This is a genomic window from Pseudomonas sp. PAMC 29040 (assembly GCF_003994535.1).
Taxonomy (GTDB): domain Bacteria; phylum Pseudomonadota; class Gammaproteobacteria; order Pseudomonadales; family Pseudomonadaceae; genus Aquipseudomonas; species Aquipseudomonas paraversuta.
Map to the genome: position 1 here is coordinate 1 of NZ_RZAA01000015.1, position 57172 is coordinate 57172.

The following is a 57172-nucleotide window of genomic DNA, read 5'->3' on the forward strand; positions in this document are numbered from 1 at the left end:
TTGCGCCGTCACTGGCGGCGGGCGCCATGATGTCGTTCGCCCTGTCCCTGGATGACCTGGTACTGGCCAGTTTCGTGTCCGGGCCGGGTTCCACCACCTTGCCGATGGAAGTGTTCTCGGCGGTACGACTGGGGGTCAAACCCGAGATCAACGCCGTGGCCAGCCTGATTCTGCTGGCGGTGTCGCTGGTGACCTTTCTGGTGTGGTTCTTCAGCCGCCGCGCCGAAGAACACCGCAAAAAGGCGATTCAGCAAGCCATCGACGAAGCCTCGGCCGAGTCCTGGAAACAACCTGATGTACGTCGTCCGAAATCGCTGACAGCGGTTTAAGCCAGCGCCATAAAAACCTCGCCTCCTGTGCACAGGAGGCGAGGTTTTTTTATGCCTGGCCAACGCTGCAATCAAACTGTCGGCGCAAGCTCCCCCCCGGCGGGGCTGATCCGGTATCACATGGGCATCAGGCTGTATCCCTGGTGCTCCAGGGTCGTAATGGTGGTCAGCGCCGAGAGCGCAGTGGTGACCGATTTGTCGACTTCGCTATAGGCAAAGTGGTGTTCGGCCACCGCCTGACCACACACCGCCACATCTACTCCGGCGTGCCGCAGAGCTGCGATCAGGGGCAAGTTGGGGTTGGCCGTATTGAATCGGGAGCGATAGGCCGCGTCGTCGAGCGCGAGCGCCGTTGCGTCACCGGAGGCAACGGCAACAAATTTCAATTGCGTCAGGGGCACACCCGCTGCCACATAGAGATTGACGGTGCGGGCTACGTGGTCCAGTGCCGGGTTGACGTCTGCGGGGGTTTTAGGCCCCTTGGTCAGGGCAAAAACCACCTTGTAGGTGGCGGTCTTGTCGGGCTGGTAGGCAGCATCTGCCAGCGGGTGGATCTTGCCATAACCCACAATGGTCGGCGTGGTCCAGAACCCGGGCGCGGTATCGGCCTGCTCGGCCAGCAACTGGCTGCTGGCCAGAGTCAGAAGTGTGAAAGAGACGATTTTGACAACATGGCGCATGGCAATATTCCTCTGTCCGGTTCGGTCTTGTTGTTGATAGCATCGCGCGCTTTAGTCAACGCCGCCAAGAGAATCGAACAACATGAATAGAGAGCAGGTTCGTACCGCCATTGGGTTCGCACTGATCACATCAGTGATTGCACTGCTTTCGGCGTACGCCCAGACCAATCCCTATAGCGCGGCAGGATGGTTGCTGGAGTCGAAGCTGCTGGCATCGCTCTGGCTTGAGGCATTGCCGCTCGCAGCCATTCTGGTGCTGATTCTTGCCACGCCCTGGTATCTGGTGAAGCTTTTCAGGCGTCTGCGCAGCAAATAACTGCGCCAACCCGGCCTGATCGATCATTGAGCCGAAGCAAACCGCCGCACAGCCGATATTGCGCGTTAAAGTCGTAGCGGTCAGCACCAACAGGAACCACCCATGTCAGACAAACCGCCCGCACAGACAGTCACCGCGGCAGATATAGAAAAATCGATCCAGGCCCTCAACAAAATGGCCGAGCGTCTGTGGGGGGATGGCAGAGAAGCCGAGGCCAAAGCCCTGCTCGATGCGCTGGATGCCCTGAACCGGGCTCTGGACAGGATCCGGATTGGTGAAAATCGGCGCACGCTGCACTGATGGGGCACGCAACCCTGGACAGCAAACAGGCGGGGCAGGATCACCCCCCCGCCGCTGCCGCTAATGACCTTTTTGCGCGTTCACTACATCCTGCAGGGCTTTGTTGGTGAGGTTGATGCACTTCTGGGTATCACCTGCAGCCTGCGCCTCTTGTGCCGCAACTCTCGCGTCATGGATCTGCCCGAGCAGTGGCTGGCCGATAGTGCCGGAGCTGGCTTTGTAATCGGCCAATTTCTGCAGGTTTATGGTGCACAAATCATCGGCTGCAAAAATCGGAGTGGCGACCAGGGCCGCCAGAACCAACAAAACTGAGCGTTTCATAAGACTCTCGATTATTTAAGGACTGGAGTTTGACTATAGACCCGGTTTGACCCGGGCATCGAGCTCCACCCAATGACAGGTTGAGCCCCTGCAAAGAGCCGAACCGGCGGTACTAAACGTGGCACCGCCATCGGGCCCGGTGTTTTAAACTGATATCATTGAGGAATGTACAAGCTGAGTAGAAAAGCATGAACCGTCGTAAAAAGATCAAGCAGTTGCTCAAAGCCCACGCAAAAAAGGCCAGTGCCAAACTGGCCCCGCAAAACAAGACCAAATACATTTGTAAAGCTGACCGTTTGAAGCTGGCTGCAGAGTCCGCCCATGACGACGTCACCACCTCTGAAAGCTGATCCATACAACCCCCGGCAAATTCCCCCGCCCCATCCTGATCAGCACTGGATCATGCTCGAGCCCGGTCGGTATCCCGCCAAGCCGGGCATGTCAGCCCTGCTTCGGTATCAATTTCGTCTCACTGCACTTGCGATCACACCGGACGGCGGCTGACAAAGGGCTCCAGCCTGTTCGAGCCGGGGCGCCAGAAGCCAGTTACAGAACAGAAGGTCAACTTCTCGGAGGAGGGGGTGTGCCGCCGCTCATCACACCCATGGGTGCCAGCGGGATCCGGCAAACTGCACCAATCAAAACGCCGCTTGAAAAGCGGCGTTTTGCGTATCGTGGAACGCGGGCGTGAGGCTCACCTGTTATTCAGGTGTCTCAGGCATTGCGATTCCAGGGACGATCACCATTCTCGTCCTTGATCCGGGTCGGCAGACCCATCACGTCCAGCGCGTTGAGGAACGGCTCGGCCGGCAGTTCTTCGACGTTGACCATGCGCTGCACGTCCCACTCGCCACGGGCGACCAGAAGCGCCGCGGCCACGGGCGGCACGCCAGCCGTATAGGAGATGCCCTGGCTGTCAGTTTCTGCGTAGGCGTCTTCATGATCGGCGACGTTGTAGATGAACACCTCGCGCGCCTGACCATCCTTGGTACCCTTGACCAGATCACCGATGCAGGTCTTGCCGGTGTATCCGGGAGCCAGCGAGCTCGGGTCAGGCAGTACGGCCTTGACCAGCTTCAACGGCACCACTTCCAGGCCCTCGGCGGTCTTGACCGGCTGCTCGGAGAGCAGGCCGAGGTTTTTCAGCACGGTGAACACGTTGATGTAGTGTTCGCCAAAGCTCATCCAGAACCTTACGTTGGGCACGTCAAGATTCTTCGACAGGGAATGAACTTCGTCATGGCCGGTCAGGTACAGGTTCTGCTCTCCGACAACCGGCAGGTCGTCGGTGCGCTTGACTTCGAACATGGTGTTGCTTGTCCACTGGCTGTTCTGCCAGCTCCACACCTGTCCGGTAAATTCACGGAAGTTGATTTCAGGGTCGAAATTGGTAGCGAAATACTTGCCATGTGAACCGGCATTGACATCAAGAATATCGATTGAATCAATGCGGTCGAAATACTGTTGCTTGGCCAGTGCTGCATAGGCGTTGACCACGCCCGGATCGAAACCTACACCGAGGATGGCGGTGATGTTTTTCTCTTTGCACTCCTCGAGATGGTTCCACTCGTAGTTGCCATACCAGGGCGGCGTCTCGCAGACTTTGCCCGGCTCTTCATGGATGGCGGTGTCCAGGTAAGCCACGCCGGTATCGATGCAGGCACGCAGCACCGACATGTTGAGAAACGCGGAACCGACGTTGATCACGATCTGCGATTCGGTTTCGAGAATAAGAGCCTTGGTCGCTTCCACGTCCAGGGCGTTTAGCGTGAAAGCCTTGATTTCGGCAGGCAGTTTGAGGCTGCCCTTGGCCTTGACGCTATCGATGATGGCCTGGCATTTGGAGATGTTGCGCGACGCGATAGCAATCCGACCGAGTTCGTCGTTGTGCTGCGCGCATTTGTGGGCCACCACCTTGGCGACACCTCCTGCACCAATGATAAGAACGTTCTTTTTCAATTGCTTTATCTCTCCTTTATCCGCCAGCTTACGAAAGGCTGGACAGGTAGTCTTCGTAACCAAATTCACGAACCACTTCGACTGTACCGTCGAGTTGTTTCACTACGATGGACGGCATTTTCAGGCCGTTGAACCAGTTTTTCTTGACCATGGTGTAGCCCGCGGTGTCGATGAACGACAGCCGATCGCCGATGGTCAACGGACGATCAAATTGGTATTCGCCAAAAATGTCCCCGGCCAGGCAGGATTTTCCGCACACCATGTAGGTGTGTTCGCCGTCGCTTGGCGCCAGCTTGGCGTTGAGGCGATAGATCAGCAGGTCCAGCAGGTGGGCTTCGATGGAGCTGTCTACCACGGCCAGGTGCTTGCCGTTGTAAAGGGTGTCGAGCACTGTGACTTCCAGCGAGGCGCTGTTGGTGATAGCGGCTTCGCCCGGCTCCAGGTAAACCTGCACGCCATACTTGTGCGAGAACGCTTTGAGGCGGGCGCAGAACGCGTCCAGGGCATAGCCTTCACCGGTAAAGTGAATGCCGCCACCGAGGCTGACCCACGTGACCTTGTGCAGCAGCTCGCCGAAGCGTTCTTCGATGGTGCACAGCATCTGGTCGAACAGCTCAAAGTCACCGTTCTCGCAGTTGTTGTGGAACATGAAACCGGAAATCTGGTCGATGACGCCTTCGATCTTCACCGGGTCCCATTCACCCAGGCGGCTGAACGGGCGCGCCGGATCGGCCAGCAGGTAGTCGGAGCTGCTGACTTGCGGGTTGACCCGCAGGCCGCGGATCTTGCCTTCGGAGCGCTCGGCAAAACGCTGCAGCTGACCAATGGAGTTGAAGATGATCTTGTCGCAGTTGGCGAGCATCTCTTCAATTTCATCATCGGCCCAGGCCACGCTATAGGCGTGGGCTTCGCCTTCGAACTTCTGGCGACCGAGCTTCAACTCGTACAGCGACGACGATGTGGTGCCGTCCATGTATTGCTGCATCAAGTCGAACACCGACCAGGTGGCAAAGCACTTGAGTGCCAGCAGGGCCTTGGCCCCGGACTGCTCGCGCACATAGGCGATCTTCTGCATGTTCTTGAGCAGTTTCTGTTTATCGATCAGGTAGTACGGCGTTTTGATCATTTCGAGGCGACTCCAGCAAGGCCAGCCAAAAAAGGATGCGCATTGTGCCTTCACTAACCGGATATCGAAAGAGCAAAAGCCCAGTTCCAAATGTCGCCCGCCCGAGCGGTACTGCAACCCTGTTGGCAAACCCCGGGCAATCCTGGTTGCTCAGAGGGTCGTAGCGCTGGATTCATATGATTGACGGTGCAGGGTTCAATCCGTTGATTGCATCCCGTATATGTCGTAGCCGATCTGTCACCGATATGTCCCCCTCAAGCTTCAACACAGTACAGGCAAGCCCGGACAGCCATTGCCGATGCCTGGCCAGGCTACGCCCCGGAACACTTCCTTGATCATACTGAGCTGCCCAGGCCAGAAACTCCGGCTTCGCCTCACCGAAGCGCTTTACCTCGCGACGTTTCAGCCTCTCTAATCTGAGTTCAACTGGAACATAAAGGAACACCACAAGATCAAATTCGCTCTCAAGGGGTTGACCCCAACCCATGACTGATCCCGCAACGACTGCACGGCCATGGCAGTGCATTTGTTGTAACAAGCGCTCTGCTCGTTGCGTCTTGTCTGCCAACTGCTGATAGGGCGGATTACCGGGCAGCCACAAAAAATCATCCGCTTCCAGGTGGGTCGTATTCAGTTCCTTTGCCAAAGCATCTGCCAGGGTCGTGGTGCCGCTACCAGCCGCGCCTGTAATCAAAATGTAACGTGGCGTATCTTTTGTCATTTCACTTTCAGCCTGTCTGAAACAAGTTTGCCAGCGCCTATACATCACCAGTGTCCAGACGATTTGACAGATTGGCGCAGATATTCTCGAGCCGCTGAGTTTCTGATTGATTTGTCCCCTGCCCATAAGTCAGGATTCCGCCCTTTTGATTGAGCGGGGAACACATATGGAGCGTCTATTCGTCTATGGGACCTTGGGGCCTGGAAGACCAAATGAGCACGTGATGTCAAACATTGGCGGCGTATGGGAGTCCGCCTCGCTCAAGGGACGCTTGGTACAGGCAGGCTGGGGAGCAGACCTGGGATTCCCTGGTCTGGTTATTGCCGAGGATGGCGATGATATTCATGGCCATCTCTTCTGCTCTGAAAATTTCGCCCGCCACTGGCCGGCACTGGACGATTTTGAAGGGGCCGAGTATCAACGTGTCCTGACCAGCGTGACTCTGGATAATGGTGCTCAAGTGAGTGCTTATGTCTATGCCCTGCGTTAACCATTGAAAGCCAGGGCGCTGCTGCATGACTGCTTTGCTGGCCAATAGCTGCGCTTTGGGCGCCTAAGCCCCGCTGGTCTTTTGCTCAAGCCATAAAGGATAAAGCAGCGCAAACCTCTGGCTCACCCAGTCGACAAATGCATGCACCTGCGGGGCAAGGTACGTTCTGCTGGGGTACAACACGGACACCGGGCGCGGTCTTGGCCGATAGTTCTCGAGTACTTCCACCAAAGAACCATCAGCCAGATACCGCTCCAGCGCGATCCCCGGCGCCTGAAGAATGCCAAAACCGGCCACACCACATTGCACATAGGTGCTGGACTCATTGACGACGATGCCACGGTGGCTGACGTAGCCCCTGTCGATGCCGCCATTGGAGAACTGCCAGGGGAGCGGTCGCTGGTTCTGACCGGACAGAAAACTGATGCAACGGTGAGAATCCAGCTCCTGCAGAGTATGCGGCGCGCCGAACTCCTGGATATATCCAGGCGCCGCGCACGTCACCATGGTTGCCATGCCGATACGCCGGGCCACCAGACTGGAGTCCGGCAACTCTCCGATCCTGAGCGCGCAATCCACTCCTTCGGCGACCAAATCCACGGTACGGTCGGTAACCCCCAATGCCATTTCGATTTGCGGATGACTGTTGCTGAACTCTCTCAGACTTGTGATGAATGCAGGCTGGGAAAGCGCCGATGGAATATCAACCCGCAGTTTTCCTCGAAGGGATGCCCCGGCAACATCGAACATCGACGTTGCCTGAGCGAGGCGCCCGAGAATATCCATGACCCGTTCGTAAAACTGCTCCCCCTCCGTCGTCAGTCGCACTTGTCGGGTTGTGCGCTGAAAAAGTCTCACGCCAAGAGATGCTTCCAGCTCCTGTATGGCCCGGGTGACCTGAGGGCGTCCCAATTGTGTGGCATCAGCGGCTTTGGTGAAGCTTCCAAGCTCGGCAACACGCACAAAAACTTGCATTGATTGCAGCAGTTCCATACACCCTCGCTCAGATTTTGTTGCTGCTTAAGGTATCAACCCTAGGCCATTGTTGCCGTTAGAGACAACAGTCTTGTCCTGGCTGAAGCATTTATTGCCACTGACTCAGGGGTAACAATGGCCGCACTCCACCAGATCTGACTGGTGCCCTTTAAGGAGAAACAATATGAAAGCCTGGCTTCTGAATGATTTTGGTCTCGACAATTTAGTCCTTGGTGACACCCCCACGCCGGAACCCAAGGCCGGAGAGTTGCTGGTCAAGGTTGGCGCCGTTTCCCTCAACTTCCGCGACAAAGCCATCGTCGACGGTATTTACGAACCACATAAAGTGCCCAAACCGCTGATTCCCGTGAGCGATGCAGCAGGAACCGTAGTCGCTATTGGTGAAGGTGTCAGCCGATTCAAACTTGGCGACCGGGTAAACTCGCATTTGTATTCACGCTGGATTGATGGCGCCCCTGCTTCGGACGAACCCGATTACTGCTTTGGCTCGCCCCTGCCTGGGGGGCTGGCCGAGTACATGATCATTCACGAGGATAGCGCTGTGCGCGCACCCGACAACATGTCGGACGAAGAAGCCTCGACACTGCCTATCGCCGCGCTGACTGCCTGGTATTCACTGGTGGACTACGGCCAGATCAAACCCGGAGAAACCGTACTCGTGCAGGGTACTGGCGGCGTGTCGATCTTCGCCGTTCAACTGGCTGCTGCGCTGGGTGCCAAAGTGATTGTCACGTCGAGCAATGACGCCAATCTGCAGGCTGCCATGCAACTGGGTGCAGTCAGCGGGGTGAACTACAGGACCCACCCGCAATGGCATGAGCAAGTGCTCAAGCTCACCGACGGCAAGGGGGTCGTTCTGCTTCTGGACGTTGCCGGTGGCAATGGCTTGAATCAGTCCATCGCAGCGACCAAGGCCGCAGGCAAGATCGCACAAATCGGCTTCCTGACAGGGCAGACCACCGAGCTTGGCCTGATGCCGTTGATTTTCCGGCAGACCACCATACGCGGCATTGCAGTCGCGCCGCGCTCGTCCTTCGACCGTATGAACGCCTTCCTCAACGAAAACCAAATCCGGCCAGTCATCGATAAGGTCTACCCCTTTGAAGAGGCACGCCAGGCGTATGAACACTTGGCGAGGGGCGCTTTCGGCAAGGTAGTGATCAAGATTGCTTGAGGGGGTGAATTGATATTGCCGGAGAGAAACCGGCGCACTTCCTTGCAGCCCTGAACCGGAAAAAAGCGACCGGGCTGCGCTCAGGTTTGTAGCCGGGCATGTCGCATGCCCGGCCTCCTCGCTACCTTCCGCTGGCCAGACATGCTTGCTTTCTGGGGAGGTCGCCAGATCTTTTAATTGCTACTGATTGCCCTGCAATTCAAGCTCCATGTGAATGATTTCTATGGGTTGCCCACCCACACCGTGACTGAAAACACCGTGCTTTTGTGTCACAAAGCCATGCTTTTTGTAGAAGCCTTGCGCATTCAAGGTCGACTCCACCTTTATAAAGCGGATGCCAGGCCCACGTGCATTATCAATACCTGTCTTGAGCAAATGCTCACCAAGCCCCTGGCTGGATGCCTCGCGAAGCAGGAATAGCCGCGTCACCTCTCCTGGCTCTGAATCGACAAAGCCAACGATCCTTCCCAGTTGCAGGGCCACGACCATCCGCCCTTGTTTTATCAGTTGCTCATAAAATTCCGGGGTTCTTTCGCCCATCCAGCCATTGAGTTGCTCCGGGGTATAGAGTCCGTTCGACAGCTCGGCTATCGACTGCCAGGTGACATGGAAAATAGCGTGGCCATCTCCAGGTTGTGCAGCCCGAAGGGTAAATTGCTTTTGCATGCCCGCTACTCCTTGTTGTCGGGATTCAGGGGGGCCTGGCTGGTTTGCCAGACACGCTTCATGACAGCGCCCATTTCCAACCAAAGCCCCCCCGGTGCCAGGCCTGCCCTCAGGCCTGAAGCCCGAACGGGTCGTCTACAGAATGGCTCGGCCGGGTAAACCAGCGCGGGCCAGTGGCTGTCATGTAGAAATGATCTTCCAGGCGAATGCCGAACTCGCCCGGGATGCAAATCATTGGCTCATTGGAGAAGCACATGCCCTCGGCCAGCGGCGTCAGGTCACCACGCACCAGGTAAGGCCCTTCGTGAATGTCCAGGCCGATGCCATGTCCGGTGCGGTGCGGCAAGCCGGGTAACTGGTAGTCCGGGCCGAGACCGGCGGCTTCCAGGGCAAGACGCGCGGCGGCATCCACCACCTGGCAGGGTTCACCCAGGCGTGCAGCGTCGAAGGCGGCCAGCTGGGCGGTTTTTTCCAGGTTCCACAGGGCGCGCTGGCGGTCGCTCGGGGTGCCGAACACGTAACTGCGAGTGATATCCGACTGATAGCCGTGGAGCAGGCAACCCGTGTCGATCAGCACCATGTCGCCGTCCTTGAGCACCTGCGCGTGCTTTACGCCGTGGGGAAAGGCACTGGCCTCGCCGAACAGCACGATGCAGAAGGTCGAACCCGGTGCGCCCACCTTGCGGTGCGCCTCACGGATGAACTCGGCAACCTCGGTGGTACTGATGCCTGCGCGCAGGATGCTGGCGGCAGCCTTTTGCACTTCCAGGGTCATGTCTTTGGCACGCTGCATCAGCGCCAGCTCGGTAGCGGACTTGTGATAGCGACACAGGTTCGTCACGCAAGAAGCGTCGACGAACTTTAAGTCCGATCCGAGGCGGCGGATGCCATCGAACATGAAAAATGCCAGGGACGGGCACAGGCCCACCACTGCATCGGCGGCGACCCCCATTGCAGCGAGCATATCGAGCAGCAGGCGGTAGGGACTCTCGTGCTCCTGCCAGCCATGAATAAACCCGTCCACCTCGCGGAAGTCGCGAATGGTGCCCTCCTCGAATGCCGGAGCGATATAGGCCAGCGCTCCGTTGGCGGGCAGCACGGCACCGACCATGCGTTCGCTCGGGCTCCACTTCACCCCGGTGAAGTAGTACAGGTTACTGCCAGCGTTCAGGTAGAGGGCGGCGATACCCTGCTCTCGCATCAGGCCCTGGGCCTTGGCAATGCGCGACTGGTATTCGTCGAGGCCGACAGGCTTCATGCCCTCGGTCATCTGCGCCAGGCCGGCCAGCGCCTGTTCCGGAGTTTTGCCACCTACACCCACTGTCATCTCGTTCTCCCGAATTATGCTGCAGTGGGCGAAATTTAAGCCTGACTTAAAAAACCGTCAATCCATATTTTTAGTGGTGCTTAATTCCAGTAAGGCGAAAAACGTTTTTCCAGTGCCCCGCCCGTTATACTGGCGCCTTTCAAAATACGAGCCACGCCAATGACCGTAGAACAGATCGGTGAACGGCTGCGCCGCTACCGCCGCGCCGCCAACAAGACCCTGAAACAAGTGGCCACTGAGTCAGGCCTGACAGCCAGCTTCTTGTCCCAGGCGGAGCGTAACCTCACTGGCGTGTCCATCTCCTCGCTGGCGCGAATCGCAAAATCCCTGGGCGTTGCGCTCAACACCCTGTTCGACCAGCCCGCCCAGCCCCAGCCCGACTCCCACCAGGGCCAGCGCGTACGCTATAGCATCGGTAGCCAGCCGCTGGTCTACGAGCGCCTGTCCAGCAACTTCCCCGGCAACCTGATCAACGCGATGAAGATGACTATGGCAGTGGGCTACCAGTCCGAGCTCATTTGCCACGAAGGCGCAGAGTTTACCTATGTGCTCTGCGGGCAAATCGTCTACGCCATAGATGGCCACAAATACCCGCTTGGCCCGGGCGGGTCGATACATTTCGACTCCACCAGGCCGCATTCCATTGCCAATGCGGGCGACGATGTTGCCGAAGTGCTGGTCGTCACCACCATGGGCGGGTTACTCGACGATCACCCCGCAGCCTGATCGGGCACACTTACAAAAAGTAAGTACCACTTAATTTAAGTTGAAATTAATTTTAGATTAACTTAAATTTTTTCTCGGCCGCTGTCGGCGCGAGTATCCCTCCCCCCCCTTCAGCGCTACCGCCCGAGCCAGGACACCTGCCTTCGGCTGCCTGTTCAAAAATGACGGGCAGCCCACAGCCCGTAAAGCCGCAGGATCAGGTGCATCCCCCAGAAACGGGCTACCTGATCTGCCGCCCTCAAAATAACAACAATGAGGTTCGCATGCGCAAAAAGACCACGCTCAAGACCATGATCGCCGCCGGCCTGATCCTCGGCTGCGGCTTGACCCATGCCGCCAGCAACCTGGTGTTCTGCTCCGAAGGCAGCCCGGCCGGCTTCGACCCGGGCCAATACACCACGGGGACCGACTTCGACGCCTCAGCCGAAACCGTCTTCAACCGGCTGGCGCAGTTCGAGCGTGGCGGCACCAAGGTCGTCCCCGGCCTGGCAACCCGCTGGGACGTTTCTCCCGATGGCCTGACCTACACCTTCCACCTGCGGGACGGGGTCAAGTTCCACACCACCGACTACTTCAAGCCGACCCGCGACTTCAACGCCGACGACGTGCTGTTCACCTTCAACCGCATGCTCGACAAGGACATGCCGTTCCGCAAGGCCTACCCCACCGAATTCCCCTACTTCACGGACATGGGGATGAACGAAAACATCACCGGGGTCGAAAAAGTCGACGACCATACCGTCAAGTTCACCCTCAGTACTGTGAACGCAGCCTTCATTCAGAACATGGCCATGAGTTTCGCCTCGATCCAGTCGGCCGAATACGCCGACCAGTTGCTCAAGCAAGGCAAGGCCAAGGACATCAACCAAAAGCCGATCGGCACTGGCCCGTTCGTGTTCAGCAAGTACCAGAAAGACGCGCAGATTCGCTACAAGGGCAACCAGAATTACTGGAAGCCTGAAGACGTGAAGATCGACAATCTGATCTTCGCCATCACCACCGACCCCTCGGTGCGCATGCAAAAACTGAAAAAGAACGAATGCCAGATCACTGCCTACCCGCGCCCGGCCGATATCAAGCCGCTGCAGCAAGACCAGAACCTGCAGATGCCCAGTCAACCAGGCTTCAACCTTGGCTATATCGCCTACAACTTCACCCGCAAGCCGTTCGACAAACTCGAAGTACGCCAGGCACTGGACATGGCGGTAAACAAGCAAGCCATCATCGACGCTGTTTACCAGGGTGCCGGCCAACTGGCCGTCAACGGGCTGCCGCCGACCCAGTGGTCCTACGACGAGACCATCAAGGACGTCGCCCACAACCCGCAGAAGGCCAGGGAGCTGCTGCAGGCGGCAGGTGTGAAAGAAGGCACAGAAATTACCCTCTGGGCCATGCCGGTGCAACGCCCCTACAACCCCAACGCCAAGCTGATGGCCGAAATGCTGCAGGCCGACTGGGCCAGAATTGGCATCAAGGCCAACATCGTCAGCTACGAATGGGGCGAGTACATCAAGCGCGCCCACGCCGGCGAGCACGACGTCATGCTGATCGGCTTTACTGGCGACAACGGTGACCCGGACAACTGGCTGGGCACCCTGTACAGCTGCAACTCGGTCAACGGCAACAACTTCTCTAAGTGGTGCAATGAGGACTACGAAAAACTGGTGAAGGCCGCCGAGGCCACCTCCGATGTGGAAAAGCGCACCGCGCTGTACAAAGAAGCACAGCATCTCCTGAAATCACAGGTGCCTATCACCCCGATCGCCCACTCCACGGTCTACCAGCCGATGCGCACCAGTGTGAAGGACTTCCTGATCAGCCCCTTCGGACTCAGCAGCTTCTACGGCGTGTCCAACCAACAGTGAATGACCGGGGCCGACCAGGCGGCCCCTTCACCGTCCTCGCACCGGCGAGGACTTTGTCATCCGCGACTTTGACTGAACCTCAGATAAACGCCAACGCTGCCCGCGCCCCACGCACTGCGGCCACACGCTGCTCGGCCTGGGGCAACAGGTAGCTGAAAAAGAATCCGGCGGTTTCCAGCTTGGCGGCGCGGAGCGGGTCATCTTCGGCAAGTTGTCGCGAGACCCGTGCCGCCCGGCCCCAGGCCAGCGCAAGCAGGATCAGGCCGAAAAGCTGGAGGAAGTCCCCGGCAGCTCGATACGGGTACTCTGCATCCTCGAGTGACAGCTCACGCACCTCGCTTACCAGCACTTCAAGGGTGCTGCACAGGCTCGCCAGCTGTTCAGCAAAGCCTGCGCACTCCGGTATATCGGCGCCAAGCCTGGACTCTTCGCGCAACTGCGCCAACAACAGCTCAAAAGCCTGACCCTGATCCCCCAGCACCTTACGCAGGAGCAGGTCGTTGGCCTGTATCTCGTTACTGCCCTCATAGATCATGGCGATGCGACTGTCGCGCAGGGTTTGTTCGATGGCAAATTCGGCGATGTAGCCGTACCCGCCAAACACCTGCAAGGCGTTGCTGGCCTGGCGAAACCCCTGCTCGGTGAAAAACGCCTTGATGATCGGCGTCAGTAACTGCGCCAGTTGTCCGGCTTGTTGCCGCGCCCTTGGCTCAGGCTCATGTTCCGCCTGGTCCAACAGATGCGCGACCCAATAACCGATAGCGCGCAGGCCTTCGCTGGTGGCGCGTAATTCAAGCAGGATGCGACGTATTGCCGGATGGTAATTGATCGGGTCGACAGCCTGCGCCACCACCCCGGCCGGCCTTGACGGTGCGCGCATCTGCTGGCGTTCGGCGCCATAGCTGCGGGCGTTCTGCCAAGCCGCTTCGCAGTGCCCCAGGCCTTGCAGGCCAACATGCAGACGTGCCGAATTCATCATCACGAACATCGCCTTCAGCCCGCGATTGACCTCACCAATCAACCAACCCTGGGCGGCATCGAACACCAGTGAACAAGTAGCGCTGCCCTTGATCCCCATCTTGTGCTCGATGCCATCGCAGAACACGCCGTTGGCCTGGCCGCCATCCAGCAACTTCGGCACCAGGAACAACGAAATTCCGTGGCTGCCGCTTGGTGCTCCCGGTACGCGAGCCAGCACCAGATGCAGGATGTTGCTGGTGAGGTCGTGCTCGCCGCCCGAGATAAACAACTTGTTGCCATCAAGCCGGTAACTACCGTCGCCCTGAGGCTCTGCGCGACAGCGTAGCAGGCCGACATCACTCCCCGCCTGGGGCTCGGTCAGGCACATGGTGGGCAAGCTTTCGCCGCTGATGATTGCGCGAAGATAGCGCTCCTGCAACCACGGGGCACCGTGGGTTTTCAAACACAGATAGGCGCCGTGGGCGATGCCGGTGTACATGGCCCAAGCGTGGTTAGTGGCGTAAAGCATCTCTTGCAGCGCCGCGTCGAGCACTTGCGGCAAACCCTGCCCGCCCAGCGCTTCGGCGCAAGCCAAGGCCGGCCAACCACCCTCAACATAGGCCCGATACGCGTCGCAAAATCCGTCCGGGGTGGTGACCCGGCCTTCGCTCAAGTGGCAACCCTGGCGATCGCCACGGCTGTTCAACGGCGCCAATACGCCACTGCTGAAGCGCCCGGCTTCTTTGAGTACCTGTACGGCCAGCGGTAAATCCAGCGCCTCGAACACCGGGCTGCGACGCCAGGCCTCGGGCGCCTGCAGCCAGTGTTCAAGAACAAATTGCATATCGCGCAAGGGCGCCTGATAGCTCCACATGGCAAACCTCATCCGGTAGAAAACAAGTCACACCCGCCGCTGCGGGCGGGTCGCTAAAACCTCAGGCGCACCAACCCGGGTTCTCGATCAACAAGGCCATGCCCTGCCCGCCGCCGACACAGGCCGCTGCAATCCCGTAGCGCAGGTTGTGCTCGCGCAGCTGACGGGCCAAGGTCAGCACCAGGCGCAAACCACTGGCAGCCAGCGGGTGACCCAGAGCCAGCGAACCGCCCTGAACGTTGAGACGCGAATGGTCCAGTTCCAATTCCTGTGCCACGGCCAGCACTTGCGCGGCCTGGGCTTCGTTGATTTCGTAGCGGCCAATTTGATTCAGCTCCAGGCCGCTGCGTTGCAATAGCAGGCGGATCGCCGGTGCCGGACCTATACCCATGAACTCAGGCGCCACCCCGACCACGGCGCTGGCCCGCAGCAGGGCCAATGGCGTATCCCGGCAGGCCGAAGTGCGGGCGACCAGCGCCGCCGCCGCGCCATCGACCACCGCACAGCTGTTGCCGGCGGTCTGCACCCCGCCTTGGTGCACCGCACGCAGTCGGGCCAAGGCCGCCAGCTCAGCAGGCCGTGGATGGCTGTCTTCACTCACAGTATCGACCCCACGTGGCAGGGTGATGCCGCGCGGCTGGTAACCGTCCAGGTCGAAAGTCTGATGACCTACGGCCACGATCTCCGGTGCCAGCCAGCCCGTTTGCTGCGCCGCCAGCGCCCGCCGATGGCTGTCGCAGGCGTAAGCATCCACAGTTTCACGGCTCAGGCCATAACGCCGCGCCAGATTGTCGGCCGTGGCGATCATGTCCAGCCCGGGGGCCGGATCAAACAGTGCTTCCCAGAGAAAATCCTTGAACTGCACGCTGGCACCGAGGCGAAAACCGCCACGATGGGTGTACGCCGCAATCGGATTGCGCGACATGGATTCGGCCGCTACGCACAGCGCCAGTTGCACGCCGTCATCCAACTGCCTGGCAGCCTGGTGCAGAAGTTCGAAACCGGTGGCGCAGATGCGCTGCACCCCCAATGCCGGTACCGATTGAGGCACGCCGCTGTAGAGGCCGATATGCCGTGGCAGCAGGTAAGCATCGAAACTGGCCTGGGCCATGGAGCCCGCCAGTACGCTGTCCACCCCTTGCGGATCGACCCCTGCGCGGGCCAACACTTCGCGCCCGACCTTGATTCCCAGGTCGATCGGCGACACCTCGGCCAGCGCACCATTGAAGTCGACCCAGGGTGTGCGCAGCGCATCGATGATGGCAGCGTCAGTGAAAACCGAGTACTGGCCGCCAGCGCTCACAGCCTGGCCCCCGCGCGTAGAATCGCCGGATCGAGCCCGCGATACAGGGCCTCGACCTGATCGGCACGCCACTGCAACACCGCTCGCTGATTGATCGAACCTTTGTCCGTAATTTCACCGCGGTCGATGGACGCCGGTTCGTCGAGCAATGCGATCCATTCAAGGCGACTGGCATTGCCGCTGGCTTCGCGATTGAGTCGCTGCAACCAGTCGGCGAACCATTCGCGCACTGGCGCGCTGGCCAGCACCTCGGTGTCGCTGGCACTGGCCGAAAGCCCCGACAGCTGTCGGCATTCATACATTCTCGGGAATACCAGCGCCCCCAGGCATTCACGATCCGGCGCGGTCACTACCAAGTCCTGGACATAGGGCGAACCTTCGAGCACAGCGCGACTGCGCAGAGGCCCGACACTGACAAAGACCCCGGAGGACAGTTTGAAATCTTCGGCGATGCGCCCGTCAAACATCAGCCCCAATTGCGGATCGCGGGGGTCGGCGAGTTTGAGTGCATCACCGGAACAGTAATAGCCCTGATCATCGAACACCTCGGCGGTCTGCTGCGGTGAGCGCCAGTAACCGGGCATGATGTGCGGGCCACGGAAGCGCCCTTCCAGTTTGCCGTCCGCAGGCACCAGACGCACCTCGCAACCCGGCGCCGGCAGGCCTATGTAACCGGCCATGGACAACGGCCCGGTGGTAAAGGTGCAGGATGGCGCGGCCTCGGTCATGCCCAGCCCGGCCATCATCCGGATACGTTCGCCGCAGTGCTGTTCGGCAACCCGGTCCAGACGGTCCCAGACGCTTTGCGACAAACCAGCGGCGGCGAAGAAAAACAGACTGATGCGTTTGAAAAAACATTCCCGCAGTTGCGCATCCTGTTCCAGCGCCGTGACCAGTTCTTCCCAGCCCTTGGGCACCGTCAGGTAAGCGGTGGGCGACAATTCCTTGAGGTTACGCAGCGTTTGCGCAAAACCCTGCGCCGTGGGTTTGCCGTCGTCCAGGTAAAAACTGCCGCCGTTGTAGAGCACGATGCCAATGTTGTGGCTGCCACCAAAGGTGTGGTTCCACGGCAACCAGTCCACCAGCACGGGCGGCTCTTCGCCGAACACCGGGAAGGTCTGCAACAGCATCTGCTGATTGGCGCAGAGCATGCGTTGGGTCGTGATCACCGCTTTGGGTAAACGAGTGGAACCGGAGGTGAAAAGAAACTTGGCAACGCTGTCCGGGCCCGTGCTGGCAAACGCGGCTTCGGCCTCGGCACCACCCGGCTGCTCAAGCAGGCTGGCGAAGCTCGCCTGGCGGCGCCCCGCAACCTGGCCACGCACCGAAATCATTGGCGTATCGGTTGGTATCACGGCATCGATGGCGCGCTGGTAGGCGGTGGCATCACTAACGAACACCAGGCCCGGTTGCAGCAGGTCGCAAACGTGGCGCAGCTTGGCAAAGTCCTGGGACAGCAGCGAATAGGCCGGCGACACCGGGCAGTAAGGGATGCCCGCGTACATGGCGCCGAAGGCGACCTGCAAATGTTCGAGGTCATTGCCCGAGAGCAGCACCAGAGGCTTGTCTGCCGACAGGCCGTAGCTCAACAGGCTTTGAGCGATGGCCCGGACACTGTCGAGCATCTGGGCGTAACTGATCCGGCGCCAATCACCGCTGGCCTGACGGGCGGCGATAAAGGTCTGCTCGGGACGCTCTTGGGCCCAGTGCACCAGCCGATCGAGCAGCCGCTTGGGCAACTCGGCCAACGGTTCCAGGGAGCGCATGTGCAATACGCCCTGCTGTTCTGTGACCTCGACCGCCGAACAGCCAATGGACACATGGCGATAGCGCGGTGCACCGGCTTGGTCATTGGATTGCGATCTGAATTCGGAACTCACGTGCTTGCTCTCCATCAAGGCACGCTGAAACCAAGCCACACACAGATGACTCGCGGATAGCGTGGCAGCCGTTGGCCGCAACCTTGTTATTGTTATTTCTGCCTTGCACGCGGGCGCTGCGCTTCCAGGGAAGTCGACGCCCGACGTGGCGACGCCTGTTCAGATCGGGTAGTGCCGCGGTCCATTCTGCAAGGTAACCCAACGCAGTTGGGTAAAATGCTCGATCGACGCTTTGCCGCCAAAACTGCCGTAACCGCTCGACTTGACCCCGCCGAAGGGCATATGCGCCTCGTCGTGCACGGTCGGGCCATTGATATGACAGATGCCCGACTCGACCCGTTGCGCCAGCGCCAGGGCACGCCCGGTGTCGCGACTGAATATCGCCGCCGACAAACCGAACTCGGAGTCGTTGGCCAGGCGCAGCAGCGCTTCATCGCCGTCACCGCGCAGCAACACGGCCACTGGGCCGAAGGATTCCTCGCGGTACAGACGCATGCTCTCATTGACGCCGTCGAGCAGGGTCGGCTGCAAAATGCTGCCGTCCAGTTGCCCGCCGACCACCAGCCGCGCGCCCTTGGCCACGGCATCATCGATCAACGCCTTGATGCGCGTCCCGGCAGCGGCATCCACCAGTGAGCCGAGTACTGAATCCGTGGCCGCTGGATCACCGGCCCGCAGGGTTGCAACCTTGGCCGCCAGCTTGGCGACGAACGCATCAGCGACTTTGGCGTCGACGATCAGACGCTCGGTGGACATGCAGATCTGCCCCTGATTGAAGTAGGCGCCAAAGGCAGCTGCCTCCACCGCCGCATCCAGGTCAGCGTCATCGAGCACCAAAAACGGCGCCTTGCCGCCCAGTTCCAGCAAAGCGGGTTTGAGGTGGCGCGCCGCGAGTTCACCGACAATGCGCCCGACATGGGTCGAGCCGGTGAAGTTGACCCGTCGCACAGCCGGGTTGGCGATCAACCGCTCGACAATCGCCGCCGCATCCGCCGGAGCGTTGCTGATGACATTGACCACCCCATCGCCCAAGCCTGCGTCTTGCAATACCTGACCGATCAAGCGGTGTGCTGCCGGGCTCAGTTCTGAGGCCTTGAGCACCACGGTGTTGCCACAGGCCAATGGCATGGCGATAGCGCGGGTGCCAAGAATGACCGGGGCGTTCCAGGGAGCGATTCCCAGCACCACGCCGCAAGGCTGGCGCAGGGCCATGGCGAAACTGCCAGGCACATCCGAGGGGATGACTTCGCCGGTGATCTGGGTGGTCATCGACGCCGCCTCGCGCAGCATATTGGCCGCCAGCTTCACGTTGAATCCGTACCAGTTGGCCATGGCCCCGGTCTCGCCGGCAGCCGCGATGAACTCGGCGCTGCACGCCTGCAATTGCTCGGCCGCCTTGAGCAAACGGGAGCGACGCTCATTGGGCGCCAGTGCAGCCCACTCGGGGAACGCCTTCTGGGCCGCGGCCACTGCGGCGTCGGCATCTTCCAGGGTGGCGGCAGCAACCCGCGACACCAGCTCGCCAGTAACCGGGTTACGGCGTTCGAAGGTTCGACCGTCGCGGGCGGGGCACGACTGGCCGCCAATCAACAGGGGCACGTCCAGCATGGTGATTCCTCTTTATTGTCTTTATCGGGAATGCATTTGAGCGATCTAGACCCAGCACCCGGGCGCAACCGCCAGCAGCGGGATGCGCCCGGTAACTCGCCGCCGTGTCTCAGCGTTTGTAGGTTTGCAGGCCAGGCTTGATGCTCTTGTCGTCGAGGAATTGTTTCATGCCCTGCTCACGACCGCCTTCGGTGTCGAGCAGACGTGACTGATCGAGCTTGGCGTAGAGGTAATCTTCGTTCTGCTCCCACGTCAGTTCGCGACAGCGTTTGAAGCCATGCTTGGCCGCACGCAGAACCACCGGGTTTTTCTCCAGCAGGTTACGCGCCAGCTCTACCGTGACTTCACGCAGTTGCGCCAGGGGCACGCTTTCGTTGACCAGCCCCATCTCGGCGGCTTTCTGCCCACCAAAGGTCTTGCCGGTCATGATGTAGTACAGCGATTGACGATGGCCCACGGTGTCGGCCATGGCTTTGCTCACCAGGTTGCCCGGCGGGATGCCCCAGTTGATTTCCGAAAGGCCGAAGGTCGCTTCGTCGGCGCAGATCGCCAGGTCGCAGGCCACCAACGGACTGAAGCCACCACCAAAGCACCAGCCGTTGACCATGGCAATGGTCGGCTTGGCGTACATGCGCAGCAGTTTCCATTGCCATTGCGACGCTTCGCGACGGATTTTTTCCTGAAGTATCTCCGGGCCGGCGTCCACTTCGCGGAAGTACTCCTTGAGGTCCATGCCCGCAGTCCAGGCCTCGCCGGCGCCGGTCAGCACCAGCACGCCAGCGGCCGGGTCCTGTTCCAGGGTTTCCAGCACATCGATCATTTCCCGGTTCAGGGTCGGGCTCATCGCGTTGCGCTTTTCAGGGCGATTGAGGATGACCCAGGCAATGCCCTCCTCAATCTCGACTTTGACCGTTGTCCAGCGACCTTCGTAGTTGCTCATGATGATGCACTCTTGTTCTTGGCTTGAAGATAGCTAGAAATTAAAGCAGCAATTTAGTTATGTCAATTAACCATTAATAAAATTAACCATTTTTCTATCCCGCTGAAAGAACCTGCCGTAGCACCTGAAAACAACATTGACCATAGCTATCACTGGCCAACCCCGGCAAAATAGATAGCCTTGTTAACCTCCACTTTTTCAGGACTCACCCGCAATGGCCAAGCCTTCACCCCCCGCAGCCCCAAGCGAGTCCCTGCCGCCGCCCCAGATGCAAACCGCACTGGACTCGGCACTGGACGACCTGATCGGCTACGCCATGCGCCGCGCCCAGCTGAAATTATTCCAGAACCTGATTGGTCGCCTTTCGGCCCATGACCTGCGACCCGCGCAATTCTCGGCCCTGGCGATCATCGACCAGAACCCCGGATTGATGCAGGCCGACCTGGCTCGGGCACTGGCCATCGAGCCGCCCCAGGTGGTGCCCCTGCTCAACAAACTGGAAAGTCGCGCGCTGGCGGTACGGGTGCGCTGCAAACCGGACAAACGCTCTTACGGGATCTTCCTCAGCAAGACCGGCGAGACCCTGCTCAAGGAACTCAAGCAGATCGCCGTGCAAAGCGACCTTGACGCCACCGCGGCGCTCGATGGCGAGGAACGCGAAGAGCTGCTGCGCTTGTTGAAGAAGGTCTATCAGGACTGAACACAGACGCCGGCACGCCGCAAATGGGCGGCCGGCGGAAAATGCTGAGGGACTCGGGGTTACCAGATCTGCAAGGTATAGACCACCAGAAACCGGGTCTGGTTTTCATCGCGAAATGCCGCGCCGCCCGGGAAGTCATTGCGGTAGATCGACTTGCGCGCCAACAGCCCGACGTCTTTCAGCGGGCCGCTCTGCACCACATAGCCCAGCTCCATCTGGAACTCACGCTCTTTGCGGTCTTCAGCGTTGAAGGCTGCCAGCTCGATATTGTCGCCGCGCACATAACGCAACCGCCCCTTCAGACCGGGCACCCCGGACGCCACGAAGTCATAGTCATAGATGGCTTGCCAGGTGCGCTCCTTGGCACTGAGAAAGTCTGAACTCATGGTCAGTTCGCTCATGCCCATCAACTCTGTGCCGCTGATATAAGGGGTTGCCGTGTCTCCACTGGAATGCATGTAACCCAGGCCCAGGCGGTGCCCGCCGAAACGGTAGCTGAACAGTGCCGAGAGGTTGCGGTTGTCCACTGCGCCGGCCTTGGCACTGCCAGCTTCGCGGCTGAAAAAACTGCGCAGGTCGCTGGTGAGCACACCGTCACCCAGCGGCAGGTTATGCAGCAGCGCCAGGGTGTCCTGTTGGTACAGGTCGGCCACCTCGGCATGGTAAGCGCGCAGACTGAGATCCTGGTTGACCTGGTAATCGCCTCCCAGGTAGGCCATGTGTGAAGTGGTGGCGGCGCCGTTGAAACGCCCGTTCGGCGAGGCGATGGTCATGGCCTGATAGTCCGTGGAATCGCGCTTGTTGATGCGATCGATGTAGCCAGTGTTCAGGGTCAGGCCGTCGATGTCTCTGGAACTGATGGTGCTGCCGCGAAAGGTTTGGGGTAGCAGTCGCGAGGGGCTGGCAAAGGCGAACGGCAGGAAAATCGACACATCCCCGGATTTCAGTGTGGTTTTGGCAAATCGCAATTTGGCAGTCGGTGCCAGGCGCGAGTAATCATCCGCCGCACGCTTGTCGCCGGCCGACACCGGCAACAGTTCGGTGCCGCTGCGATCCGGCGCGGAATCGAGCTTGACGCCCAATAACCCCCGGACGTCCAGTCCAAAACCCAGCGGGCCCTCGGTAAACCCCGATTCCATGTTCATGATGAAACCCTGGGCCCACTCCTTGGCAGCGGTCTTGGCCCCGCCATCCTGGTATTCACGGTCCAGGTAGTAATTGCGCAGGGTCAAGATGCCATGGGCGTCGTCAATAAAGCCCTCGGCCCGAAGCTGGGTGGGCACAACGCTCAAGCCTAGCAGCATCAGCAATAACCTTGGGTAGATGCTGGACACACAGGCGGCTGACGCCGCCGCAACGGCGTTCGTAGGGATTTTTGGCATGTTCGATGTCCATTTTTTATTGTTGTTTTAGCTACCGGTGCGCGCAGTACAACCGGATTCGCGGACAGAGAATGGAAACAGTCGAAGGCAATCGTCAATCACCAGTGACCGATAATCGAACATTAATATTATTATCTATTTCTATGACACATATGAAACCAGACGCTTAGTTATTGTTTTATAGGGTTTATTTTTGATTTCTTGCGTTACCAAGGGCCAGCTTCATTTTTTAGTTATATTTGTTATCTTAATCGCAGCCGCCCTCTTCAGCGTGCCCACCACGACGGAACGGCTCGACTCCACAATAAAAACAACAATGAGGTTCACCCATGGACACTCCATCACGTCATTCGACGCTGACAATCGCTTTGTGCTTTATCGTTGCGCTGATCGAAGGTTTCGATCTGCAAGCCGCCGGCACTGCTGCCGCCGGGCTGCGTCAGAGTTTTGCCCTGGACCCGAAAATGCTGGGGTGGGTGTTCAGCGCCGGGATCCTCGGCCTGTTGCCCGGGGCATTTTTTGGCGGCTGGATCGCCGATCGCATCGGGCGCAAGAAAATCCTCATCACTGCCGTGCTGCTGTTTGGCCTGTTTTCCCTGTGCACAGCCTATGTGGAGAGCTACTCCAGCCTGTTGCTGGTGCGCTTCATGACCGGCCTGGGCCTGGGCGCCGCCCTGCCTAACCTGATCGCCCTGTGCGCCGAGGCCGTGAGTGAACGCAATCGCGGCACCGCCATCAGCTTCATGTACTGCGGCGTGCCTTTGGGCGGGGCACTTGCGGCGGCGGTGGCAATGTTCTCCAGTGAGCACTGGCAAACCACCTTTATCATCGGCGGCCTGGCGCCCTTGTTGGTCGTGCCGCTGATGGCCCTGCTGCTGCCCGAATCCACTGCCTTCCGCAAACAACACTCAGCAACGGACAACCTGCGACCATCCACTACCCAGGCACTGTTCGGTGAAGGCCGCGCACGCAACACCCTGGCCTTGTGGCTGAGCTACTTCTTCACCCTGACTGTGATGTACATGCTGCTCAACTGGCTGCCGTCATTACTGCTGGAACAGGGCTTCAGCAAATCTCAGGCGGGCATGGTGCAGATGCTGTTCAACATTGGCGGCGCCCTCGGTTCGCTGCTCGGTGGCCTGCTGCTGGATCGTTGCAACAAATTCAAAGTGGTGCTGTTCGTGTATGCCGGGTTACTGGTGGCGCTGGCCGGGGTCGGCCTGTCGATCGGTATCGTACCCATGTCGATTGCCGGGTTTGCCGCCGGGCTGTTTGTCATGGCTGCTCAACTGGTGCTCTACGCCCTGGCGCCACAGTCCTACCCGACCGCAGTGCGCGCCACCGGCGTCGGCGCGGCAGTGGCAATCGGTCGCCTGGGCTCAGTGGCGGGCCCCCTGGCCGCCGGGCAGATCCTTGCCGCCGGAGCCGGCACCAGTGGCGTGCTACTGGCAACCTCACCCGGGCTGGTGATCGCTGCCCTGTCGATCCTCACTGTGATCGCCCGCTCCCGATTGAGCGATAAAGCACAGGTGAAGGCAGCCTGCTGAAGCTGATCGAAAGCAGCCCTTCCGGGGGCCTGCTTTCAAACGCTAAAAATCGATACTAAAAAAGCTACCGCGCTCTTGAGCAAGTCGCCACTTTTGCCAGCACCTTTGGCGGTGCCGCATCAGCCAGAGCATGAGTCGCAGGGGCAATTGCTAAGACAACTTGCCGGTGGAGCCTGTATTTCGTAGCTTGAAAACCGGATGGATACCCCCAGTAGGTCATATGTCGGCTCAGCAGGCTCAACGGGGCATCAGCCATTACTTGATGCATCGCTACAACTGGATACGGCCTCATCAATTCAATGGCGGGCTAACGCCCGCGGAGGCCGAGAAAAACTAAAGTCGTGCCCGGAGTTAGTTGACCACTGCACCTGTCAAAATCCCCATGTCGCTCCCTTAAATATTTGGCGGGTCTTTAGCATCAGCAACGCTGTCATGGCAGAATGCCCCGCCAACAATAACGGAGCCTGTGATGAGAACCTTCGCAATAGCTGCACTAGTACTTCTTCTTACAGGGTGCGTGTCAAAAATCGTTGAGTACACTCCGTCCAGGATCAGCCCGGAACAGGCGCGTTCGGTAATTGAGCAGGTACTTATGGAGCAACCTCTCAAGACCAGGCCGGAGCAGGTCGTGTTTACTGATGAGTACATTGGTTATGGCAGCGGCATACTCTCGACCACCAGCGGCTTTGCCAGCGCAGTCCCTCTGGGTGGCGGAGCGATAGCCGCAGGCAATTCAAGAACATCGTCAAAAGCCGTTCAGACTCGTATTTACTACAACTCAATCGGCAGCGTGGCCCTCTACTCGAAACGCGGTCGATGGGTTGTGCAAACCCGGAGTACTGGCGGGAACGTCATGAACAGCTCACTTGTAGATACGCAGAAGAAAGCTGAGCGTTTCGTGGATGCGATGATTTCTCTGAAGCGCGGATAGAAGTGACCAAAAACCATAAGTCGCTCAAAACCAATAATGGGGACATTGGGTAATACCAGCGCAACGGTATAAACCGCTACGTTTTGCGTATCACTGTCGAAGACGGGTTAGTTACCCCATGGGATTCAAAGTCTCGCTAAACAATTGCCCGATCCATTACCTGCAAGCTCAAGCACCGGGGTCGTACCAATATGGGCGTGGATAACACAAGGAGAGCGATATGCCAGACCCCACCCTCACCTTCAAATGCCTTGGCCACACCAAACGAGACGACGGCTTGATTGGGCGCTATCACCTGGAAGTCACCGATAATCGGAGTGACAGGACTGTGACGGTCTCGGTCGAGCCCAGGCACCTTGCATCAGCCAGGAGCATGAAAACAATCCTGCTAGACCGGTGCATGTTCTACAGGGCAACACGCGCGGAGCACGACCAGATGCTACTTGAGATGACTCATCCACAACCAAAAGCAACCAAAGAATAGCGCGGGCCGGGCCTACGGGTCGGGATCAAGGTGTTTAGCCGATACGGCTGCTACATACTTTCCAGTTTCCAATATCCAAATCGACGAAACGCTGCAGACCGTTAGCGCGTAAGCACAAATTGATCAGATAGCCCCCAGGCCGATTATTCATTCACCATGGAGTTTGTGATGGCCCTGACCCAAATGCAGATTATTCAGTCACTGGGCGAAGCTATGGCCTGGTTTGAGCGGGAGCGTCAGTGGGGAGTACCACCGACCGAGCTTAGACATCTTTGCGGGCGCATCGGGGAGTTGTATGCGGCGCTGATAACCAATGGCCAAATGGCTGTATCCGTTAACCAGAAAGGTTATGACGTGGTCAGCGCACTGGGCGAAAAAGTGTCCGTTAAGACGACTGCAAAGATGGATCACGCAGGTCACATATCCTTCAATCCGCGGTCACTTTCCGAGGTAGACAGGGTGATTATTCTGCGAATCAATACCGATGACATGGAGGTTGAAACGCTGCTCGATGCGTCTACTGAGGATGCGCTGGTAATGATGGGCCCAGAGACCCAGGGAAAACGCTCCATCCCGTTGAGCCGGCTTTTGAAACGATCGAAACCTCAGAGCGAGCTGGTGACAGTCAACCAGGTGAGCTACTGCGGGTACGTCGTACGAGAGCTTGAGACCGGAACCATTGCTGTATTCCGGGAAGGCCAACCGATACAACCGACAAAACCGGCCCTCAGAGAGATGGCGATAAATCTGAACATCTCGCTTGTAAATTCAAACGGTAACCCATTCAACACCAGACAACTAGGTAGCCTAATAATCCAGAGCGTAAAGGCGCTCATGGAAAGCTTGCCGGCGCCTAGGGATTAATGGTGTTGGGCTTTGCGCCGGCAGTGCTGCGGCAAGCTCGCAATCGGCGCCAGAGGCCTTCGAACGGATCATCGCCGTCCACAGCATCCACTACCCAAAGCGAGCTAAGGCAGCACTACATGCGCCGCATAGCCCGCGTCCAGCAATGCAAACGACAAACCCTGCCGGCCAGCAGAATTAAAGAAAGGACCGGTCATGGCCAAGTCAGTAAAGATGTCGCCAATTAAGCCGCCTAGAAGCTCATGCCAGTATTACAACACCGCCAAATCTTGCTCCACGGGTTAGTCTTCTGGATTGTTATCAGAGAAGGATTTGTTCAGAAGACCCTCGATCACGCTGTCAGGGTTGCCCAGCAGCTGTTTGTTAAAGGCCTTCCCATCCTCTGAACGCGTAGCGAGAAGTCCCCAGGACTTTGTTCCATCGGCACTAAAAACAACACTGAGCTGATTGTCTGCACAGTCGTGTGGCTTGCACATATGCCCCACGGTGAAGCTTTTTCCTTCAGCCGAAACCTTCTCAACCGGCGACGCGACGCCCTGAGCTTTGCTGACCCAGCTCGGAAAGCTAAGCATCTCGGCATAGGCTTTTTTGTACGGACTCTTGCTGGCTAACTCGGGCAGATACTGCTCCGCTGAAGCTCCAGCCGCGATCAACATCATGCAAGATCCAGTCAGGATTGAGAGGCGTGTTTTTTTCATTTCAATAACTCCCTGTAAGCAACTTGGTGAGCGCATCACGCGATGCGGAACTCAATACGTCGGACTCAGCCTCGCCTGAGAAGTTTCGATAATCCGCCGCAGCAAACATTCTAGATCAGAGAGGTTGATCACGGCCGAGGAATAATCCGTGCTGCGTGTTCATAACCCGGCAGCAAAATGTTTACCTCGTCCAGCCAAACTGACATTTCAGTTTCGACACCTTTGATCCAGGCCTGCGCGGTCGCGTTGCGGTCGAACGTCTGGCTTTCCTGATAAACTGTCACATCCTTTTGCATGATGCGGATCTGCGCGGTGTAACTCGTCGATCCATCCTTGCGCTTGCGAACGGTGACAGTGCCCATGATTTTGCTGCGCGAAGGTTTTAAAACTCAGAGCATCTGTAAACATTATCTGGCTCCAATCTAATCCCTGTATAAATTTTGTACCACCATCCCATCCTTGAACGACCATTCGCGAAAGAAAGACCGTTTACATAAGCGGCAGCGAACGACCAAAAATAGGCACCCAGTTGTACTTATGGAACTCGAGGTCGTTCATTCCTGATTTTTATCAGGTATGACAGACTCTTCTTTTTTGCGGACGCTTTGTGAGAAAACCATGGAGATTCGACGGTTCAGAATCGGGGATGAGATTGCGTTGTTCGACGTCTTTTACTCTGCCATTCATGAAGTCGCGTCACGCGATTACACTCGCGATCAAGTCGAGGCCTGGGCTCCTGCTGATCTTGATCAGACGCTATGGGCGGAGCATCTTCGAAATCTCCGCCCATTCGTGGCTGAGGTAGACGGGAAAATTGTGGGCTATGCCGATATTCAACCGAACGGTTACATCGACCATTTTTTTGTGTCGGGTACTCATCCTCGGCAAGGAATAGGCACTTTACTCATGAACCGTATCCATGAAGAAGCCAGGTTACTTGGCATTGACGAACTGACTTCAGATGTCAGCAAGACCGCTGAAAGGTTCTTTGAATTGTACGGTTTTCATGTCGTGCGCCGAGGATTTCCGATCCGTCGGGGCGTAACACTTCAGAATGCACTGATGCAGAAAAACCTAAAATGAGGCTCATTAATGCCTCGGGTGGACCAGCTGCCACTTCGGGTAGGCTGCTGCCAATCACGCGAAATCCTCAGCCTTGTCAGTGATGGATGGTACGAGGCAATTCACTGCACGGGGATGCAGCCTTACAGATGCAGTATCACAACCCCACATCACCTAAAGCATAAGCACCAGGCGTGCCTAGCTACGACTTCATTCACCGGGAAACTTGTATCGAAAAAGGATAATTAATATACGATTTTCTGCAGGCTAATCGAGCAAGACTACAACCAAAAACAACTTCCAACCTCTCACAATCAGCATCGATTTCTTTAATAGCTACGATAGCAGTGAAAAAAACAGCACTCGAAAAATGACGCCAGCTCAGACTTTACATTTTTAGTCGGGCGAGGTTGATTGGCTAGCCATTGTTTTCTCCAGGCAAAAAAATACCCGCGCCTGGCGGGTTAGTTGAGTTGAAAGCTATCGCTGTAGTAATGCTGCCCATCTATTGAGCTGCCCTTTCCTGTCGGGCACACTCCGGAGTCCTCATTACCCGATAACAGGAGTTTACGGATGCCATTTCCACAGACGGAACATAATGCTTTGCTGGCCCTAAAAGGCGTTGGACCGACCGTTATCGCTCGCCTAGAGCAGATGGGCATTGACTCGCTTAATTTACTCAGCAAGGCGAGTGTCGACGACATCCTGGCTCAGGCATCAGCAGCAGTTGGATCGACTTGCTGGAAGAACAGTCCCCAAGCCCGGGCAGCTATTACCACTGCTGTTAGATTTGCCAAGGACTATCATGCGAACACAGTTGATTCATAAAACTGACTCGTACTCCCTCAATGCTTGTGGTTAGCCGTGTTGCCACTGATGTCGAAATTGCTCCGCCACCGTTGATATCCCCCGTGAGGCGCAGCCCGCGGTTGATCAGCACTTCGCCGTAAATGGTCACATCATCGAGCGCGATCGCCCCGGACGTCACCGCCACAGCGCTATCCGTAACGGTCGCCGCCGACCTTGATATCCACCAGGCCAGTCGGCAGCACAATGCTGTAACCGTGAGCCAGCGCTCGACGTGATCGCGGTTATCCGGGGCGAGCCCGGCATCGCCAAACAAGCCCGGCACATCGGCGGCCGGGCAGTCAGGTCCAGGGCGACTACATAGCACTCCTTGACCATGCCCGCGATCATGCGGTCGTGCTCGGAAAGGACGTGGCTCATGGGCCAACCTCACCGCCCACGCTGAACACCAGCGAGCCGGGCTTTTCGTCGGGCCAGTGCCATTTCCTTAACCATGGCGCCTACACGGTTTGCCCGCTCGATCGCGCCGGGTTGACCCAGCTCGGCTTCACGCTTGCAAACCCATGCCTGGGCGGCCTGTTTTCGGGCGAAGGTCTGGCTCTCTTGGTAGACTTGCGCCCCGTCACGAATCAGGCGTATCGGTGCCGTGTTACTAATGCTGCCGTCGGTGAGTTTGCCTGCTCTGATAGTGGCCATGGTCAACTGGTACAATTCGAAATCGGGTTGGTACTTCGTACCACTCACCACCTAAAACACGCCTAAAACACGTAGAGCAAAATGGTACAGAATTCAGCTACACCCCACGTAAACACAGGCTCTGCGGTGTCCAGACGCTTTAGCGTGGCCCCTATGATGGACTGGACCGATCGTCATTGCCGTTTCTTCCTGCGCCTGCTATCGAAAAACACCCTGCTCTACACCGAGATGGTGACCACTGGCGCACTGCTTAACGGTGATGCCGAGCGCTTTTTACGTCACGACGAGGCTGAGCATCCGCTGGCTCTGCAGTTGGGCGGCAGTGTTCCCGCCGATCTGGCAGGCTGCGCGCGCATGGCCCAGGCCGCCGGGTATGACGAGGTGAATCTGAATGTCGGCTGCCCGAGCGACCGGGTGCAGAACAATATGATTGGCGCATGCCTGATGGCTCATCCGGCGCTGGTTGCCGATTGTGTGAAGGCCATGCGTGACAGCGTTTCCATTCCGGTCACGGTCAAGCACCGCATTGGTATTAACGGACGCGATAGTTACGAGCAGCTGTGTGACTTTGTTGGCACCGTTCGGGATGCGGGTTGTACCAGTTTTACCGTGCATGCGCGTATTGCGATTCTTGAAGGGCTGTCGCCGAAAGAAAATCGCGATATTCCACCTTTGCGTTATGACGTTGCCGCGCAGCTGAAAGCTGATTTCCCTGAGCTGGAGATTATTCTCAACGGCGGGATCAAGACGCTTGAACAATGCCAGGAGCATTTGCAGGTGTTTGACGGGGTGATGCTCGGGCGTGAGGCTTATCACAACCCGTACATTCTGGCTGAAGTCGATCAGCAGCTTTTTGGCAGTACCGAACCGGTGATTTCACGGGCCCGGGCCCTGGCGCTGTTGCGCCCTTATATCGCGGCGCACATTGCTGCGGGCGGGGCAATGCACCATATCACCCGGCATATCCTGGGGCTGGGCCAGGGCTTTCCCGGTGCGCGGCGCTTCCGTCAGTTGCTGTCTGTGGACATCCACAAGGCCAAGGACCCACTGGCCTTGCTGGATCAAGCCGCAGAGCTGCTGGAAGGCCGCTGAATCGCAGGCAATTAAAAAGGGCCGTCCTGTACAGGACGGCCCTTTTTTATCGGTTGCCGCTCAAGGGTCAGTGACGCTCGAGTGCATTCACCAGATCATGGAACGCTTCACGGTTGGAGTCGTTGAGCCCCATCAGAATTTTGTGGGCTTCAAGCACTTTGACCCGGACCACTTCTTCAGACTGGTCCTGGGATGGCAGGTCTGTCAGGCACTCAGGGCACGGAATTGGCTTGCCGATGATGTTGAACACCTGATCGAAGCCCATCGACTGCAGAAGTCGCGTGATGTCTTCGTGGGTGGTGACAACTGTCGGCAACAGGCCGATTTTCTGGCGTGACAAAATCGACAGTTTCGCCAGCAAACCCAGGGTGGTGCTGTCGATGCTGCGGGTTTCGGTGAGGTCAATGACGATGGCGTTGAAATTCAGCGCCGTGAAAATCCTCTCGATTGTCGCATCCAGTGCCGAACACAGTGTCAGGCGCACTTCACCCACAAATTTCAGGACAAATGTACCGTCCTGTTCGGCGAACTGAATTCTACCGGTACTCATTTAAGATTCCTGCTTAACACCAACAAGGCGATATCATCCGGCATCTCCCCGAGCGTAGCTAATCCAAACTCTTGGCGCAGGCCATCCAGGCTGCCGCCAGCTGCTTTTACCAGTTGTGGCAAAGCTGCCTCTTTCTCTTTGAGCGTCTGCTCGGTCAAAAGGTCCAAAATTCCGTCCGACATCAGTGTAAGACTGAAAGCTTCCGGCAACTTCAGAACATGATCTTCATAGGTCGCTTCGTTAAACAGGCCAACCGGCAGCCCTCGCCCTTCCAGGTAGCCCACGCTGTCAGGCGTGTAAAGCACCGGCAATGGCAGGTGGCCGCCAATGCTGTAAGTCAGCACGCCGGTTTCTTCATCAATGACTCCGCCGACCATGGTCACGTGTTTGCCCAGCTTGCAGTTGATCAGGCCGCGGTTGATGTGCCCAAGCACTTCTGAAGGCTTGAACTCGGGCAGAGTCCCGTTGCGTTTGGACTCGAACAGCAAGCGCGTGGTCATGAACTTGAGCAGCACGGTTACAAACGCGGATGACGCACCGTGACCGGAAACGTCAGCCAGATAGAAGGCTACCCGTCGCTCATCGACCCTGAAGTAATCCACGAAATCGCCGGACAAATACAGGGAAGGAATAATTTGATGAGCAAAGTTGAAATCATCAATGGACCAGGGGCTGATGGGCAGCATGTTCATCTGCACCTGGCGCCCGGCATTCTGGTCTTCCTGCAAAAGATGCAGACTGGCTTCGAGCTCGCGGTTGGCAGACTCCAGCTTGTCGCGGTAGCGCTGGTTTTCCACCAGCAGCCGCGCGCGATCCAGCGCCCGATGTACTGAGTGCTCCAGAACGGCCAGATCTTCAAGCGGCTTGATCAGGTAGTCGGCAGCACCCAAGCGCAGCGCCTCGACCACATCGCTCATCACGCCCGCACCGGAAATCACGATCACCGGGGTTTGCGACGAGCGCTGCGCTACCTGCCGGATCAGCTCCAGGCCACTCATTTGGGGCATGCGCAAGTCACAGATCACTAAGTCTGGCTGCTCTTGCTCGAACACCTGAAGACCCTGCATGCCATTGCTGGCCTGGAGGACGCTGAAGCCGCTGTCTTCCAAGTAGGCTGCCAAACTGGCGCGTACTACTTCGTCGTCATCAATGATCAGCAGCGTGGCACTGGTTTTTTGCATGTGGGCAAATGGCGCCAGAATTGGGTTGGCGTAGGAGCTCGAACGGGTCGGGCTCAACGACTGAATTGGCTTATGAACATCCCTGATTCAAATCGATGGTATTGCTCGATCCTACAAAGGTGCCCGTGTAAGGCGCAGACGGTACTCCCATCCGCGGGGGGTTTCAAGCTCAGGCCGATGGTGGCCGCAGGTCTTCGTCAAGTTAAATTCCTGCGGGTTATAAGAACCTCGTGAACGGCAACTAAAACCAAGGTTCGAGCCCCGCCAAAAGTAACCTTCACCCCACCCCGACAATGCAAAAAACGGCCCTCAGGGCCGTTTTTTGCAGCAACAGCGCAAGAATCAAAAGTCGTCTTCAACCTGCCCGTCTTTGATCTTGAACTCGCGGTTCTGCAGATACGCATTGCGGATAAAGACGTACCTGTCACCCGTAATGAGCTTTTCAGCAGACAGCAAGCTGGCGCGGGTATCAATAACATCCATGCCGATTGCCATGTTACGGGCCGGGATATCATTCATGTAACGGTACGGTTCGGCGAAGGTGTCCGGATAAATGGCGACTGCGTCACGCACGGTGCTCGGACCCAGTACCGGCAACATCACGTAAGGACCACTAGGTACACCCCAGTACCCCAGGGTTTGCCCGAAGTCTTCAGCGTTGCGCTGCAGGCCCATTTTGGTGCCGACATCGAAGAAACCGGCCACACCGAGGGTGGTATTCATCAACAGACGGGCCGTGTCTACACCCGCAGCCTGGGGCTTGGCTTGCAATACATCGTTGGCCAGGTTGCGCACGTCGCCAATATTTCGATACATGTTATGGATGCCATCCTCCAGAAATTGCGGAGTGATGAACTGGTAGCCCTGGGCAAGGGGCTTCAAGGCATAGGTATCGAGCTTTTCGTTGAATTTGAAAATGACCCGGTTAACTCCTTCCCACGGGTCATCTTCGGTGGCGGCGTTGGCGGTGAATGGGACCATCGCAACACCGGCACAGACACATATTTGAGCAAGACGATCGGTCCAGCGCATAGCAAAGCTCCTAAAAAATACATAATACTTGGGCGCTACGCCCTGGGTCAGGCGCAGAGTATAACGGTAATTGGATTTTCGGCGCCCAAAGAAACACCTGCAACAGACTGGCCCATGCAGCAGTCGTTCCGAAAATAATTACATTTGTTATAAATTCCCGCATCTCGCCCCTCTCTGCCGGCAAAAGCCGCTATAGGGATTTTGATAGAGATCATGCATGCTTGGCCCGAGTGGATTAATCTAGAGGCCCGCTTACAGACCTTTTGTTCACGGCGAAGGTCTATACAGAGCCTATCAATAAAGGATGAATGCTATGCCTGCCGGCGATCTGCAAAAACAACTCGACTCCCTGCGCGAGCAACTTGATAAAAACCCGCCACTTTCCCTTGACGAGCGGGACGACCTCAACAAACTCGCCGAACAGATCGATGCCCAGATCAAAGTCGAAAACGCAACTCAGGACACCAGCCTGGTCGACAACGTTAATCTGGCGGTAGAACGCTTTGAGGTCGAGCACCCTACCCTGGCTGGCACCTTGCGCAATATCGTACAAACCCTGGGTAATATCGGGATCTGATTTCCCGTAACACCCCGGACACAAAAAAGCCCCGACTCAATCGAGTCGGGGCTTTTTTTATTGCTCAGGCTGTCAGAGCCCTGATTGACCACTCAACGCCAGGTCGAGCAGCTCACGGTTGGCTACCGCATACATTGCGTAGTCATTGCCGGTGGCGGCACGCAGATCCACCAGCATCGAGCGCCAGCGCTCAACCATCGAGTTGTTCTGCTCAAGCCACAATGCCAGACGCGCTTCGATTTCAGTCGGGGCATCAGCCATTTGCAGTACCGAGACGGTAATTGCACGCTGCTGCCAGTCGATATCATCACGGAACGCTTCACGGGCCAGCGCCTGCCAGTTGTTCTCTACCGGCAGGTTGCTGATTTGCTGCAGGTACCAGGTCAGATCCAGCGCACTGCCGACGGCGAAGTACGCCTTGGCCACATCCGCAGCATTCTGGCCGGTCACATCCGAAGCCTCGATGATCGGCAGCAAGGTGTACAGGTGCGTAGTACCAGCCACCATCCGCGCCAGCAACTCCGGTACACCGGCTGCGACGTAAGCCTGGTAGCGGGTCTGCCAGCCCTCGCGGGTTGCACCTTCCAGCAGTTCGTCGAGCTTGAGCCCCAACGCCGCCAAATGCGGGCCGAAATGCGCCACGTCACGTGCCGCATCCAGTTCGTTGCGACGACTGCGCAGGAACCAGCGGGTGGCACGACGACCCAGACGCATCAACTCGTCCATCAGCGCCAGCTGGATTTCGGCCGGAACCTGGTAATCCAGAGCTTCGATCTGACGGAACCAGTGCGGGAGATGGAAGATGTCGCGCACGATCACATAAGCACCCGCCACATTGGCAGCACTCATGCCGGTCGACTCTTTCAGCCGCTCGACAAAGGTAATGCCCATGTGATTGACCAGATCGTTGGCGATCTGGGTGCTGACGATTTCACGCTTGAGGCGGTGACGACGCATGGCAGCGGCAAACTTGCTGACCAGCATCGGCGGGAACGCGGTTTCCATGTCACGGGTCAGGTAGTCGTCATCCGGTACCTGGGAGTTGAGCAAGGCTTCCTTGAGGTCGATCTTGCTGTACGAGATCAACACCGACAGCTCGGCACGGGTCAGGCCATGGCCCGCCGCTACGCGCTCGTTGAGTTGCTCTTCGGACGGCAGGAACTCAATGGCACGGTCCAGCTTGCCACGGGCTTCCAGATCGCTCATCAGACGCTTGTATTCAGCAATGCGCTCGTATGCACGGCGCGCCGCCAAAGAAATGGCCTGGGTCTGCTTGTAGTTGTTGCCCAACACCAGGCCGCCGACTTCATCAGTCATGCTGCCCAGCAGCTGATTACGCTGCTTCTCGGTCATATCGCCAGCCTGCACCACTTCGTTGAGCAGGATCTTGATATTCACTTCGTGGTCAGAGCAGTCCACGCCACCGGCGTTGTCGATGAAGTCGGTATTGGAACCGCCGCCATTGAGGTTGAATTCGACACGGCCCAACTGGGTCATGCCCAGGTTGCCGCCCTCGCCCACAACCTTGCAGCGCAACTCGTTGCCGTTTACCCGCAACGCGTCGTTGGCCTTGTCGCCTACATCGGCATGGCTTTCGCTGCTGGCTTTGACATAGGTACCGATACCGCCGTTCCACAACAGATCTACCGGCGCCTTGAGCAAGGCATTCAGCAGTTCGGTCGGGGTCAGCTTGTCGGCGGTAATTGCGAAACGCTCTTTCATCTCAGGGGAGATGGCGATGCTTTTCGCACTGCGCGAGAAGATCCCGCCGCCTGCCGACATGATGCTGGTGTCGTAATCCGACCAGGCCGAACGCGGCAGGTCAAACAGGCGCTGACGCTCGACGAAGCTATTGGCCGGCTCCGGGTTCGGATCGATGAAAATGTGCAGGTGGTTGAATGCCGCGACCAGTTGCAGCTTGTCGGACATCAACAGGCCGTTGCCGAACACGTCGCCGGCCATGTCACCGACGCCAACCACGCTGATGCTGTCTTGCTGAACGTTGATGCCACGCTCTTTAAAGTGGCGCTGCACGCCCACCCAGGCGCCTTTGGCGGTAATGCCCATTTTTTTATGGTCATAACCGGCCGAACCGCCCGAAGCAAACGCATCACCCAGCCAGAACCCGTAATCAATGGCAATGCCGTTGGCAATGTCGGAGAAGGTCGCGGTCCCTTTGTCGGCTGCTACCACCAGGTACGGGTCATCGTCATCGTGACGGACCACGTTCAATGGCGGTACCAACGCGCCGTCCTTGAGGTTGTCAGTGATGTCCAGCAGACCGGAAATGAAGATCCGGTAGCAGGCAATCGCCTCGGCCTGGATTTCGTCGCGTCCGCCGCCCAGTGGCAGACGACGTGGCACGAAACCGCCCTTGGCGCCCACCGGCACAATGACCGAGTTCTTCACCTGTTGAGCCTTTACCAGGCCCAGTACTTCGGTACGGAAGTCTTCTTCACGGTCGGACCAGCGCAAGCCACCGCGAGCAACGTTGCCGAAACGCAGGTGAACCCCTTCAACCCGTGGCGAGTAGACGAAGATTTCAAACTTCGGCACCGGCTTTGGCAGCTCGGGAATCAGGTGCGGATTGAACTTGAAGCTGAAGTACGAACGGTTCTGGCCATTGGCATCCGGCTGGTAGAAGTTGGTCCGCAGGGTTGCTTTGATCAGATCCAGATAGCGACGCAGGATGCGGTCTTCGTTGAGTACCTGAACGTCATCCAGAGCAGTCAGGATCGCTTGCTCCAGACGCAGCTGCTTGTCATCCAGATCTTCTGCGGTCAGCTTGCGCGCCAGATAGAAGCGGGTTTTGAACAACCGGGTCAACTCGCGGGCGATGTCGGTATGGTTGTTCAGGGTGCTGGCGATATAGCCAAGGTCGAAGCCCAGGCGAATCTGCTTCAGGTAGCGGGCGTAAGCACGCAGCAATGCCACATCACGCCACGGCAAACCGGCGGTCAGTACCAGGCGGTTGAAGGCATCGTTCTCGGCGTCACCCTTGACGATATGCACGAATGCATCCTGCAGGGTGTCGTTGAGTTGCTGGATATCCAGATTCAGGCCTTCGCCCGCGGTGAAGGCAAAATCATGGATCCAGAACTCACGGCCATTGGCATGCCGCAGGCGGTACGGGAACTCGCCCAGTACGCGCAAGCCCAGGTTCTCCAGGATCGGCAACACATCAGACAACGCCAGTGGCGTATCTGCGTGATACAGCTTGCAATGCAGTTCCTGGCCGGCGCTTTGACCCAACGGCTGGTAGAAGCTCATCACCAGCGGGTTTTTCTCGCTCAGGCTCATCAGGTGCTGCATGTCGACCACGGCCGAGTGCGCGGCAAAGCGCTCGCGGTAGCCGGCCGGGAAGCCTTTCGGGAAGTCCGACAGCACCTTGGTGCCATTGGCTTCGCCGAAGCTTTCAACCACCAGGCTTGCGTAATCGTCCTGCCAGCTGCGGCAAGCCTGGACCACTTCTTTTTCCAGCATCAGCGGGTCGATATCGATCCGGTTTTTGGGATCGACCCGCAGGATCAGTTGCACGCGGGCCAGTACCGACTCGGAGAAGAAGGTCCAGAACTCGCAGTCCGAAGCTTGCAGACGCTCCATCAGCACTTGCTGGATTTTCTGCCGCACTTCGGTGGAGTACACGTCCCGTGGCACATAGGCCAGGCAGTAGCAGAAACGGCCATACGGGTCTTTGCGCAGGAACACGCGAATCTTGTTGCGCTCCTGGATTTGTACAATCGACATCACCGTGGTGAACAACTCGTCGACCGGGGTCTGGAACAGATCGTCACGGGGCAGGACTTCCACCACCTGAGCCAGTTCCTTGCCCAGGTGAGCCTTGGGCTGGAAGCCGGAACGGCGTTCGATCTCGGCAACCTTGCGCCGGATATAAGGAATCACCCGCACGCTCTCGCCGTATACCGACGAGGTATACAGGCCCATGAAGCGGCATTCCTTGATCACCTTGCCGTCGGCATCGATTTGACGAATCGAGACATAGTCAGGGTAAGCCGGGCGATGTACGCGACTTGGGTGCGCAGCCTTGGCAAACGACAGCAGGGTCGGCTCGCGCAGGTAGCTGACGGCGTAATCTTCGATGCGCAGGTCTTCGGCAGTCAGGCCGGCCCGCAGCAGCTTGGTCAGACCGAGGAACGACTGCGGGTCATATTCGATATGACCGCCATCCGCCTCGTCACGTACCACAAACTCTTCATAGCCCAGGAAAGTGAAGTGGTTGCCCACCAGCCACTCCAGGAAGCTCTTGATTTCGGCTTTCTCATCGGCATCGACGACGTACTGGCAGCTGTCGATACCTGCCAGCAACTCCTGGACCTTGTCTTTCATTGGCTCGAAATCAGCCACGGCGACGCGCACTTCACCCAGAACCTGTTCCAGTTCCTTGCTCAGCACATTCAATTCAGCGGCATTGGAGCAGCGATCGATTTCCAGGTACATCAGCGACTCTTGCGAGACGCCTTCGCCACTGGTGCCCTTGGGCAGAATTTCCAGCAACTCGCCTTTGCTGCCGCGGCGAACACTCAACACCGTGGTCTGCAGGGTGTGGATGCTGTAACCGCGGCGGTTCAGCTCGGTACGTACCGAATCCACCAGAAACGGCAAATCGTGATGCAGTACTTCTACGGCGGTGTGGGTCGACTGCCAGCCATGGCGCTCGTAATCAGGGTTATAGACCCGCACTTGCGGCTGCGCCGGATCGAAGCGTTCCAGCAGACGCCAGGCTGACAGCGTACAGCCGGCCAGGTCGGACATTCGACGTTGCGTGAGTTCGTCCAGGGAAATGATGCCGAAGAATTGCTCGGCAAACAGGGCTACTTGTGGCAATGCCTGTTCACTGATGTGCTGGGCCAGAGCTGCTTGCAGTTGATGCTGGAAGTCGGCTTTGCTGGCTGCGGTGAAGAACGCCATCTGTGGTACTCCGCTTGGGCTTGTTATTGAGAGAAGCGTCGCGTGCTGTTCCCGCGTGGGGAGCTGCCAATACTGTGCAAGGGCATATCTTGGCAGTTTACCTTGAAAGCACAGCATGACAGGGTGGTGAAGCTGGCCGCGACCCAGGGGTCACATTCACGTTCCAGGATGGGTATCTGCAAAAACGACTGCCGGATGAACAGGCTGTGTTTTTAAAGATAGCTATCACCCGCGAAGCTTAACGATTGAGCCGCCCGGCCTGCTTGCGATGCGGCGACATATTCGGTCATTGGGACGCAACCTTGCGGCCTGATAATGAACAACCCTAGCATTCCAATGGGGAAAACATTCCGAAAAGCACCTGTAAATCCTTTGCCAGTCACAAAAATGACTCGTACGACGCAATCCGGACTCTTCGACACATTTTCAATCAGGCCAGCATAAATCTGTGCAGGCTGGCAAAATCAACTTTTATTCAGCCGATACATGCGCCCGCAGCGCCAGGATTCCCCCCATGCAAATCACCACCCCGCTCCTCATGGCCAACCCGTGCGACGACGAAGAAGACAACATGGCCATGCTGTGTTGCCACAGCGAACAGGGCGAAATGTTCCTGATGACCCGCTATCCGGACGAAGACGAACTGGAAATCACCTTCGGCGACGTTGACGGACCTTCGGTTCTGGAAGGGGTAAAAGCCACCCTGAGCCCTACCCGCCTGCTGATTGAAATCAGTCCGTCTGACGCTGACGCCCTCAATGGCGACGATCATATCGAGATCCTTCACAGCGCAGACCCAAGCGAGCTGGCCGAAATCGAACAAACCCTGCACAACATCCTCAAAGGCACCGGCACCTACGTCAGCGAACTGGGCTGAACCACCTGACCACAACAACTGCTTACCCCTGAAACGCAGGTAATGCCGCCATGCGCCCGATCTTCGATGCTCACTGCCATATCATCGACAGCGCCTATCCGCTGATCCCGAACAACGGCTATATGCCCGAGTTTTTCAGTGTCGATGATTACCAGGAACGTACCCGCCCCCTGGGCATCGTCGGCGGGGCCGTGGTCTCGGGATCTTTTCAGGGTTTCGATCAGACTTACCTGATCGCTGCACTGAACCGCCTGGGCCCGGGCTTCGTGGGGGTAACGCAACTGCCCGCCAGCGTCACCGATACCCAGTTGCAAACCCTGGACCGGCATGGTGTTCGCGCCTTGCGCTTCAATCTCAAGCGCGGCGGTTCCGAGCAACTGGACCAGCTCGAATCCCTGGCCAAAAGGGTGCATGACTGCGTGGGCTGGCATTCGGAGTTGTATATCGACTCGCGGGAACTGCCAGCCATTGAAACCCGGCTGCTGCGCTTGCCAGCCCTGAGCATCGATCACCTGGGGCTGAGCCATGAAGGCTTGCCCAGCCTGCTGCGCCTGGCCGGATACGGGGTTCGGGTCAAAGCCTGCGGTTTTGGCCGGGTAGATTTCGCGCTGCCCGGCGTACTGCAACAGATTCACAGCGCCAACCCCCATGCACTGATGTTTGGCAGCGACTTGCCGTCGACCCGCGCGCCCCGCCCCTTTGCAGACAGCGACATCGTCCTGTTGAGCGATGCCCTGGGTGAGGACGGCGCCGCGCGGGCCCTGTGGCACAACGCCCGGGAGTTTTATCGCTTGAGCTAAACAGGGTGTTTAGCCACTGACACGAGAACAGCATGCGTAAGGATTACCTGGCTTTTTTCATTTCGCTGTTTGTGTCGCGGCTTGCCGACCAGATCCTGTTATTTATCGTGCCGCTGATTGTGTTCCAGACCACCAATAGCGTGTCGTGGGCCGGACTGGCATTTTTTGTCGAGTCTTTGCCGCGCTATCTGGCGTTCCCGGTCTGCGGGGCACTCTGTGACAAATACCCCCCGGTACGCATCCTGCACATCAGCCAGGTCTATCGCGCGGTTGCCTGCGTCATCGCCGTAGGGCTTTACGCACTGTTCGAAGGTATTTACTGGGTGGTCATCCTGTCAGCACTGTGCGGGGTACTGACCACCCAGGGCGTCATGGCCCGGGAGGTGCTGATGCCGCACATCTTCAAGCACTACACCTACGGCAAAACCCTGTCCTACTCGCAGATCGCCGATCAGAACGGGTTGGTCCTGGGGCCGCTGGTAGCTGCATTGCTGCTCGAAATCTGGGCCTGGCACTGGGTGGTCATGGCCGTAGCCGGACTCTTTGTCCTGGCCGATCTGGCGATGCTGTTCTGGCAACGCAATACCAGGGTCAACCTGCCAACCTTCGAACAACACCAAGACCTCTGGCTACAGCCATTGCGCATCGCCTTCAGGCATATCCGCCAATTGGCAGAGTTGCAAAAAATCATCGTCCTGGCAGTCGGCGTCAATCTGCTGATCGGTGTCACCCTGGCCACCTCCGCGGCCATGGTCATCGGCCAATATGCGGCCGGCAAGCAGACCTATGCCGGCTTGCAGGCCGCAGGCGCGCTGACGACCATTGCCATTCTGTTTTACCTGGCGCGCTCGACCCTGTCTTTGAAAGTGCTGGGCAGCCTGTCCTACTCCATGATCGCGTGTGGCGCGCTGATCACCGCCCTGAGCCCGAATATCTGGGCCTACACCCTGGGCTTCTTGCTGATTACCGGCTTCGACAAGATGTTCAACATCTACTTTCGCAGTGTTCGCCAGAAAGTCATCCCGCCACAGGATTTTGGCAAAACCGTGGGTGTGGTCAGTTTGCTCAACAACCTGTCCCAACCCTTGGCCGGACTACTGATTGCCCTGCTGGCAGGTCCCTTGGGCACCCAGACGGTCATCCTGTGGCTGACCGGTTTGACCGCCTTGATTGGCGTCACCCTGGTGACAATGGCCAGACGCCGGTAATGGCGAGGCGCAGATGAGCACTGTTCTCAACAACTCCCTGGATTTCGGATTTTTCCTTAAATATCGGATTTTTCCTTAAAAAGCTCCCCCTGCGATTAGTCCGCGACCCCTCCAATGGATTAAAGTAACGGCCCCAGCCCCGGCGTAACTCTTGCGCCGTCGGTGTCCTTTTCAGGAACAGTCAACGATGGAACATCGTGAAGCGCTGCTTGCGCTGCGAACCTTTCTCTCAACGCAGATTCTCGGTCAGGAAAAACTCATCGACCGCCTGCTGATCGCGCTGCTGGCTGACGGCCACATGCTGGTCGAGGGTGCGCCCGGCCTTGCAAAAACCAAGGCCATCAAAGAATTGGCGGAAGGGATTGAAGCGCAGTTCCATCGAATTCAGTTCACCCCCGACCTGCTCCCCGCCGACATCACCGGGACTGAAATCTATCGTCCGGAGACCGGCAGTTTCGTCTTCCAGCAAGGGCCGATTTTCCACAATCTGGTGCTGGCGGATGAAATCAATCGCGCGCCGGCCAAGGTTCAGTCGGCATTGCTCGAAGCCATGGCCGAGCGCCAGGTCAGTGTCGGGCGCAGCACCTACGAACTGTCGCCGCTGTTCCTGGTGATGGCCACGCAAAACCCGATCGAGCAGGAAGGCACCTATCCGTTGCCCGAAGCCCAGCTCGACCGCTTCCTGATGCACGTCAAAATCGGCTTCCCCGATGCGGCTGTCGAACGGCGCATCCTGCAGCAGGCCCGCGGCGAAGCGCTCAACGGTGAAACCAAACCCGAGCGCCGGGTCAGCCAGCAAGCCATTTTTGCTGCACGCAAGGAAATCCTCGGCCTGTACATGGCCGATGCAGTAGAGGAATACCTGGTGCAACTGGTCATGGCCACCCGTACTCCGGGCAAGTTCGACCCGGAAATGGCCGACTGGATCGCCTATGGCGCAAGCCCCCGCGGCTCGATTGCCCTGGACCGCTGTGCCCGGGCGCATGCCTGGCTGGCCGGACGCGACTTCGTCAGCCCCGAAGACATTCAGGCCGTGTTGTTTGACGTTCTGCGTCACCGGATCATTTTGTCGTTCGAAGCTGAAGCCGCCGGTATCGACCAGGACCGTGTGGTGCAGCGCATCCTTGACGTCGTTGCCGTCGCCTGACCCATGAACAACCCCCTGCCCGCCGAGCCCGGCATTCGCGTCACCCTTGCCGAACTGATCGAGATGCGGCACCGGGTGCGCGAAGTACAACTGTTCGCCTCCCCTGGCCAGCGCAGCCCGATGGCGGGCCTGCACCATTCAAAATTGCGCGGCCGCGGCGTGGATTTCGATCAGGTACGGGTCTATCAGGCCGGTGACGATGTGCGCACCATCGACTGGCGCGTCACGGCTCGCACCCAGGAGCCGCACACCAAAATGTTCCATGAAGAGCGCGAACGGCCGATCTTCATTCTCGCCGAACAAAGCCGGCGGCTGTTCTTTGGCTCGGGCCTGATGTTCAAGTCGGTGCTTGCAGCCCAGGCTGCCAGTCTGATCGGCTGGGCGGCACTGGGGCACAACGACCGGGTGGGCGGACTGGTATTCGGCGACCACGAACATTACGAAATCAAACCCCGGCGCAGCAAGCAGAGCCTGCTGCAACTGCTTAACCGTCTGGTACGGGTCAACCAGTCGCTGCACACCGAAGTGCAGTCCGACCGCGATGCCCTGGGCATGGCGCTGATCCGGGCGCGGGAAGTGCTGCGCCCCGGCAGCCTGGTGATTGTGATTTGCGATGAGCGCGCGCTCACCGACGCCGCCGAGCAGCAACTGAGCCTGTTGGCCCGCCATTGCGACTTGATGCTGCTGCCGCTGTCCGACCCGCTGGACCACGCCCTGCCCGCTGCCGGACTGCTGCGCTTTGCCGAACGCGGAGCACAGCTGGAGCTGGACACCCTCAACTACGACTTGCGTCAGGCCTATCGCGCCCAGGGCGAAGCACGTATTGCGCGCTGGGCGTTGCTGGCACAAAAATTGAGCGTGATGCTGATGCCGTTGAGCACACAAAGTGAAATGATCGAGCAATTGCGTGAATACCTGAACGCCAAACGCCCCGGCAAACCATTATGAAAGACCTGGAACAGTTGCAGCCCCTGATCCAGCCGCCCGTGATCGGCTTCTGGCCGCCTGCGCCTGGCTGGTGGCTGCTGCTGACCCTCCTTGCGGCCCTGGCCTGGGGCCTGTGGTGGCTACGCCGATATCTGCCGGTCAAGCGCCAGCCGCGCAGGGCCGAGCAGCCTCTGGACCCGGTGCGGCTGGCGGCGCTTGAAGAGCTTGCAGGTTTCCCCAAACCCTATGACGGCGCACCGGCCGGAGCCTGGCTGCAACAACTCAACGGCCTGCTCAAACGCCTGTGCCGCAACCACTACCCCTACAGCCAGAGCCACACGCTCAATGGCCGCAAATGGCTGGCATTCCTCGACAACCGCTGTCCGGCGGCCGGTCTGACGCGCTGGATGGTGCTGGTTGAAGGGGCCTACAAGCCCGAATGCAAGCTTGATGACAAGGCGATTGCCGGCCTCAATCAAGCGGTTGAAACCTGGATTCGCAAACATGTTTGAGTTCGCCTGGCCCTGGCTGTTCGCCCTGTTGCCGCTGCCCTGGCTGATGCGCCTGGTGCTGCCGGCCGCCGACAGCGGCGAGGCCGCACTCAAAGTCAGTTTTCTGTCTGACCTGGAAGAGCTGGCCCGGCGCAAAGCCCGCGCAACAATGCCTTCATTGCGTCAGCAAATTCCGTTTTTGCTCTTATGGCTGCTGCTGCTGACCGCTGCCGCGCGGCCACAGTGGCTGGGTGAGCCACTGCCCATTGCCGCCAGCGGCCGGGATTTGCTGGTGGCGGTGGATGTTTCCGGCTCCATGGACTTCCCCGACATGCAATGGCACAACGAAGACATCAGTCGTCTCGATCTGGTCAAAAGCCTGCTCGGGGACTTCCTGGAAAACCGCGAAGGCGACCGCGTAGGCCTGATCCTGTTCGGCAGTCAGGCCTATCTGCAAGCGCCTTTGACCTTCGACCGCCACACCGTCCACACCTGGCTGGATGAAGCGCGAATCGGCATTGCCGGTAAAAACACCGCCATCGGCGACGCCATTGGCCTGGCCCTCAAGCGCTTGCGCCAGCGCCCGGCACAGAGTCGGGTGTTGATTCTGGTGACCGACGGGGCCAACAACGGCGGGCAGATCGACCCGCTGACTGCCGCCCGCCTTGCCGCCGAGGAAGGGGTCAGAATTTATCCGATCGGCATCGGCGCCGACCCTGCCCAAAGCAGTGCCAAGGGCATGTTCAGCATCAATCCCGGGGTGGATCTGGACGAACCGGCTCTGCAGGAAATTGCCAAAGTCACCGGCGGTCAGTACTTCCGGGCCCGCGATGGTCAGGAGCTGGCCGCCATCAAAGACACCCTCGACCGACTGGAGCCCGTCGCCCAGCAGCCGACCCAGGCCCGTCCGGTACAGGCACTTTACAGCTGGCCATTGGCCGGTGCCCTGCTGCTGAGCGTGTTGCTGGTGATACGGGAACTGTGGCCAAACAATCCACTGCAACGCTGGCTGAGCAAGGAACATTTTCTGCAACAACATCCTCACTGGCGTTCGCAGCTCAAACGTCTGCGTCTGCGGAGGCGCCGATGAGCACGCTCTGGCCCCACTGGTTCCGTCCCGAATGGCTGTTGCTCTTGCCGCTGCTGTGCTGGTTGCTGTGGAAACTCTGGCACCGACAAAAACGTGCGGGGCGCTGGCAGATGATTCTGCCGGTGGCCTTCCATCGCGTACTGCTCAGTGGCGGCAGCGGGCGTAACAGCAAACTGCCCTGGATCGCCCTGGGACTGGCCTGGCTGCTAGCCCTGCTGGCACTGCTGGGCCCAAGCTGGGAGCGGGTTGAGCAATCCACCCAAAAGCCTGCCGATCCGTTGGTGGTGATCTTGCAGCTCACTCCGGAGATGCTGGCCACGGACAAAAATCCAAACCGGCTGGAGCAGGCGCGACGCAAACTCTACGACCTGTTGCAAAGCCGCAGCGATGCGCAAACGGCCGTCATTGTCTACGCCGGCAGCGCCCATACCCTGGTGCCGCTGTCCGATGACCTGTCCACCAGCCGCAACCTGCTCGAAGCGCTCAAGCCCTCCATCATGCCGCAGCCGGGCCATCGCGCCGATCTGGCGGTGGCCAAAGCCCTCAAGCTGCTGGATCAGGGGGCCCTGGGCCAGGGCCGCTTGCTGCTTATCACCTCATCGCTCAGCGAACAGGAGCGCGAGGGCATCAGCCAGGTCTTGAAGGGCCATACCCCGCAGTTGCTGATGCTCGGCATCGGCAGTCGTGAGGGTGCGCCGGTGGTTGATGAAAACGGCCAGTTTCTCAAGGACGACCAGGGCGCCATCCTCATGCCCCGTCTCGACAGCGCGGCCCTGCGGGCCTTCGCCCTCGAAGTTGACGGCCGCTACCGCCAGGCGCGCCTGGACGACAACGACTTGCGCGGCCTGGGCCTGCTCGACGGGCCCCGGCAGTTACGCAATAACGGCCAGACCCTGCAGCTGGACACCTGGGCCGACCAGGGCTACTGGTTGCTGCTGCCACTGTTGCTGTTGGCAGCCTGCGCAGGCCGCCGCGGCTGGCTGCTGTGCCTGCCGTTGTTATTGATGCTGCCCCAGCCCGGTTACGCCATGAGCTTCACCGACCTGTGGCTGCGCCCCGACCAGCAAGGTCAGCGTTTACTGGAGCAGAAGAAACCGTTGCAAGCCGTCGAGCACTTCGAGGACGCGCAATGGCAAGGCGTTGCCCTGTATCAAGCGGGCGATTACGCCGCTGCGGCTCAGCGCTTTGCCGAGTCCAACACCGCCAGCGCCCACTATAATCGCGGCAATGCGCTGGCCAAGGGCGGTCAACTGGAAGCGGCCATCGACGCCTATGAACAAGCCCTGGAGTTGCAACCGGACTTGCAGGTAGCGGCACAGAACAAAGCCCTGATCGAAAAAGTGCTCGAACAAAAAAACGCCGAGGCCACTCCGCCGGCCGACAACAAACCCGAGACTGACTCAGAACCGGAACCGGCGCCTGCCATCAGCACCCGTAACAGCAGCGCCTCGGGTGACAGCGCGCAGCAGCAGGAAAACAGTTCGGCCACCGAGCCGGATGCTGCGGCAAACAACAACGATTCCCCGGAACCGCCTCCGCCAGCCAGCAATCCAGAGCCCGGCAGCGAATCCACCGACGATACGACCACCCGCCCCCCGGCGCCGACGTCAGACCACCTGGACGAGGAGCATCGCCAGGCACTGGAACAATGGCTCAGACAGATTCCCGACAACCCCAGCGAATTGTTGCGACGGAAATTTTGGTACGAACAGCAGCAACATCAGGACTCGCCCCAATGAACCGCATTTGCGCCTTGCTTCTCCTGCTCTGCTGCTGGACCGTGCCGGCCCATGCGCTCGGGCTGGTTGCCAGTGTTGATCGCAATCAACTCAACTCCGGCGAAACCGTCGAGCTGACCCTTCAATCAAACGACGCCACCCTGTTCGGCAAACCGGATCTGACACCGCTCCAGGCCCTGTTCGATGTCCGGGGTACGCGCCAGGTCAACCAACTGACCGACCTCAGCGAAGACAACAAGGCCAACACCCGCTGGATCATCACCTTGCAGCCCAAAAGCACCGGCACCGTGATTATTCCGCCGCTGCAGGTCGGTGCCTACCACAGCCTGCCCATCAGCCTGACGGTCACTCAAAGCATCCGCAGCGACAACGAGCTGGCGCCGGTATTTATCGAAGCCGTCCTCGACCAGCCAAGCGTCTACGTTCAGGCCCAGGCAATACTGACCCTGCGCATCTACCACTCGGTGGCCCTGTACGACGACAGCAGCCTGACCCCCTTGCACCTGACAGACGCCATTGTCGAACAACTGGGCGAGTCGCGGACCTACGAGAAATTGATCAATGGGGTACGCCACGGCGTGATTGAACTGCGCTACGGCATTTACCCGCAGAAAAGCGGCGAGCTGATCATCCCGGCCCAGACGTTCAGCGCTACCCAGGTTGACAGCCAGCAAGCCGCCGCCCCTGCCCCGCTGGGCCCCAAGCCTGGAAAAATGGTGCATGTGAGCACAGCCGACATCCCGCTGACGGTCAAACCCAAACCTGCGGACTATCCGGCCAACTCGCCCTGGCTGCCAGCACGCAGCCTTAGCGTCAGTGAGTCGTGGAACCCCGAGCCGGATCACTGCCAGGTCGGCGAATCATTGACCCGTACCCTCACCCTCAAGGCTGAAGGTCTGTCCAGCGCCCAGCTGCCGCCCCTGCCCGCCACCGATGTAAACGGATTGCGCCGCTACCCGGACCTGCCGCAACTGAGCAATCAGATCACCGAAAACGGCCTGGTGGGCAGCCGTGAAGAACGCGAGGCTCTGGTCCCCTCCCGGGTCGGCCAGGTTGAATTGCCTGCCGTCGAAGTGGTCTGGTGGAACACCCATGAAGACAGCCTGGAACGTAGTTACCTGCCTGCACGGACCTTACAGGTAGCCGCCAACCCGAATCTGGCGCTGGATACACCGGTCAGCACCCTGCCTGCGGCAATGAATGACGACTCCACATTGTGGCTCTGGCAACTGAGCACCTTTATCCTCGCCTGCACCACCCTCGCAGGTTTCGGCCTGTGGTGGCGCGCGCGCTGGCAGCCGGCCATTTTACGGGCCGCGCAAACCGGTCCCAGCCCCCGCACCCTGCTCGATGATCTCAAGCGTGCCTGCCTTGCCAACGACCCGCAGGCCACCCGCCAGGCACTCGATGCCTGGGCCCGGCAACAGCCGGAAACCCTGGCCGAAATGGCCGCGCGGTTTGTACTGCTGTCCGATGCCCTGGATGGTCTCAATGGCGCGCTCTACAGCGAAACCGGTCAGCACTGGCAGGGTGAAGAACTGTGGAAGGCCATTCGCAGCATTCCTGCCGCCGAACGTGAGCACGATGCGGGCAGCGAGCCGAGCAGCCTGCCACCGCTCTACCCCAAATAATTTCCAGCCGGCCCCGCGCCCGTGTGTGTACCGGGGCCGGTTTTGCGTCCAGCCTGCGCTGGACGAAGCCCATTTTTTACGGACTCTGTCATGCGCCTGTTTCACACTTCCGACTGGCACCTGGGGCAAAACCTCCATGGCCAGGAACGCGACTTCGAACACGCTTGCTTTCTGAGCTGGCTATTGAGCCAACTGGCCGATCAGCAACCGGACGTGCTGCTGATTGCCGGTGACATCTTCGACACCGTCAACCCGCCGGTCAAAGCCCAGGAACGGCTCTACGACTTTATCGTCAGCGCCCATGAGCAACAGCCCGGCCTGACCATCGTGATGATTGCCGGCAACCACGACTCCGGATCCCGGATTGAGCTGCCGGCGCCCTTGATGCGCCGCCTGCGGGCCCATGCCCTGGGCCGGGTGCTGTGGCTCGACGACGGGCGGCTGGACGCAGAACGCCTGCTGATCCCGCTCCCGGATGCCTCTGGCGAAATTGCCGGCTGGTGCCTGGCGCTGCCGTTTCTGCGGCCCGCCGAAGTCACCGGCGCCCATCTGGGGGATGACTACCTGCGCGGCATCGGCCAGGTCCATGAATGGCTGATCGCCGCCGCCAACGCCCGGCGCAAGCCAGGCCAGGCCCTGATCGCCATCAGCCATGCGCACATGGCCGGCGGTTCGGTCTCGCAAGACTCCGAGCGCAGCCTGATCATCGGCAACGCCGAAGCCCTGCCCGCCAGCCTGTTCGGCCCCAGCATCAGCTATGTCGCCCTGGGGCATTTGCATAAACCCCAGCGAGTGAATGGTGAAGAACGCATTCGCTACTGCGGATCTCCAATTCCGTTGTCATTCTCGGAAATCGGCTACCAACATCAAATCCTCGATGTGCAACTGGATGGCGAAACCCTGGTCAGTGTCGAACCGCGCCTGATCCCGCGGGCCGTCAACCTGCAGCGCATTGGCCCGGCCCCCTTGGCGCAAGTCCTTGAGCAACTGGCCGAACTGCCGGACATCGACTTGCTGGCCGATCCCCAGCGTCAGCCCTGGCTCGAAGTACGGGTCAAACTTGACGAGCCGCAACCCGATCTGCGCCAGCAAATTGAAACCGCGCTGCAGGGAAAATCGGTTCGCCTGGTGCGCATCGCTGCCGAGTACGCCGGCAGTGGTCGGCGCGCCGACGAGGATGACGCCAATGGCCTGATCGAACTCGATCAACTGACTCCCCGGGAACTGTTCAGCCGCGCCTGGCAGGAAAATTACGGCAGTGAAGCCGACGAGCAAACCCTCAACGACTTCGCGCTGTTGCTGCAAGAAGTACAGCTGGAAGGTGAACAACCATGAAAATCCTGGCCATTCGCCTGAAGAACCTCGCCTCGCTGGCCGGCCCCTTTGAGCTGGACTTCACCGCCGAGCCCCTGGCCAGTGCCGGACTGTTTGCCATAACCGGCCCCACCGGGGCCGGCAAAAGTACCTTGCTCGACGCATTGTGCCTGGCACTGTTTGGTGCCGTTCCGCGCCTGAGCAACACCGGGCGCGATGCCAAGGTGCCGGATGCCGATGGCGAAGTGGCCACCGGCGACCCTCGTACCCTGCTGCGTCGCGGCACCGGTGAAGGCTATGCCGAAGTCGACTTTGTCGGCATCGACGGCCGCCGTTACCGGGCCCGCTGGGAAGCCAACCGCGCCCGGGAGAAAGCCGCCGGCAAACTGCAGGCCAGCCGCCAAAGCCTGCGCGACCTCGACAGCGACCAACTGCTGGCCAGCCAGAAAGGCGATTACAAAGTGCAGCTCGAAGCGCGTCTGGGGCTCAACTTCGAGCAGTTCACCCGCGCCGTGATGCTGGCCCAGAGCGAGTTCAGCGCCTTTCTCAAAGCCGATGACAACGAGCGCAGCGAACTGCTGGAAAAACTTACCGACACCGCGCTCTACACCCGCCTGGGTAAACGGGCCTTCGACAAGGCCAAAGAAGCCCGGGACAACCACAAGCAGTTGCTGGACCAGGCCGTTGGTGTGACCCCCTTGACCCCTGAAGCCCGCGCCGAACTGGACCAGCAGTACGACGAAGCCCGGCAACAGCTGAAAAACCGGCAGAGCCAGCTCAAACAGCTGGAGCAACAGCACAGCTGGCTTAAAACCCTGCGCGAGCTGCAAGAGCAACAACAGAGTGCCGCCGAGCAACTGCAACAGGCGCAAACCCTGTGGCAGAGCCAGGCCGACCAGCGCCAGACCCTCAACCTGCTGGAGCAATTGGCACCGCAACGCCATCAATTTGCCCGACTGGCCGAGCTTGAGGCACAGCTCAGCCCGCTGGCCGCACACATTGCTGCTCATCTGCAGCAACAAACCGCACTCAACCAGCGCCAGGGGCAACTGCAACAAGCGCTACAAACAGCGCAACTGGAGGCCACCCAGGCTCAGGCCCGACAACGCGAGTGCGCACCCCGGGTGCAGCAGGCACATTTGGCCCAGGCCAACCTCAGTCGCCTGACGCAAGCCCTCGACGCCCAGCAAGTCCTCATGCAACAAGCGCAACAGGCCTGTGACGAGGGCCAGCAAGGGCTGGCCCGGATGGTCGAGCACCAGCAACAAGGTGCCGGGCGCATTGAGCACATCACCCGGCAACTGGAGCAAAGTGCTGAACTGACGCCATTGGCCAATGCCTGGGACGCCTATCGCCCGCGCCTGCAGCAACTGGTACGCCTGAGCAACAACCTCGGCACCGGTAATAAAGAACTGCCCGCCCTTGAACAACGGGCGCAGCTGGCGGCGCAACAACTCAACGAATTGCGCAACACTCTGGAAATACTGTTCCAGGAGGCCGAAGCCGAGCCGCAGGCCGTCAATGAGCAAATCCAGACCCTGGGCAGCCTGCTCTCCGACAACCATCAGCAACAACGCGCGTTCGAAGACTTGCAGCGCCTGTGCAGCAGCCAGCTTGCACTGGAGGCCCGCTTGCAGGGGTTACAACTCAAGCTGCAGACCCTGCAGACCGAACGCGAACAGCTGATCGAACAAGGCACCGCGACCAAGAAACAATTCGAGTCGGCCGAGCAGGCCCTGCTGGTCACCCAACAGCTACTGGAACGCCAGCGACTGGCTCGCAGCGCCAGCGTCGAAGAACTGCGCGCCCGGCTGCAGGATGACCAGCCGTGTCCGGTTTGCGGCAGTCATGAGCACCCCTATCACCAGCCAGAAGTACTGTTGCAGAGCCTTTCACGCTTTGACGAGGAAGAAGAGGCCAGCGCCCGCAAGGTGGTCGACGGCCTTAAAGAAACCTTGATTCAGTTGCGCGAAAAAGTCGGCGGGGTGAACGCCCAGCACCGCGAGTTCCTCCAGCAACATCAGCACATCCTCGACGAACAACAGGCCCTGGCTCCCGGCCTTGAGGCGCATCCGCTGTATCCGCAATGGCTGGCACAAGATCCGGCCAGGCGTGAGCAGTGGCTGACCCAGCGCCTGGGCCAGTTGCAACACAGCATCAACCAGGATCAACAGCGCCAGAACACCCTGCTGGCCCTGCAAAAAGAAGCCGCACAATTACAGCAGCAAGTGCAGCGCAGTACCGAGGCCAGCCAGATGGCCGCGCAACAGCTGGCCGAGCAACGCCTGCACCTGCAAGCCGACAAGCAGCGCCTTGGCGATGAGCTGGCGGAATTCGCCGGCCTGTTGCCCGAGGCGACTCTCGCAGCGCTGCGCGATAATCCGTCAGCCTGTTTTATGGCGCTTGACCAGCAAGTGGCCGATCGACTGGCGCAACTCGAGCAACTGCGCGATGAACAATCGGAGCAGGCGCAACGGGAGAGCCAAATCGAGCGGGCGCAGTATCAGCAAGCCAATATCACTAAAGAGCTCGAAACCCTGCAACGCAGCGTGCTCGAACTGACCGCGCAACAGCAGTCGGGCCACCAGGCCCTCCATGAGCTACTGGGCGATTACAGCAGTGCGCAACTATGGCAACACAGCCTGGAACAGGCAGTGGAACAGGCCCGTGTGGCCCAGACCGAAGCAGAGCAGGCCGTGCAGACCTGCGCCAACCAGTTGCTGCAACTGACCGCCGAGCTCAAGGCGCAACAGCAACACCAGCACGCACTGCAACAGGAACACAGCACCCTCAGTGCTCAGGTTGCGCAATGGCGTGCGCAGCACAGCGAACTGGATGACAGCCGTTTGCAACAGTTGCTGAGCATTGACGAAGCGCAATTGCGTCAGTTGCGCCTGCAACTGCAAAACAGCGAGAAGGCCGTAGAGCAAGCCCGCGTTCTGTTGCAGGAGCGCGACCAACGTCTGAATCAGCATCAGGCCCAGGCCAACGGCAACCTTGACGCCCAGGCACTGGACAGCGCCCTGAATGAGCTGCACGGCCTGATCAACACCAGCGAACAGCAATCTGCGGAGTTACGTGCCCGGCAAGCCGAAGACCAGCGCCGCCAGGAGGCCAACCAGGCACTGGCGCAACGCATCAGCCAGGCCTATGACGAATGGCAGCGCTGGGCACGGCTCAATACCCTGATCGGTTCCGCCACCGGCGACACCTTCCGCAAAATCGCCCAGGCCTACAACCTCGATTTGCTGGTGCACCACGCCAATGCACAGCTGCGCCAACTGGTGCGCCGCTATCGCCTCAAACGCGGCGGCAGCATGCTCGGCCTGCTGGTAATGGATACCGAAATGGGCGACGAACTGCGTTCAGTCCACTCGTTGTCCGGCGGTGAGACCTTCCTGGTGTCACTGGCTCTGGCCCTGGGTCTGGCGTCAATGGCGTCCAGCACGCTGAAAATCGAATCACTGTTTATCGACGAAGGCTTCGGCAGTCTCGATCCCGAGTCGCTGCAACTGGCAATGGATGCCCTCGATGGGCTGCAGGCCCAGGGCCGCAAAGTCGGAGTGATTTCCCATGTCCAGGAAATGCACGAGCGCATCCCCGTGCAAATTCAAGTGCGCCGTCAAGGCAACGGCCTGAGCACCGTGGAGGTCAAATGACCCTGCTTTATTCCTTCCGTCGCTGCCCCTATGCCATGCGGGCGCGCATGGCCTTGCACTACAGCGGCGTACCGGTGTCGATTGTGGAAGTCAGCCTCAAGGCCAAACCTGCCGAAATGCTGGCAGCCTCGCCAAAAGGCACAGTACCGGTACTGGTGTGTGCCGATGGCAGGGTCATCGAACAAAGCCTGGACATCATGCACTGGGCACTTGAGCAGCATGATCCGGAGCATTGGCGACAAGGGGCCTGGGGGGAGCTGATTGAAGAAAACGACAGCCGCTTCAAGGCCAGTCTGGATCGTTACAAATACGCCAACCGATATCCCGAATACCCGATGGAGTATTACCGGGGCCAGGGGGAAGCCTTTTTACAACGCCTGGAAGATTTGCTTGAACAGACGCCGTATCTCGCCGGGCCGCGATTGAGCCTGGCTGATGTGGCCCTTGCGCCATTTGTGCGGCAGTTTGCCCACGTCGATCGGGACTGGTTCGAGCAAGCCCCCTACCCGCGCCTGAGAGCGTGGCTGGAGCGGTTTCTGGCAAGCGAGTTATTCACCTCAATCATGGCCAGGTCCTGAACCCAAAACTGCAGGAGCGAGCTTTTCCTGGATCAAAAGCTCGCGAGGCAAGCTCGCTCCTACAAGGCTTCAAGGGCAACGTCAGTCCTTACCGCGCACCATGCTTTGCAGCACCCCGTCCCGGCGAATCCAGCCATGGAACAACGCCGCCGCCAAATGCAGCAATACGGTAAAAAACAGCAAATACGCCAGGTAGGTATGGGCCTTGCGCAAAAAGGCAAAGGTGCCGGGACTGGCCGGCACTATCCCGGGCAGCTGCAAGGAACTGCTGAGCATCACCGGATCACCCGCTGCCGAAATCATCGCCCAGCCCACAATCGGCAAGCAGAACATCAACCCGTACAGCAACAGGTGGGACATCCTGGCCGCCAATACCTGGACCGCCGGCAGATCCGCCGGCAACCCTGGCTGGCGGGTTGAAAAGCGCACAAACAGGCGTACGACTACCAGCAGCAGTATCGCAATGCCCAGAGGCTTGTGCAGATTCAACAGCCATTCATGGCGCTCGGACACCGATGCCGCCATGCCCGCACCAATAAACAACATGGCGATAACCATCACCGCCATCAACCAGTGCAGAAAACGCGCCACCGGGGCGAAATGTGAGACTGGAGCGCTCATGGCCGTTTCTCCTGGGAAAGCTGATCGACTTCACTGGTGCGCCGCAGATACGAACTGGCATAGGCCGCCGAACGTGCCGCCAGCAACGGGTCATCCGAAGGTTCAATGCCCCTTGGCAGGATCAGCGGGTCATAGTTGATATCGCGACATTCTCCCGAGTTCTGTTGCTCGGCCTGTTGCAACACCAGGGTGCCGGCGTTGATCACCTTGCGCCCGGCAGGCCAGGCCTTGCTGGCGTCATTGACCGGGTCACCGGCCTCGGCCAGGGTCAGGTTGAGCTGCCATTTCAGCGGCCCTGCGGCCAGGCGCCGGGTCAGATCCTGTTCCAGATAGTCAGCATCATCGGGCGCCGTGGCGCCCGGGGCATCCTGGCCTTCAGGTACTACGCCCCAGCGCACGGCCTGACGTTGCCCGGCAGCATTGACCAGATAAAACGCATTGATCCCGTTATAGCTTTCGGTGGCGAAGCTGGCTGATGGCTTCGCGGTTTTGACCCACTGCAGGAACGGGGCTGATTCAGGGTGCGCCGCAAAAAACCCGGGCATGGCCCCGGGCCGGGGTTTACCGGTTGCCGGATCCGGCGCGCCGGCTTGCAGCATCTGGTAGAACGCCTCGGGGGTGCCCACTGCAAACACCGGCATGCTGTTCATGCCCGTGCGCCATTGCTGGCCGTTGGCCTCGGTGAAGCGCAGCGCCAGGCTGCGTATCGGCACACTGCTGTCGGGCGCGTACGGATTGCCGCTGGGCAAGGCAAAGCGCCCCACCACCGGGGTGCGCCCGTCCTCGAAAACCTGGGCCCGGGACAAACCCTGGGCATTGCCGTTGCTCTGGAAATACCCCACCACACAGATACCCTTGGCATGGTTGCGTCGGTACCCCGGATACACACCGTTGTTGTGCTCCAGCGCATTGACCAGGGTTTTAGGGCGCAGGCGTTGGGAATCCAGCGTGCCGTTGACGTAATAAAACGCCCCGGCCATGACCACCACAACAACACCGATCCCGGCCAGACGCAGCATCACACTGGCCGGGCTCAACGGTGGCTTGGCAGGCCGCACGGGCGGCAATTGATCTACCATAAAAAACTCCAGGGCCACGGGGCCGTCAGGTGGATTGCCTATGAGACGAAGGCCGGACCGGCTTATTCCCGCGGTAGAGGAAAGTTTTTCAGGCATTTATTTTTGCTCCTCGGGAATAACCATCAATCCTGGTCGTCTGCATGCTGATGACCCCGACTAACAGACCAACGCCTTGCAGGTCCCAATGTCACCCTTTGACGAGCAACTGCGCGAACTGATCCCGCGCCTCAGGCGATTTGCCCTGTCGCTGACACGCCACTCCAGCAATGCCGACGATCTGGTGCAAACCTGCCTGGAACGGGCACTGGCCAGCGTGGCGAGCAAACGTCCCGAAGGCGATTTGCGGGCCTGGCTATTCACTATTTTGTATCGCCAGTTTGTCGACAACCATCGGCGCTCGCGGCGCTATGCCCGCATGCTCGAATTTTTTACCGGGCGCGATGACACTCAGCCCTCAACCGAACGCACAGTCATCGCGCAGTCGACGTTGCAGGCATTCGAACGCCTGGGCACCGAGCAACGGGCGCTGCTGCTGTGGGTATCGGTGGAGGGCATGAGTTACCAGCAAGTGGCCGACATTCTGGAGGTGCCGATTGGCACCGTGATGTCGCGTCTGTCACGCGCACGCCAGGCCTTGCGCCAACTCAGCGAAGGCGAAATCACCCGCCCTGCCCTGCGGAGATTGAAATGATCACCACCCCGCCCAGTGAGCGTGACCTGCACGCTTATGTCGATTACGCGCTCAGCGAAGCTGAACGCCACCAGGTTGAGCAGTATCTGCAGGCCAACCCTGAAGTCGCTGCCCGGGTGCAAGCCTGGCAGCGGGACGCTCAGGTGTTGCGTACGGCGTTGCAGCAAAGCCTGCAGCAGCCGGAAAATCCGGCACTCGACCCCGTAGCCATACGCCAGCGATTGCAC

At 59.0% G+C, this 57172-nt stretch carries 50 protein-coding genes and 4 pseudogenes (1 of these 54 cut by a window edge); 31 read left to right on the top strand and 23 right to left on the bottom strand.

Annotated features, from left to right (window positions below):
- A pseudogene (locus WG29040_RS22290) lies at nt 1-329 on the top strand (putrescine ABC transporter permease PotI); the annotation flags it as partial.
- A 116-nt stretch (nt 330-445) separates the two neighbouring features.
- On the opposite strand, the gene WG29040_RS22295 reads toward WG29040_RS22290, so the two are convergent.
- Nucleotides 446-1009, bottom strand: coding sequence for a DsrE family protein (locus tag WG29040_RS22295; protein ID WP_127196890.1), 564 nt, complete (start codon nt 1007-1009; stop codon nt 446-448).
- Between the two features lie 82 nt (nt 1010-1091).
- Between WG29040_RS22295 and WG29040_RS22300 the strand changes: the two genes are divergently transcribed.
- Complete coding sequence (locus WG29040_RS22300; protein WP_003444649.1) at nt 1092-1325, top strand: hypothetical protein; 234 nt, start codon at nt 1092-1094, stop codon at nt 1323-1325.
- 102 nt (nt 1326-1427) lie between these two features.
- A complete protein-coding gene (locus tag WG29040_RS22305; protein WP_003444652.1) occupies nt 1428-1625 on the top strand; it encodes a hypothetical protein in 198 nt (65 codons plus the stop codon).
- A 60-nt stretch (nt 1626-1685) separates the two neighbouring features.
- On the opposite strand, the gene WG29040_RS22310 is transcribed toward WG29040_RS22305, so the two are convergent.
- Nucleotides 1686-1946 (bottom strand): hypothetical protein, encoded by a 261-nt coding sequence (locus WG29040_RS22310; RefSeq protein ID WP_003444655.1) that lies wholly within the window; start codon nt 1944-1946, stop codon nt 1686-1688.
- A 188-nt stretch (nt 1947-2134) separates the two neighbouring features.
- Here WG29040_RS22310 and WG29040_RS22315 point away from each other — a divergent pair, with 188 nt between their 5' ends.
- On the top strand, nt 2135-2296 hold the full coding sequence (locus tag WG29040_RS22315) for a DUF2986 domain-containing protein (RefSeq protein WP_127196891.1): 162 nt from the start codon (nt 2135-2137) through the stop codon (nt 2294-2296).
- A gap of 364 nt (nt 2297-2660) precedes the next feature.
- On the opposite strand, the gene WG29040_RS22320 is transcribed toward WG29040_RS22315, so the two are convergent.
- The 3 genes from WG29040_RS22320 to WG29040_RS22330 all read right to left on the bottom strand — a co-directional run bounded on the left by WG29040_RS22320 (nt 2661) and on the right by WG29040_RS22330 (nt 5752).
- Nucleotides 2661-3905, bottom strand: a complete 1245-nt coding sequence (locus tag WG29040_RS22320) for a saccharopine dehydrogenase family protein (RefSeq protein WP_003444659.1) — start codon at nt 3903-3905, stop codon at nt 2661-2663.
- A gap of 28 nt (nt 3906-3933) precedes the next feature.
- Nucleotides 3934-5031: a carboxynorspermidine decarboxylase gene (locus tag WG29040_RS22325; protein ID WP_003444661.1), complete on the bottom strand. Its 1098-nt coding sequence runs from the start codon at nt 5029-5031 to the stop codon at nt 3934-3936.
- A gap of 172 nt (nt 5032-5203) precedes the next feature.
- Complete coding sequence (locus tag WG29040_RS22330) at nt 5204-5752, bottom strand: AAA family ATPase (protein ID WP_029613025.1); 549 nt, start codon at nt 5750-5752, stop codon at nt 5204-5206.
- Between the two features lie 166 nt (nt 5753-5918).
- Between WG29040_RS22330 and WG29040_RS22335 the strand changes: the two genes are divergently transcribed.
- Nucleotides 5919-6242, top strand: a complete 324-nt coding sequence (locus WG29040_RS22335; RefSeq protein WP_029613027.1) for a gamma-glutamylcyclotransferase — start codon at nt 5919-5921, stop codon at nt 6240-6242.
- Nucleotides 6243-6305: 63 nt separating this feature from the next.
- Here WG29040_RS22335 and WG29040_RS22340 read toward each other — a convergent pair whose 3' ends face one another.
- A complete protein-coding gene (locus WG29040_RS22340; RefSeq protein WP_177413001.1) occupies nt 6306-7235 on the bottom strand; it encodes a LysR family transcriptional regulator in 930 nt (309 codons plus the stop codon).
- Nucleotides 7236-7401: 166 nt separating this feature from the next.
- Here WG29040_RS22340 and WG29040_RS22345 point away from each other — a divergent pair, with 166 nt between their 5' ends.
- On the top strand, nt 7402-8412 hold the full coding sequence (locus WG29040_RS22345) for an NAD(P)-dependent alcohol dehydrogenase (protein ID WP_127196893.1): 1011 nt from the start codon (nt 7402-7404) through the stop codon (nt 8410-8412).
- Nucleotides 8413-8592: 180 nt separating this feature from the next.
- On the opposite strand, the gene WG29040_RS22350 is transcribed toward WG29040_RS22345, so the two are convergent.
- Both WG29040_RS22350 and WG29040_RS22355 read right to left on the bottom strand, forming a co-directional pair.
- Nucleotides 8593-9078, bottom strand: a complete 486-nt coding sequence (locus WG29040_RS22350) for a GNAT family N-acetyltransferase (protein ID WP_127196894.1) — start codon at nt 9076-9078, stop codon at nt 8593-8595.
- A gap of 109 nt (nt 9079-9187) precedes the next feature.
- Entirely contained in the window at nt 9188-10405 is a 1218-nt protein-coding gene (locus WG29040_RS22355) for a Xaa-Pro peptidase family protein (protein ID WP_127196895.1), read from the bottom strand.
- 159 nt (nt 10406-10564) lie between these two features.
- Between WG29040_RS22355 and WG29040_RS22360 the strand changes: the two genes are divergently transcribed.
- Nucleotides 10565-11131, top strand: a complete 567-nt coding sequence (locus tag WG29040_RS22360) for a helix-turn-helix domain-containing protein (RefSeq protein WP_003444682.1) — start codon at nt 10565-10567, stop codon at nt 11129-11131.
- 263 nt (nt 11132-11394) lie between these two features.
- Nucleotides 11395-12996, top strand: a complete 1602-nt coding sequence (locus WG29040_RS22365) for an ABC transporter substrate-binding protein (protein ID WP_003444683.1) — start codon at nt 11395-11397, stop codon at nt 12994-12996.
- A gap of 79 nt (nt 12997-13075) precedes the next feature.
- Here WG29040_RS22365 and WG29040_RS22370 read toward each other — a convergent pair whose 3' ends face one another.
- The 5 genes from WG29040_RS22370 to WG29040_RS22390 all read right to left on the bottom strand — a co-directional run bounded on the left by WG29040_RS22370 (nt 13076) and on the right by WG29040_RS22390 (nt 20561).
- Nucleotides 13076-14830, bottom strand: coding sequence for an acyl-CoA dehydrogenase (locus WG29040_RS22370; protein WP_127196896.1), 1755 nt, complete (start codon nt 14828-14830; stop codon nt 13076-13078).
- Nucleotides 14831-14891: 61 nt separating this feature from the next.
- The gene (locus WG29040_RS22375; RefSeq protein WP_003444688.1) at nt 14892-16133 is read right to left on the bottom strand and encodes a thiolase family protein; all 1242 of its coding nucleotides are present in this window, start codon (nt 16131-16133) and stop codon (nt 14892-14894) included.
- The gene (locus tag WG29040_RS22380; RefSeq protein WP_010657342.1) at nt 16130-18013 is read right to left on the bottom strand and encodes a feruloyl-CoA synthase; all 1884 of its coding nucleotides are present in this window, start codon (nt 18011-18013) and stop codon (nt 16130-16132) included. The genes WG29040_RS22375 and WG29040_RS22380 overlap by 4 nt, the downstream gene beginning before the upstream one ends.
- Nucleotides 18014-18172: 159 nt before the next feature.
- Nucleotides 18173-19621: an aldehyde dehydrogenase gene (locus tag WG29040_RS22385; protein ID WP_010657343.1), complete on the bottom strand. Its 1449-nt coding sequence runs from the start codon at nt 19619-19621 to the stop codon at nt 18173-18175.
- A gap of 109 nt (nt 19622-19730) precedes the next feature.
- The gene (locus WG29040_RS22390) at nt 19731-20561 is read right to left on the bottom strand and encodes a p-hydroxycinnamoyl CoA hydratase/lyase (protein WP_003444693.1); all 831 of its coding nucleotides are present in this window, start codon (nt 20559-20561) and stop codon (nt 19731-19733) included.
- 214 nt (nt 20562-20775) lie between these two features.
- Between WG29040_RS22390 and WG29040_RS22395 the strand changes: the two genes are divergently transcribed.
- Nucleotides 20776-21261 carry a MarR family winged helix-turn-helix transcriptional regulator gene (locus tag WG29040_RS22395; protein ID WP_003444695.1) on the top strand — a complete coding sequence of 162 codons (486 nt, stop codon included), beginning with the start codon at nt 20776-20778 and terminating at the stop codon, nt 21259-21261.
- A 59-nt stretch (nt 21262-21320) separates the two neighbouring features.
- Here the strand turns inward: WG29040_RS22395 and WG29040_RS22400 are convergent, their stop codons facing one another.
- Complete coding sequence (locus tag WG29040_RS22400) at nt 21321-22643, bottom strand: OprD family porin (RefSeq protein ID WP_165439693.1); 1323 nt, start codon at nt 22641-22643, stop codon at nt 21321-21323.
- A 329-nt stretch (nt 22644-22972) separates the two neighbouring features.
- Here WG29040_RS22400 and mhpT point away from each other — a divergent pair, with 329 nt between their 5' ends.
- From mhpT to WG29040_RS22420, 4 genes and pseudogenes are all read left to right on the top strand, one after another.
- Complete coding sequence (gene mhpT, locus WG29040_RS22405) at nt 22973-24190, top strand: 3-(3-hydroxy-phenyl)propionate transporter MhpT (protein WP_127196897.1); 1218 nt, start codon at nt 22973-22975, stop codon at nt 24188-24190.
- 82 nt (nt 24191-24272) lie between these two features.
- Nucleotides 24273-24549, top strand: a pseudogene (locus WG29040_RS22410) (integrase core domain-containing protein); the annotation flags it as partial.
- Nucleotides 24550-24659: 110 nt separating this feature from the next.
- The gene (locus WG29040_RS22415; protein WP_003444700.1) at nt 24660-25121 is read left to right on the top strand and encodes a hypothetical protein; all 462 of its coding nucleotides are present in this window, start codon (nt 24660-24662) and stop codon (nt 25119-25121) included.
- A gap of 652 nt (nt 25122-25773) precedes the next feature.
- A complete protein-coding gene (locus WG29040_RS22420) occupies nt 25774-26469 on the top strand; it encodes a hypothetical protein (RefSeq protein WP_127196898.1) in 696 nt (231 codons plus the stop codon).
- 281 nt (nt 26470-26750) lie between these two features.
- On the opposite strand, the gene WG29040_RS22425 is transcribed toward WG29040_RS22420, so the two are convergent.
- Both WG29040_RS22425 and WG29040_RS22430 read right to left on the bottom strand, forming a co-directional pair.
- Complete coding sequence (locus WG29040_RS22425; protein ID WP_003444702.1) at nt 26751-27167, bottom strand: Ivy family c-type lysozyme inhibitor; 417 nt, start codon at nt 27165-27167, stop codon at nt 26751-26753.
- A gap of 200 nt (nt 27168-27367) precedes the next feature.
- A pseudogene (locus WG29040_RS22430) lies at nt 27368-27529 on the bottom strand (site-specific integrase); the annotation flags it as partial.
- 214 nt (nt 27530-27743) lie between these two features.
- On the opposite strand from WG29040_RS22430, the gene WG29040_RS22435 reads away from it, so the two are divergent.
- Together WG29040_RS22435 and WG29040_RS22440 are read left to right on the top strand one after the other, a co-directional pair.
- Complete coding sequence (locus WG29040_RS22435; protein ID WP_256681567.1) at nt 27744-28250, top strand: GNAT family N-acetyltransferase; 507 nt, start codon at nt 27744-27746, stop codon at nt 28248-28250.
- Between the two features lie 552 nt (nt 28251-28802).
- Complete coding sequence (locus WG29040_RS22440) at nt 28803-29057, top strand: hypothetical protein (protein ID WP_003444708.1); 255 nt, start codon at nt 28803-28805, stop codon at nt 29055-29057.
- A 459-nt stretch (nt 29058-29516) separates the two neighbouring features.
- Here the strand turns inward: WG29040_RS22440 and WG29040_RS22450 are convergent.
- Nucleotides 29517-29732: pseudogene (locus WG29040_RS22450) on the bottom strand (integrase); the annotation flags it as partial.
- Between the two features lie 81 nt (nt 29733-29813).
- On the opposite strand from WG29040_RS22450, the gene dusA reads away from it, so the two are divergent.
- Nucleotides 29814-30824: a tRNA dihydrouridine(20/20a) synthase DusA gene (gene dusA, locus WG29040_RS22455; protein WP_127196901.1), complete on the top strand. Its 1011-nt coding sequence runs from the start codon at nt 29814-29816 to the stop codon at nt 30822-30824.
- Between the two features lie 67 nt (nt 30825-30891).
- Here the strand turns inward: dusA and rssC are convergent, their stop codons facing one another.
- The 3 genes from rssC to WG29040_RS22470 form a co-directional block, all read right to left on the bottom strand.
- Nucleotides 30892-31374 (bottom strand): anti-sigma factor antagonist RssC, encoded by a 483-nt coding sequence (gene rssC, locus WG29040_RS22460; protein ID WP_010657349.1) that lies wholly within the window; start codon nt 31372-31374, stop codon nt 30892-30894.
- Nucleotides 31371-32555: a two-component system response regulator RssB gene (gene rssB / locus WG29040_RS22465; protein WP_003444715.1), complete on the bottom strand. Its 1185-nt coding sequence runs from the start codon at nt 32553-32555 to the stop codon at nt 31371-31373. The genes rssC and rssB overlap by 4 nt, the downstream gene beginning before the upstream one ends.
- 342 nt (nt 32556-32897) lie before the next feature.
- A complete protein-coding gene (locus tag WG29040_RS22470; RefSeq protein WP_003444717.1) occupies nt 32898-33587 on the bottom strand; it encodes a VacJ family lipoprotein in 690 nt (229 codons plus the stop codon).
- 313 nt (nt 33588-33900) lie between these two features.
- Between WG29040_RS22470 and WG29040_RS22475 the strand changes: the two genes are divergently transcribed.
- Entirely contained in the window at nt 33901-34164 is a 264-nt protein-coding gene (locus WG29040_RS22475) for a DUF4404 family protein (RefSeq protein ID WP_003444719.1), read from the top strand.
- A gap of 72 nt (nt 34165-34236) precedes the next feature.
- Here WG29040_RS22475 and WG29040_RS22480 read toward each other — a convergent pair whose 3' ends face one another.
- On the bottom strand, nt 34237-39093 hold the full coding sequence (locus WG29040_RS22480) for an NAD-glutamate dehydrogenase (protein ID WP_003444722.1): 4857 nt from the start codon (nt 39091-39093) through the stop codon (nt 34237-34239).
- Nucleotides 39094-39607: 514 nt separating this feature from the next.
- Between WG29040_RS22480 and WG29040_RS22485 the strand changes: the two genes are divergently transcribed.
- The 12 genes from WG29040_RS22485 (at nt 39608) to WG29040_RS22540 (ending at nt 54554) form a co-directional block, all read left to right on the top strand.
- Entirely contained in the window at nt 39608-39970 is a 363-nt protein-coding gene (locus WG29040_RS22485; protein WP_003444723.1) for a hypothetical protein, read from the top strand.
- 50 nt (nt 39971-40020) lie between these two features.
- Nucleotides 40021-40770 carry an amidohydrolase gene (locus WG29040_RS22490; RefSeq protein WP_003444724.1) on the top strand — a complete coding sequence of 250 codons (750 nt, stop codon included), beginning with the start codon at nt 40021-40023 and terminating at the stop codon, nt 40768-40770.
- A gap of 32 nt (nt 40771-40802) precedes the next feature.
- A complete protein-coding gene (locus WG29040_RS22495; protein WP_127196902.1) occupies nt 40803-41978 on the top strand; it encodes an MFS transporter in 1176 nt (391 codons plus the stop codon).
- 187 nt (nt 41979-42165) lie between these two features.
- Nucleotides 42166-43125 (top strand): MoxR family ATPase, encoded by a 960-nt coding sequence (locus WG29040_RS22500; RefSeq protein ID WP_003444726.1) that lies wholly within the window; start codon nt 42166-42168, stop codon nt 43123-43125.
- A 3-nt stretch (nt 43126-43128) separates the two neighbouring features.
- The gene (locus WG29040_RS22505) at nt 43129-44073 is read left to right on the top strand and encodes a DUF58 domain-containing protein (RefSeq protein ID WP_003444727.1); all 945 of its coding nucleotides are present in this window, start codon (nt 43129-43131) and stop codon (nt 44071-44073) included.
- On the top strand, nt 44070-44564 hold the full coding sequence (locus WG29040_RS22510; protein ID WP_127196903.1) for a DUF4381 domain-containing protein: 495 nt from the start codon (nt 44070-44072) through the stop codon (nt 44562-44564). Before WG29040_RS22505 ends, WG29040_RS22510 begins: the two co-directional genes overlap by 4 nt.
- Nucleotides 44557-45633 carry a VWA domain-containing protein gene (locus tag WG29040_RS22515; RefSeq protein ID WP_010657353.1) on the top strand — a complete coding sequence of 359 codons (1077 nt, stop codon included), beginning with the start codon at nt 44557-44559 and terminating at the stop codon, nt 45631-45633. Before WG29040_RS22510 ends, WG29040_RS22515 begins: the two co-directional genes overlap by 8 nt.
- Nucleotides 45630-47372: a VWA domain-containing protein gene (locus WG29040_RS22520; RefSeq protein WP_127196904.1), complete on the top strand. Its 1743-nt coding sequence runs from the start codon at nt 45630-45632 to the stop codon at nt 47370-47372. The genes WG29040_RS22515 and WG29040_RS22520 overlap by 4 nt, the downstream gene beginning before the upstream one ends.
- A complete protein-coding gene (locus tag WG29040_RS22525) occupies nt 47369-49003 on the top strand; it encodes a BatD family protein (protein WP_003444734.1) in 1635 nt (544 codons plus the stop codon). Before WG29040_RS22520 ends, WG29040_RS22525 begins: the two co-directional genes overlap by 4 nt.
- A gap of 90 nt (nt 49004-49093) precedes the next feature.
- Nucleotides 49094-50338: an exonuclease SbcCD subunit D C-terminal domain-containing protein gene (locus WG29040_RS22530; RefSeq protein ID WP_003444736.1), complete on the top strand. Its 1245-nt coding sequence runs from the start codon at nt 49094-49096 to the stop codon at nt 50336-50338.
- Complete coding sequence (locus tag WG29040_RS22535) at nt 50335-53976, top strand: AAA family ATPase (protein WP_127196905.1); 3642 nt, start codon at nt 50335-50337, stop codon at nt 53974-53976. Before WG29040_RS22530 ends, WG29040_RS22535 begins: the two co-directional genes overlap by 4 nt.
- Complete coding sequence (locus WG29040_RS22540; RefSeq protein WP_003444738.1) at nt 53973-54554, top strand: glutathione S-transferase; 582 nt, start codon at nt 53973-53975, stop codon at nt 54552-54554. Before WG29040_RS22535 ends, WG29040_RS22540 begins: the two co-directional genes overlap by 4 nt.
- Before the next feature lie 81 nt (nt 54555-54635).
- On the opposite strand, the gene WG29040_RS22545 is transcribed toward WG29040_RS22540, so the two are convergent.
- Both WG29040_RS22545 and WG29040_RS22550 read right to left on the bottom strand, forming a co-directional pair.
- A complete protein-coding gene (locus tag WG29040_RS22545) occupies nt 54636-55175 on the bottom strand; it encodes a cytochrome b (RefSeq protein ID WP_003444739.1) in 540 nt (179 codons plus the stop codon).
- The gene (locus WG29040_RS22550; protein WP_127196906.1) at nt 55172-56254 is read right to left on the bottom strand and encodes a catalase family peroxidase; all 1083 of its coding nucleotides are present in this window, start codon (nt 56252-56254) and stop codon (nt 55172-55174) included. Before WG29040_RS22550 ends, WG29040_RS22545 begins: the two co-directional genes overlap by 4 nt.
- Nucleotides 56255-56438: 184 nt before the next feature.
- Here WG29040_RS22550 and WG29040_RS22555 point away from each other — a divergent pair, with 184 nt between their 5' ends.
- Nucleotides 56439-56945: a sigma-70 family RNA polymerase sigma factor gene (locus WG29040_RS22555; RefSeq protein ID WP_003444741.1), complete on the top strand. Its 507-nt coding sequence runs from the start codon at nt 56439-56441 to the stop codon at nt 56943-56945.
- Nucleotides 56942-57172: the 5' portion of an anti-sigma factor gene (locus tag WG29040_RS22560; RefSeq protein ID WP_127196907.1), read on the top strand. 522 nt of this gene lie beyond the right edge of the window; 231 of the gene's 753 nt are visible here — the first part of the coding sequence; it begins with the start codon at nt 56942-56944; its stop codon lies off the right edge, out of view. The genes WG29040_RS22555 and WG29040_RS22560 overlap by 4 nt, the downstream gene beginning before the upstream one ends.

Coding starts and splice junctions, on each gene's coding strand:
- WG29040_RS22310 (WP_003444655.1), bottom strand. CDS start 1,946: ATGAAACGCTCAGTTTTGTTGGTTCTGGCGGCCCTGGTCGCCACTCCG.
- WG29040_RS22485 (WP_003444723.1), top strand. CDS start 39,608: ATGCAAATCACCACCCCGCTCCTCATGGCCAACCCGTGCGACGACGAA.
- WG29040_RS22370 (WP_127196896.1), bottom strand. CDS start 14,830: ATGTGGAGCTATCAGGCGCCCTTGCGCGATATGCAATTTGTTCTTGAA.
- WG29040_RS22470 (WP_003444717.1), bottom strand. CDS start 33,587: ATGCGCTGGACCGATCGTCTTGCTCAAATATGTGTCTGTGCCGGTGTT.
- WG29040_RS22330 (WP_029613025.1), bottom strand. CDS start 5,752: ATGACAAAAGATACGCCACGTTACATTTTGATTACAGGCGCGGCTGGT.
- WG29040_RS22385 (WP_010657343.1), bottom strand. CDS start 19,621: ATGCTGGACGTGCCCCTGTTGATTGGCGGCCAGTCGTGCCCCGCCCGC.
- WG29040_RS22510 (WP_127196903.1), top strand. CDS start 44,070: ATGAAAGACCTGGAACAGTTGCAGCCCCTGATCCAGCCGCCCGTGATC.
- WG29040_RS22490 (WP_003444724.1), top strand. CDS start 40,021: ATGCGCCCGATCTTCGATGCTCACTGCCATATCATCGACAGCGCCTAT.
- WG29040_RS22555 (WP_003444741.1), top strand. CDS start 56,439: ATGTCACCCTTTGACGAGCAACTGCGCGAACTGATCCCGCGCCTCAGG.
- rssC (WP_010657349.1), bottom strand. CDS start 31,374: ATGAGTACCGGTAGAATTCAGTTCGCCGAACAGGACGGTACATTTGTC.
- WG29040_RS22530 (WP_003444736.1), top strand. CDS start 49,094: ATGCGCCTGTTTCACACTTCCGACTGGCACCTGGGGCAAAACCTCCAT.
- WG29040_RS22500 (WP_003444726.1), top strand. CDS start 42,166: ATGGAACATCGTGAAGCGCTGCTTGCGCTGCGAACCTTTCTCTCAACG.
- WG29040_RS22520 (WP_127196904.1), top strand. CDS start 45,630: ATGAGCACGCTCTGGCCCCACTGGTTCCGTCCCGAATGGCTGTTGCTC.
- WG29040_RS22515 (WP_010657353.1), top strand. CDS start 44,557: ATGTTTGAGTTCGCCTGGCCCTGGCTGTTCGCCCTGTTGCCGCTGCCC.
- WG29040_RS22305 (WP_003444652.1), top strand. CDS start 1,428: ATGTCAGACAAACCGCCCGCACAGACAGTCACCGCGGCAGATATAGAA.
- WG29040_RS22335 (WP_029613027.1), top strand. CDS start 5,919: ATGGAGCGTCTATTCGTCTATGGGACCTTGGGGCCTGGAAGACCAAAT.
- WG29040_RS22420 (WP_127196898.1), top strand. CDS start 25,774: ATGGCCCTGACCCAAATGCAGATTATTCAGTCACTGGGCGAAGCTATG.
- WG29040_RS22365 (WP_003444683.1), top strand. CDS start 11,395: ATGCGCAAAAAGACCACGCTCAAGACCATGATCGCCGCCGGCCTGATC.
- WG29040_RS22475 (WP_003444719.1), top strand. CDS start 33,901: ATGCCTGCCGGCGATCTGCAAAAACAACTCGACTCCCTGCGCGAGCAA.
- WG29040_RS22550 (WP_127196906.1), bottom strand. CDS start 56,254: ATGGTAGATCAATTGCCGCCCGTGCGGCCTGCCAAGCCACCGTTGAGC.
- WG29040_RS22295 (WP_127196890.1), bottom strand. CDS start 1,009: ATGCGCCATGTTGTCAAAATCGTCTCTTTCACACTTCTGACTCTGGCC.
- WG29040_RS22300 (WP_003444649.1), top strand. CDS start 1,092: ATGAATAGAGAGCAGGTTCGTACCGCCATTGGGTTCGCACTGATCACA.
- WG29040_RS22440 (WP_003444708.1), top strand. CDS start 28,803: ATGCCATTTCCACAGACGGAACATAATGCTTTGCTGGCCCTAAAAGGC.
- WG29040_RS22325 (WP_003444661.1), bottom strand. CDS start 5,031: ATGATCAAAACGCCGTACTACCTGATCGATAAACAGAAACTGCTCAAG.
- mhpT (WP_127196897.1), top strand. CDS start 22,973: ATGGACACTCCATCACGTCATTCGACGCTGACAATCGCTTTGTGCTTT.
- WG29040_RS22525 (WP_003444734.1), top strand. CDS start 47,369: ATGAACCGCATTTGCGCCTTGCTTCTCCTGCTCTGCTGCTGGACCGTG.
- WG29040_RS22315 (WP_127196891.1), top strand. CDS start 2,135: ATGAACCGTCGTAAAAAGATCAAGCAGTTGCTCAAAGCCCACGCAAAA.
- WG29040_RS22480 (WP_003444722.1), bottom strand. CDS start 39,093: ATGGCGTTCTTCACCGCAGCCAGCAAAGCCGACTTCCAGCATCAACTG.
- WG29040_RS22395 (WP_003444695.1), top strand. CDS start 20,776: ATGGCCAAGCCTTCACCCCCCGCAGCCCCAAGCGAGTCCCTGCCGCCG.
- rssB (WP_003444715.1), bottom strand. CDS start 32,555: ATGCAAAAAACCAGTGCCACGCTGCTGATCATTGATGACGACGAAGTA.
- dusA (WP_127196901.1), top strand. CDS start 29,814: ATGGTACAGAATTCAGCTACACCCCACGTAAACACAGGCTCTGCGGTG.
- WG29040_RS22400 (WP_165439693.1), bottom strand. CDS start 22,643: ATGCCAAAAATCCCTACGAACGCCGTTGCGGCGGCGTCAGCCGCCTGT.
- WG29040_RS22415 (WP_003444700.1), top strand. CDS start 24,660: ATGAGAACCTTCGCAATAGCTGCACTAGTACTTCTTCTTACAGGGTGC.
- WG29040_RS22390 (WP_003444693.1), bottom strand. CDS start 20,561: ATGAGCAACTACGAAGGTCGCTGGACAACGGTCAAAGTCGAGATTGAG.
- WG29040_RS22340 (WP_177413001.1), bottom strand. CDS start 7,235: ATGGAACTGCTGCAATCAATGCAAGTTTTTGTGCGTGTTGCCGAGCTT.
- WG29040_RS22495 (WP_127196902.1), top strand. CDS start 40,803: ATGCGTAAGGATTACCTGGCTTTTTTCATTTCGCTGTTTGTGTCGCGG.
- WG29040_RS22345 (WP_127196893.1), top strand. CDS start 7,402: ATGAAAGCCTGGCTTCTGAATGATTTTGGTCTCGACAATTTAGTCCTT.
- WG29040_RS22350 (WP_127196894.1), bottom strand. CDS start 9,078: ATGCAAAAGCAATTTACCCTTCGGGCTGCACAACCTGGAGATGGCCAC.
- WG29040_RS22435 (WP_256681567.1), top strand. CDS start 27,744: ATGACAGACTCTTCTTTTTTGCGGACGCTTTGTGAGAAAACCATGGAG.
- WG29040_RS22355 (WP_127196895.1), bottom strand. CDS start 10,405: ATGACAGTGGGTGTAGGTGGCAAAACTCCGGAACAGGCGCTGGCCGGC.
- WG29040_RS22535 (WP_127196905.1), top strand. CDS start 50,335: ATGAAAATCCTGGCCATTCGCCTGAAGAACCTCGCCTCGCTGGCCGGC.
- WG29040_RS22505 (WP_003444727.1), top strand. CDS start 43,129: ATGAACAACCCCCTGCCCGCCGAGCCCGGCATTCGCGTCACCCTTGCC.
- WG29040_RS22545 (WP_003444739.1), bottom strand. CDS start 55,175: ATGAGCGCTCCAGTCTCACATTTCGCCCCGGTGGCGCGTTTTCTGCAC.
- WG29040_RS22540 (WP_003444738.1), top strand. CDS start 53,973: ATGACCCTGCTTTATTCCTTCCGTCGCTGCCCCTATGCCATGCGGGCG.
- WG29040_RS22360 (WP_003444682.1), top strand. CDS start 10,565: ATGACCGTAGAACAGATCGGTGAACGGCTGCGCCGCTACCGCCGCGCC.
- WG29040_RS22425 (WP_003444702.1), bottom strand. CDS start 27,167: ATGAAAAAAACACGCCTCTCAATCCTGACTGGATCTTGCATGATGTTG.